The sequence below is a fragment of the Aquaticitalea lipolytica genome (assembly GCF_014641635.1).
GTDB lineage: Bacteria > Bacteroidota > Bacteroidia > Flavobacteriales > Flavobacteriaceae > Aquaticitalea > Aquaticitalea lipolytica.
In genome coordinates this window covers 1-57671 of record NZ_BMIC01000006.1, presented here as the reverse complement: position 1 = coordinate 57671, position 57671 = coordinate 1, and the positions used below count along the sequence as shown (strand labels likewise).

The 57671-nt window shown below is 31.6% G+C and carries 53 protein-coding genes and 1 pseudogene; 26 read left to right on the top strand and 28 right to left on the bottom strand.

The genetic code is table 11. The features are described from left to right. The first annotated feature begins 31 nt into the window (after positions 1-31). The 4 genes from carA (at position 32) to IEW41_RS12200 (ending at position 5044) form a co-directional block, all read left to right on the top strand. Positions 32-1135, top strand: a complete 1104-nt coding sequence (gene carA, locus IEW41_RS12215; protein WP_188606658.1) for a glutamine-hydrolyzing carbamoyl-phosphate synthase small subunit — start codon at positions 32-34, stop codon at positions 1133-1135. Between the two features lie 159 nt (positions 1136-1294). Continuing rightward, positions 1295-2587: a phosphopyruvate hydratase gene (eno, locus tag IEW41_RS12210; protein WP_188606657.1), complete on the top strand. Its 1293-nt coding sequence runs from the start codon at positions 1295-1297 to the stop codon at positions 2585-2587. Between the two features lie 187 nt (positions 2588-2774). Next, positions 2775-4061 carry a citrate synthase gene (locus tag IEW41_RS12205; RefSeq protein ID WP_188606656.1) on the top strand — a complete coding sequence of 429 codons (1287 nt, stop codon included), beginning with the start codon at positions 2775-2777 and terminating at the stop codon, positions 4059-4061. 62 nt (positions 4062-4123) lie between these two features. Next, positions 4124-5044 carry a dimethylarginine dimethylaminohydrolase family protein gene (locus tag IEW41_RS12200; protein ID WP_188606655.1) on the top strand — a complete coding sequence of 307 codons (921 nt, stop codon included), beginning with the start codon at positions 4124-4126 and terminating at the stop codon, positions 5042-5044. On the opposite strand, the gene IEW41_RS12195 is transcribed toward IEW41_RS12200, so the two are convergent. The 7 genes from IEW41_RS12195 to rsfS form a co-directional block, all read right to left on the bottom strand. Beyond that, positions 5041-6198 carry a M28 family peptidase gene (locus IEW41_RS12195; protein ID WP_188606654.1) on the bottom strand — a complete coding sequence of 386 codons (1158 nt, stop codon included), beginning with the start codon at positions 6196-6198 and terminating at the stop codon, positions 5041-5043. The genes IEW41_RS12200 and IEW41_RS12195 overlap by 4 nt on opposite strands. Before the next feature lie 958 nt (positions 6199-7156). Continuing rightward, the gene (locus tag IEW41_RS12190; protein WP_188606653.1) at positions 7157-7423 is read right to left on the bottom strand and encodes an acyl-CoA-binding protein; all 267 of its coding nucleotides are present in this window, start codon (positions 7421-7423) and stop codon (positions 7157-7159) included. A 4-nt stretch (positions 7424-7427) separates the two neighbouring features. Next, on the bottom strand, positions 7428-8078 hold the full coding sequence (locus tag IEW41_RS12185; protein WP_188606652.1) for a phosphatidylserine decarboxylase family protein: 651 nt from the start codon (positions 8076-8078) through the stop codon (positions 7428-7430). Continuing rightward, positions 8068-8889 carry a phosphatidate cytidylyltransferase gene (locus tag IEW41_RS12180; RefSeq protein ID WP_188606651.1) on the bottom strand — a complete coding sequence of 274 codons (822 nt, stop codon included), beginning with the start codon at positions 8887-8889 and terminating at the stop codon, positions 8068-8070. The genes IEW41_RS12185 and IEW41_RS12180 overlap by 11 nt, the downstream gene beginning before the upstream one ends. Before the next feature lie 91 nt (positions 8890-8980). Beyond that, positions 8981-9586, bottom strand: a complete 606-nt coding sequence (locus tag IEW41_RS12175; RefSeq protein WP_188606650.1) for an LUD domain-containing protein — start codon at positions 9584-9586, stop codon at positions 8981-8983. Positions 9587-9690: 104 nt separating this feature from the next. Then, positions 9691-11703, bottom strand: coding sequence for an ATP-dependent zinc metalloprotease FtsH (ftsH, locus tag IEW41_RS12170; protein WP_188606649.1), 2013 nt, complete (start codon positions 11701-11703; stop codon positions 9691-9693). Positions 11704-11713: 10 nt separating this feature from the next. Continuing rightward, positions 11714-12085, bottom strand: coding sequence for a ribosome silencing factor (rsfS, locus tag IEW41_RS12165; RefSeq protein WP_188606648.1), 372 nt, complete (start codon positions 12083-12085; stop codon positions 11714-11716). A gap of 95 nt (positions 12086-12180) precedes the next feature. On the opposite strand from rsfS, the gene IEW41_RS12160 reads away from it, so the two are divergent. Then, positions 12181-12912, top strand: a complete 732-nt coding sequence (locus IEW41_RS12160) for a biotin--[acetyl-CoA-carboxylase] ligase (RefSeq protein ID WP_188606647.1) — start codon at positions 12181-12183, stop codon at positions 12910-12912. Here the strand turns inward: IEW41_RS12160 and IEW41_RS12155 are convergent. Together IEW41_RS12155 and pyrE are read right to left on the bottom strand one after the other, a co-directional pair. Continuing rightward, a complete protein-coding gene (locus tag IEW41_RS12155; protein WP_188606646.1) occupies positions 12909-13304 on the bottom strand; it encodes an SRPBCC family protein in 396 nt (131 codons plus the stop codon). The two genes, IEW41_RS12160 and IEW41_RS12155, sit on opposite strands and share 4 nt — an antisense overlap. A 26-nt stretch (positions 13305-13330) precedes the next feature. Next, positions 13331-13975: an orotate phosphoribosyltransferase gene (pyrE, locus tag IEW41_RS12150; RefSeq protein ID WP_188606645.1), complete on the bottom strand. Its 645-nt coding sequence runs from the start codon at positions 13973-13975 to the stop codon at positions 13331-13333. A 125-nt stretch (positions 13976-14100) separates the two neighbouring features. On the opposite strand from pyrE, the gene IEW41_RS12145 reads away from it, so the two are divergent. Then, on the top strand, positions 14101-14682 hold the full coding sequence (locus IEW41_RS12145; protein ID WP_188606644.1) for an NUDIX hydrolase: 582 nt from the start codon (positions 14101-14103) through the stop codon (positions 14680-14682). Between the two features lies 1 nt (position 14683). Here the strand turns inward: IEW41_RS12145 and IEW41_RS12140 are convergent, their stop codons facing one another. Further along, positions 14684-16417: a M14 family metallopeptidase gene (locus IEW41_RS12140; protein WP_188606643.1), complete on the bottom strand. Its 1734-nt coding sequence runs from the start codon at positions 16415-16417 to the stop codon at positions 14684-14686. An 89-nt stretch (positions 16418-16506) separates the two neighbouring features. Here IEW41_RS12140 and ctlX point away from each other — a divergent pair, with 89 nt between their 5' ends. Next, entirely contained in the window at positions 16507-17439 is a 933-nt protein-coding gene (gene ctlX / locus IEW41_RS12135) for a citrulline utilization hydrolase CtlX (RefSeq protein WP_188606642.1), read from the top strand. Here ctlX and IEW41_RS12130 read toward each other — a convergent pair. Together IEW41_RS12130 and IEW41_RS12125 are read right to left on the bottom strand one after the other, a co-directional pair. Beyond that, on the bottom strand, positions 17436-18059 hold the full coding sequence (locus IEW41_RS12130; RefSeq protein ID WP_188606641.1) for a chromophore lyase CpcT/CpeT: 624 nt from the start codon (positions 18057-18059) through the stop codon (positions 17436-17438). The genes ctlX and IEW41_RS12130 overlap by 4 nt on opposite strands. 34 nt (positions 18060-18093) lie before the next feature. Then, positions 18094-20148: an ATP-binding protein gene (locus IEW41_RS12125; protein ID WP_188606640.1), complete on the bottom strand. Its 2055-nt coding sequence runs from the start codon at positions 20146-20148 to the stop codon at positions 18094-18096. Between the two features lie 401 nt (positions 20149-20549). Between IEW41_RS12125 and IEW41_RS12120 the strand changes: the two genes are divergently transcribed. After that, positions 20550-20756, top strand: coding sequence for a hypothetical protein (locus tag IEW41_RS12120; protein ID WP_188606639.1), 207 nt, complete (start codon positions 20550-20552; stop codon positions 20754-20756). Between the two features lie 3 nt (positions 20757-20759). Here IEW41_RS12120 and IEW41_RS12115 read toward each other — a convergent pair whose 3' ends face one another. Further along, positions 20760-21881, bottom strand: a complete 1122-nt coding sequence (locus tag IEW41_RS12115; protein WP_188606638.1) for a glycoside hydrolase family 53 protein — start codon at positions 21879-21881, stop codon at positions 20760-20762. An 88-nt stretch (positions 21882-21969) separates the two neighbouring features. Between IEW41_RS12115 and argS the strand changes: the two genes are divergently transcribed. Next, positions 21970-23745: an arginine--tRNA ligase gene (gene argS / locus IEW41_RS12110; RefSeq protein ID WP_188606637.1), complete on the top strand. Its 1776-nt coding sequence runs from the start codon at positions 21970-21972 to the stop codon at positions 23743-23745. A 154-nt stretch (positions 23746-23899) separates the two neighbouring features. Here argS and IEW41_RS12105 read toward each other — a convergent pair whose 3' ends face one another. From IEW41_RS12105 to htpG, 7 genes and pseudogenes are all read right to left on the bottom strand, one after another. Further along, complete coding sequence (locus IEW41_RS12105; protein ID WP_188606636.1) at positions 23900-24577, bottom strand: hypothetical protein; 678 nt, start codon at positions 24575-24577, stop codon at positions 23900-23902. 219 nt (positions 24578-24796) lie between these two features. After that, a complete protein-coding gene (locus tag IEW41_RS12100) occupies positions 24797-25252 on the bottom strand; it encodes a hypothetical protein (protein ID WP_188606635.1) in 456 nt (151 codons plus the stop codon). Between the two features lie 298 nt (positions 25253-25550). Then, entirely contained in the window at positions 25551-26498 is a 948-nt protein-coding gene (locus tag IEW41_RS12095; RefSeq protein ID WP_188606634.1) for a TerC/Alx family metal homeostasis membrane protein, read from the bottom strand. A gap of 112 nt (positions 26499-26610) precedes the next feature. Next, positions 26611-27177: a hypothetical protein gene (locus IEW41_RS12090; protein WP_188606633.1), complete on the bottom strand. Its 567-nt coding sequence runs from the start codon at positions 27175-27177 to the stop codon at positions 26611-26613. 208 nt (positions 27178-27385) lie between these two features. Then, a complete protein-coding gene (locus IEW41_RS12085; RefSeq protein WP_188606632.1) occupies positions 27386-29041 on the bottom strand; it encodes a serine hydrolase in 1656 nt (551 codons plus the stop codon). A gap of 323 nt (positions 29042-29364) precedes the next feature. Then, positions 29365-29544, bottom strand: a pseudogene (locus tag IEW41_RS14600) (phage tail protein); the annotation flags it as partial. Positions 29545-29869: 325 nt separating this feature from the next. Continuing rightward, positions 29870-31756 carry a molecular chaperone HtpG gene (htpG, locus tag IEW41_RS12075; RefSeq protein WP_188606631.1) on the bottom strand — a complete coding sequence of 629 codons (1887 nt, stop codon included), beginning with the start codon at positions 31754-31756 and terminating at the stop codon, positions 29870-29872. A gap of 217 nt (positions 31757-31973) precedes the next feature. Between htpG and IEW41_RS12070 the strand changes: the two genes are divergently transcribed. Further along, positions 31974-32984 carry a 3-oxoacyl-ACP synthase III family protein gene (locus tag IEW41_RS12070; protein WP_188606630.1) on the top strand — a complete coding sequence of 337 codons (1011 nt, stop codon included), beginning with the start codon at positions 31974-31976 and terminating at the stop codon, positions 32982-32984. 475 nt (positions 32985-33459) lie between these two features. On the opposite strand, the gene IEW41_RS12065 is transcribed toward IEW41_RS12070, so the two are convergent. Then, a complete protein-coding gene (locus IEW41_RS12065) occupies positions 33460-35940 on the bottom strand; it encodes a TonB-dependent receptor (protein WP_188606629.1) in 2481 nt (826 codons plus the stop codon). 118 nt (positions 35941-36058) lie between these two features. On the opposite strand from IEW41_RS12065, the gene IEW41_RS12060 reads away from it, so the two are divergent. Beyond that, positions 36059-36418: a CoA-binding protein gene (locus tag IEW41_RS12060; protein ID WP_188606628.1), complete on the top strand. Its 360-nt coding sequence runs from the start codon at positions 36059-36061 to the stop codon at positions 36416-36418. Here the strand turns inward: IEW41_RS12060 and IEW41_RS12055 are convergent. Further along, positions 36395-37852 (bottom strand): sodium:solute symporter, encoded by a 1458-nt coding sequence (locus IEW41_RS12055; RefSeq protein ID WP_188606627.1) that lies wholly within the window; start codon positions 37850-37852, stop codon positions 36395-36397. The two genes, IEW41_RS12060 and IEW41_RS12055, sit on opposite strands and share 24 nt — an antisense overlap. Before the next feature lie 204 nt (positions 37853-38056). Here IEW41_RS12055 and IEW41_RS12050 point away from each other — a divergent pair, with 204 nt between their 5' ends. The 5 genes from IEW41_RS12050 (at position 38057) to IEW41_RS12030 (ending at position 43964) form a co-directional block, all read left to right on the top strand. Next, positions 38057-40570 carry a T9SS type A sorting domain-containing protein gene (locus tag IEW41_RS12050; RefSeq protein WP_188606626.1) on the top strand — a complete coding sequence of 838 codons (2514 nt, stop codon included), beginning with the start codon at positions 38057-38059 and terminating at the stop codon, positions 40568-40570. A 97-nt stretch (positions 40571-40667) separates the two neighbouring features. Beyond that, positions 40668-41285: a recombination mediator RecR gene (recR, locus tag IEW41_RS12045; protein WP_188606625.1), complete on the top strand. Its 618-nt coding sequence runs from the start codon at positions 40668-40670 to the stop codon at positions 41283-41285. Positions 41286-41301: 16 nt separating this feature from the next. Continuing rightward, on the top strand, positions 41302-41874 hold the full coding sequence (locus IEW41_RS12040) for a phosphoribosyltransferase (protein ID WP_188606624.1): 573 nt from the start codon (positions 41302-41304) through the stop codon (positions 41872-41874). A gap of 4 nt (positions 41875-41878) precedes the next feature. Continuing rightward, a complete protein-coding gene (locus IEW41_RS12035; protein ID WP_188606623.1) occupies positions 41879-42499 on the top strand; it encodes an HAD family hydrolase in 621 nt (206 codons plus the stop codon). A 121-nt stretch (positions 42500-42620) separates the two neighbouring features. Then, complete coding sequence (locus tag IEW41_RS12030; RefSeq protein ID WP_188606622.1) at positions 42621-43964, top strand: dihydrolipoamide acetyltransferase family protein; 1344 nt, start codon at positions 42621-42623, stop codon at positions 43962-43964. 226 nt (positions 43965-44190) lie between these two features. On the opposite strand, the gene IEW41_RS12025 is transcribed toward IEW41_RS12030, so the two are convergent. After that, entirely contained in the window at positions 44191-44643 is a 453-nt protein-coding gene (locus tag IEW41_RS12025) for a hypothetical protein (RefSeq protein WP_188606621.1), read from the bottom strand. Positions 44644-44894: 251 nt separating this feature from the next. Here IEW41_RS12025 and IEW41_RS12020 point away from each other — a divergent pair, with 251 nt between their 5' ends. The 9 genes from IEW41_RS12020 (at position 44895) to IEW41_RS11980 (ending at position 51406) form a co-directional block, all read left to right on the top strand. After that, positions 44895-45671 (top strand): 3'-5' exonuclease, encoded by a 777-nt coding sequence (locus IEW41_RS12020; protein WP_188606620.1) that lies wholly within the window; start codon positions 44895-44897, stop codon positions 45669-45671. A gap of 1 nt (position 45672) precedes the next feature. Further along, positions 45673-46284 carry a fumarylacetoacetate hydrolase family protein gene (locus IEW41_RS12015; RefSeq protein WP_188606619.1) on the top strand — a complete coding sequence of 204 codons (612 nt, stop codon included), beginning with the start codon at positions 45673-45675 and terminating at the stop codon, positions 46282-46284. After that, on the top strand, positions 46285-46629 hold the full coding sequence (locus IEW41_RS12010; protein ID WP_188606618.1) for an Hpt domain-containing protein: 345 nt from the start codon (positions 46285-46287) through the stop codon (positions 46627-46629). After that, positions 46629-47873, top strand: coding sequence for a competence/damage-inducible protein A (locus IEW41_RS12005; protein WP_188606617.1), 1245 nt, complete (start codon positions 46629-46631; stop codon positions 47871-47873). Before IEW41_RS12010 ends, IEW41_RS12005 begins: the two co-directional genes overlap by 1 nt. Positions 47874-47952: 79 nt before the next feature. Then, positions 47953-48189, top strand: a complete 237-nt coding sequence (rpmB, locus tag IEW41_RS12000; protein ID WP_188606616.1) for a 50S ribosomal protein L28 — start codon at positions 47953-47955, stop codon at positions 48187-48189. 27 nt (positions 48190-48216) lie between these two features. Next, positions 48217-48399, top strand: a complete 183-nt coding sequence (gene rpmG, locus IEW41_RS11995) for a 50S ribosomal protein L33 (protein WP_007648529.1) — start codon at positions 48217-48219, stop codon at positions 48397-48399. Between the two features lie 7 nt (positions 48400-48406). Beyond that, positions 48407-48559 (top strand): DUF4295 domain-containing protein, encoded by a 153-nt coding sequence (locus IEW41_RS11990; RefSeq protein ID WP_188606615.1) that lies wholly within the window; start codon positions 48407-48409, stop codon positions 48557-48559. Positions 48560-48699: 140 nt separating this feature from the next. Continuing rightward, a complete protein-coding gene (gene ftsY, locus IEW41_RS11985) occupies positions 48700-49653 on the top strand; it encodes a signal recognition particle-docking protein FtsY (RefSeq protein WP_188606614.1) in 954 nt (317 codons plus the stop codon). A 115-nt stretch (positions 49654-49768) separates the two neighbouring features. After that, complete coding sequence (locus IEW41_RS11980; RefSeq protein WP_188606613.1) at positions 49769-51406, top strand: amidase family protein; 1638 nt, start codon at positions 49769-49771, stop codon at positions 51404-51406. Here the strand turns inward: IEW41_RS11980 and IEW41_RS11975 are convergent. Further along, entirely contained in the window at positions 51403-52482 is a 1080-nt protein-coding gene (locus IEW41_RS11975) for a serine hydrolase domain-containing protein (protein WP_188606612.1), read from the bottom strand. The genes IEW41_RS11980 and IEW41_RS11975 overlap by 4 nt on opposite strands. A 77-nt stretch (positions 52483-52559) precedes the next feature. Here IEW41_RS11975 and rimO point away from each other — a divergent pair, with 77 nt between their 5' ends. Beyond that, positions 52560-53864 (top strand): 30S ribosomal protein S12 methylthiotransferase RimO, encoded by a 1305-nt coding sequence (rimO, locus tag IEW41_RS11970; protein WP_188606611.1) that lies wholly within the window; start codon positions 52560-52562, stop codon positions 53862-53864. A gap of 60 nt (positions 53865-53924) precedes the next feature. Here the strand turns inward: rimO and IEW41_RS11965 are convergent, their stop codons facing one another. The 4 genes from IEW41_RS11965 to IEW41_RS11950 form a co-directional block, all read right to left on the bottom strand. Then, positions 53925-54896: a hypothetical protein gene (locus IEW41_RS11965; RefSeq protein ID WP_188606610.1), complete on the bottom strand. Its 972-nt coding sequence runs from the start codon at positions 54894-54896 to the stop codon at positions 53925-53927. Between the two features lie 83 nt (positions 54897-54979). After that, positions 54980-55561, bottom strand: a complete 582-nt coding sequence (locus IEW41_RS11960) for a MiaE family protein (protein WP_188606609.1) — start codon at positions 55559-55561, stop codon at positions 54980-54982. 87 nt (positions 55562-55648) lie between these two features. Beyond that, positions 55649-56920: a carboxypeptidase-like regulatory domain-containing protein gene (locus IEW41_RS11955; RefSeq protein ID WP_188606608.1), complete on the bottom strand. Its 1272-nt coding sequence runs from the start codon at positions 56918-56920 to the stop codon at positions 55649-55651. 165 nt (positions 56921-57085) lie between these two features. Beyond that, a partial coding sequence (locus tag IEW41_RS11950) for a T9SS type A sorting domain-containing protein (protein WP_188606607.1) occupies positions 57086-57671 on the bottom strand: 586 nt, incomplete at its 5' end.

Sequence of the window (57671 nt, the reverse complement as noted above, 5' to 3'; positions counted from 1 at the left end):
TTATGCAATTTTGCAAAACCTTTTTTTAGAAATGAAATATAATAAAAGACAAAAAGCGATTATCCTTTTATCAGATGGAACCATTTTTCATGGAAAATCAATTGGTAAAGAAGGGACAGCTTTTGGAGAAGTTTGTTTTAACACAGGAACAACAGGTTACCAAGAAATCTTTACTGACCCTTCATATTTTGGTCAATTAATGGTAGCAACTAATGCACACATTGGAAATTATGGAACACTTTCTGATGAAGTTGAATCTGATTCAATTAAAATTGCTGGATTAATTTGTAAAAATTTCAGTTTTAATTACTCAAGGCCAGCAGCAGATGATTCATTAGAAAACTTTTTCGAAAAGAATAACCTATTGGCCATTTCTGATGTTGATACAAGAGCTTTGGTGAGTTACATTAGAGATAATGGAGCAATGAATGCTGTAATTTCTACAGAAGTTGACAATATTGAAGGCTTAAAAAAACAATTAGCTTCAGTTCCAGAAATGAAAGGCCTCGAGCTTGCTTCAAAAGTATCAACGACTGAGCCATATTATTTTGGCAATGAAAACGCAACCTATAAAATTGCAGCTTTAGATATTGGAATTAAGAAAAACATTCTACGCAATCTTGCAAAGCGTGACGCTTACATAAAAGTATTTCCATACAATGCAACGTTTGAAGATATGAGTGCTTTTAATCCAGATGGATACTTTTTATCTAATGGACCTGGAGATCCTGAACCTTTAGTAGAGGCTCAAGCTGTCGCAAAAGAAATTATTAAACGTAATTTACCTTTGTTTGGTATTTGTTTAGGACATCAAGTAATTGCTTTAGCAAACGGAATTTCAACTTATAAAATGCACAATGGTCATAGAGGGATTAATCATCCTGTTAAAAACCTAGTGACTGGTAAAGGAGAAATTACATCTCAAAATCATGGTTTTGCTATTAACAGAGAAGAAACCGAAAAACATTCAGATATAGAAATCACACATGTGCATTTGAATGATAATACAGTAGCAGGAATAAAAATGAAATCTAAAAATTGTTTTTCAGTGCAGTATCATCCAGAGGCAAGTCCTGGTCCGCATGATTCGTCATACTTGTTTGACCAATTTATAGAAAACATTAAAAATAAATAATATTGAAACCTCAAAGAACCATCAAATTCTTTGAGGTTTTTTCATTGCGAAAACATTATCGTAAATTTTAAATGTAATTCTGAAATAGATTCTAAACATTTAGATTAACAATTTTGTAAATTTGCATTCAAATTTTATATCAACATAAACCAAAATAAAATGAGCATTATAATTAACATTCATGCAAGACAAATTTTAGATTCTCGTGGTAATCCAACTGTAGAAGTGGACGTAGTTACAGAAAACGGAATAATGGGACGTGCTGCTGTACCTTCTGGTGCATCAACAGGTGAACATGAGGCAGTTGAGTTACGTGATGGTGGAAAGGCTTATATGGGAAAAGGGGTTTTAAAAGCCGTTGAAAATGTTAATTCAATAATAGCACAAGAGTTATTAGGTACTCCTGTTTTTGAGCAAAACAAAATTGATCAGATAATGATTGATTTAGATGGAACAAAAAATAAATCTAAATTAGGAGCTAATGCTATTTTAGGAGTGTCTTTAGCTGTTGCAAAAGCTGCTGCAAACGAATTAGGAATGCCTTTATATCGTTATGTTGGTGGAGTATCTGCAAACACACTTCCAGTACCAATGATGAATATTATTAATGGAGGTTCGCATAGCGATGCACCTATTGCGTTTCAAGAGTTTATGGTAATGCCTGTAAAAGCAAAGAATTTTACACATGCTATGCAAATGGGAACAGAAATTTTTCATCACCTTAAAAAAGTATTACACGATAGAGGTTTAAGTACAGCTGTTGGTGATGAAGGTGGATTTGCACCAAATTTAGAAGGTGGAACTGAAGATGCACTTGATACAATTAACAAAGCCGTAGAGAATGCAGGATATAAATTGGGTGATGATGTGATGATTGCTCTAGATTGTGCTTCTGCTGAGTTTTATATTAATGGTAAATATGATTACACCAAATTTGAAGGTGAAACTGGCAAAGTACGTACAAGTAAAGAACAAGCTGATTACTTAGCAGAATTATGTGCTAAATACCCTATTATTTCTATTGAAGATGGTATGGATGAAAACGATTGGGAAGGTTGGAAATATCTAACAGAAAAAGTTGGAAACAAAGTACAATTAGTTGGCGACGATTTATTTGTGACTAATGTTGAACGTTTATCTAGAGGTATTGAAAACGGAATTGCAAACTCTATTTTAATAAAAGTAAACCAGATTGGTACATTAACTGAAACTATTGCTGCTGTAAATATGGCTCATAATGCAGGATATACGTCTGTTATGTCACATCGTTCGGGAGAAACTGAAGATAATACCATTGCCGATTTAGCTGTTGCATTAAATACAGGACAAATAAAAACAGGTTCGGCATCTCGTAGCGATCGTATGGCAAAATACAATCAGTTATTACGTATAGAGGAAGAGTTAGGTCAAGTTGCTTATTTTCCTCAAGAAAAAGCATTTAAAATAAAGTAAATACTTCAATAAATTATTACTAAAGCGATTATTAAACCATTAATAATCGCTTTCTTTTTTACTATCAATTTTATATATAATAGAATTGTTAAAACCTTTGTAAACATGCTTTATTAATCGTGATATATTTCGTAATTTCGCGTTGTTGATAATCTCAACCATTTTAAACAAAAATTTACAATACAATATGTCAAAAACTGCTACTTTAGAAATAGAAGGAAAAAAATATGAGTTCCCATTAATTGTTGGAACAGAGAACGAAGTTGCCATCGATATTAAGAACTTAAGAAGTACTACAGATAGTGTAATTACTATCGATCCAGGTTATAAAAATACAGGGTCTTGCGAGAGTGCTATTACTTTTCTAGATGGTGAAAAAGGAATATTAAGATACAGAGGTTATTCAATTGAAGAACTTGCTGAAAAAGCAGATTTCCTTGAGGTAGCATTCCTTTTAATTTTTGGTGAATTACCAACAAAAGAAGAATTAGAAAAATTTCATACAGATATTAAAGCGCAATCTGTTGTAGATGAGGATGTACGTAAAATAGTTGATGCGTTTCCTAAATCTGCGCATCCAATGGGTGTTATTGCATCATTAACAAGTGCATTAACAGCTTTTAACCCATCTTCAGTAAATGTAAATTCTGAAGAAGATATGTACAAAGCTATTGTAAAAATATTAGGTAAGTTTCCTGTATTAGTAGCTTGGACACTTCGTAAAAAACAAGGTTTACCATTAGATTATGGAGATAAAAATTTAGGTTATGTAGAAAACATCTTAAAAATGATGTTTAAGCAGCCTAATGAAGAATATATATTAAATCCAATATTAATAAATGCATTAGACAAATTATTAATTCTTCATGCAGACCACGAACAAAACTGTTCTACATCTACTGTAAGAATAGCTGGTTCGTCACATGTTGGATTATTTGCATCACTTTCTACAGGTATTTCTGCACTTTGGGGACCACTTCATGGTGGAGCAAATCAAGCAGTATTAGAAATGTTGGAAGCTATTAAGGAAGATGGTGGAGATACTGCAAAGTATATGGCTAAAGCTAAAGATAAAGAAGATCCTTTCCGTTTAATGGGCTTTGGACACAGAGTATATAAAAACTTCGATCCTCGTGCTAAAATCATTAAAAAGGCAGCAGACGAAGTACTTGATAATTTAGGTATTGAAGATCCAATTTTAGATATTGCTAAAGGATTAGAAAAAGAAGCATTACAAGATCCATACTTTGTTGACCGTAAATTATATCCAAATGTCGATTTCTATTCTGGTATTATTTACAGAGGTATGGGAATACCAACTGATATGTTTACAGTAATGTTTGCATTAGGTCGTTTACCAGGTTGGATTGCACAGTGGAGAGAAATGCGTTTAAATAACGAGCCAATTGGTCGTCCACGTCAAATATATATTGGAGAAACTTTAAGGCCTTTTGTATCTATTGATAAACGCTAAATCATAACGATAGTGATATAAGCTTCATTTTTATAATGAGGCTTTTTTTATATTTGTAACCTATGGACTATTTAAAACTTAACATAAAAAACGAAACCTCTCGATTAAGAGCTGTGGTTTTAGGAACTGCAATTAGCAATGGTCCAACACCAACAGTAGAGGAAGCTTACGACCCAAAATCGTTAGAACACATTAAAGCTGGTACCTATCCTGTTGAAGCAGATATGGTAAAAGAGATGGATGCAGTAGCAAAAGTGTTCGAAAAGTATAATGTTAAGGTGTATCGTCCTGATCTTATTGAAGACTATAACCAAATATTTGCCAGAGATATCGCTTTTGTAATTGACGATATTTTTATAAAAGCCAATATTCTGCCAGAACGTGATGAGGAGTTAGACGCTATTCAATATGTCATAGACCAGATAGATCCAAAAAAAGTAATTCGTCCACCAGAAGAGGTTCATATTGAAGGTGGAGACGTAATGCTTTGGAACAACCACATTTTTATTGGTACCTATAAAGGCAGCGATTATAAAAATTATATTACTGCTCGTACAAATACAGAAGGTGTAAATTTTATTAAAGATTTGTTTCCTGATAAGATTGTAAAGGAGTTTGACCTCGTAAAATCTAAAATAGAACCAAGAGATAATGCTTTGCATTTAGACTGCTGTTTTCAACCTGTCGGAAAAGACAAAGGGATTATTTATAAAAGCGGTTTTAGAGAAGAAAGCGATTATATGTATTTAGTAAACCTTTTCGGAAAAGAAAATCTATTTCACATTACACGTGAAGAAATGTATCACATGAACAGTAATATCTTTTCAATAGCTGATGATGTTGTGATTTCCGAACGTAATTTTACGCGTTTAAATACCTGGTTACGTAAACAAGGTTTTACAGTTGAAGAAGTACCTTATGCTGAGATTTCTAAGCAAGAAGGATTATTACGTTGCTCAACTATGCCTTTAATACGTGATTAATTTAAAATCACTTTCTTAATTAATCGTTGATTTTCAATTTTAAAAACAGCAACATAGTTAGCTCTACTTAACGAATCTACAGCAATCTTCTCTGATTGTTCGGTTAAGGTTTTAGATATAACTTCTTTGCCTTGTACATCAATAAGTTTAAAATCCACAGGAGTTTGTATGGGGTTTTTAAAAGCAACAGTAATGTATTTATTTGCAGGATTAGGAAACACAGACACAGAAACAAACTGCTCGTCAACAATACTTAAAGAAGAGTCGTAAGCCACAGAAAACTCTAAAGCAGCACCAAGAGCACCTTTTACCACTTCATAAGCATAGGTAGCATCCATATTCGCTAAATTATCGTTGATGGTATGGTTTACTGGCGATTCATTTTTTTCGAACAACCCAGTGATAATTTCACCATTATTTTCAAAAGGCACATAATCTGAAGCGTAAGCAAACGATATTTCGGTATTTAGGTTAGAGTATAACTCCATGCAGTTAGCCAAAATGGTAGTTTGAGCAGCCGAAGCCGCATTGTTAGAAGCTGGACTACTTTGGTCTCTTTCGCAAACAATAGTATTATTAGTCATGCCATTAACACCACCAACTTCGTCGATATTAAACACAAGTTTTATATCTAAATTTTGAGGAATAACAGTATTATTTACATAATACGTACTACCAACCAAACCATCTTCTTCACCACTAAAATGAATAAATTTTATAGAGTATTCGGTATCTACATCTTTTAAAAGTCGTGCTAACTCTAACAATAATACTGTACCTGTACCATTATCGTTAGTACCAGGACCATTAATAGTATCGTAATGCGCATCGATAATTAAATAGGTGTTAGGATACACTGTACCTGTTTTGGTAACAATTATATTATTGGTTGTATTGCCATTAAAGCTAAAAGGTTGCAACACTACATCTGTATAGCCTAAACTTTGGTAACGAGCAGTAATCCAGTTTTGAGTGTTAGTTAAAGCTGTAGTGCCTAACTCTTTTATGCCAAAATTCTCAAAAGTTGTGAGGTCGTTTAATACGTTGCTAGACGATACATTGGCAACAATGTCACCATAATAAGTGTTGTAGGTTTGTGCATTACTAGTATTAAAGCATACTAAAGCGATAACAAATAATATAAAACGTTGCATAATAACAGATTTGGTGTTTGTGCAGCTAAAATACCTTTTTATAAATGTTGTAGCAACTTTTAAAGTGAAAAGTGATTAATGATATAAAATTTGAGATTTCGTTTAACGTTGTTGTATATGGTTTGTTGCGTTGGCAAGAACTAAGTTAACAAAAGAAACGAACCAGTAGGAAAATCCGTAGGATTTTCCGAGTAATCACAGACCAAGCAATTGACTATACACGTTGTTACACACTGTTGCGACAGAATAGAGTATGCACATAAAGTTTTTGCGGTAATGAGGAGAACAATTAACATAATAAAAGCTAAACAATAGTTTTGCTTTTAACAGCTTAAATGGCAAAAAGTGTTTGCAAAACGCTTTGAAGCAGAAAACATATAAGTATTTAATTTAGCAAACCCAATATAATTTGCGCAAAAGAAAAATCCGCGTCTGAGTTAGATTCCGTATGCGATTTAAATTCTAATTTGTGTAAAATAAATCTAATGAGACTAAATTGTCATTAATAGAATCAATCCAATAATTATAATTGTTTTGGTTAGAAAAATTGATTTCATATAAAATTCTAGACGACTATTTCGAATCCATTTAATTAAAATTATCAACCAACTTATTGAACCAAGTAAAACAGCAAATGGAGCAATTATTCTAGGTGTACTTACATAAAAAGAATCTATATAATCATTTGGGTTTTCGTTCTGTGAAAAAATGTCGTCGAGTAATAAAGTTATTGAAACAAACAAGAATAAAAGAACAATCACATGAAATATGATTAAAGCGATTTTTTTCTTTTCCGAGTTTGTCATTATAATGTTAGTTCTGGTTTTCCGGAGTAATTGTGTGTAATGCGACGATATGGATTGGTTTTAATTATCTATATCGATAGTTAAACGAAGTTAGCGTTTTAAAACGTAAAAAGAAATACGTAGTTCTACGTAATTTTGGTAAAAAAGAGGGTTTATTTTCGGTATAAAAAGTAGTTGTTTACCAAATCTATATAAATGCGTTTGGCTTCGTCTTGGCTCACATCTTTAACCTGAAAAAGGGCATTGGTTTTAAAAGCGTTAATTATAGGTTTACTACTACTTGGTCGTTCGTAGTTATTGGTCGCTTTTTTATAATAAGCATATAAGCGTAATAAAAAGTCGGCAGGAAAAGGTTCTTTAAAGTTGTTAATGCGTTCTACCGCATCTTCAAATTCTATGTTTAACTCTTCTTTTGTCATTATTTTACTTTTCGGCAATTACACTAACACCACCTTTTACTTTTTGGTTTAGTGTTACTTTAACTTTGGCATCTAAAGGTAAAAAAACATCTACTCTCGAACCAAATTTTATAAATCCAGAATCGCTTCCTTGTGCTACAACATCATCTGCTTTGGCATAATTTACTATACGTTTTGCTAATGCTCCAGCAATTTGTCGGTATAATACTTTACCAAAACTATTGTTTTCTACCACAACTGTTGTACGCTCATTCTCCTCACTAGCTTTTGGGTGCCAAGCCACTAAAAACTTACCAGGATGATATTTGCTAAAAGCAACTTTTCCGCCAATTGGATAGCGTGTAACGTGTACATTTATTGGCGACATAAATACAGATACTTGTATACGTTTGTCTTTAAAATATTCGTTTTCCTGTACTTCTTCAATAACAACAACCTTTCCATCAACTGGCGACAACACATGGTTATCATTAAGTTTGCCAATACGTTTTGGGTTTCTAAAAAACTGAAGTATCAATCCGAAGAATGCTAATGCTAAAAACATTAATGCAATACGTAACCAAGGTAGTGTTACTGTATAATCTATTGCGAAAATAATTGCAACTACTATAACCAAGGTTATAAAAATAATTTTTTGTCCTTCTTTATGAAACATACGGAAACAGTCTTAAAAATAAATAGAAAAATGGTGCTGTAAAAATAATACTATCTAACCTATCTAACAAACCTCCGTGTCCTGGCATAATTACACCACTATCTTTTACGCCAGCTTGTCGCTTAAATTTAGATTCGATTAAATCGCCAATTGTACCAAAAACAGATACTACAATGGCTAGTGCAAGCCAATGTGTAGAGTCTAAAGTCTCGGTAAATAAGGCAATAAAATAACTAGCAACACAGGCAAAAAATAAACCACCTAAAAAACCTTCAACAGTCTTTTTTGGCGATACACTTGGGAAGAGTTTTTGCTTTCCGAAGTTTTTACCTACTATATAAGCTCCTGTATCGTTTATCCAAACCAATATAAATGCACCTAATAATAACATAGGTGTAAATGTATTATCGTTGTTTGCGATAAGTATTAAAAACACAAATGAGCTTGATAGGTAGAATGTTGTAAGTATATAACGTTTTGAGCTAAACAACGGAATTGTTTTTTCTGAAAACAAGTCTTTTATTAAAAACAATTGTACAAATATGGTAATAACTTGTAATATTTTAATGGCTTCGCTAAATCCTGTATTTACAGCAGGAGTGAGGCACCAAATGCTAAACCCAAGATACATAACTAAAAAAATGATGTACGATATGTTGCCTTTTAGGTCGATTAGCTTTTTAAACTCTGCCATGCAAATAAGCCCAAAAACTAAAAACAATACTACTAATGCGTATTGCCAATAAATACATAATATAAGTAGTGAAATGTATAAAGCTCCAGAAATGGCTCGTGTACTAAGTTCTTTCATCTGCAGACTTTTATTGTTTTTTAATTGTCAGATGGAACATCTTAAAATTAGCTTTAGTGTTTTTCAAAATAGAAATAAGAATATGTTTCATCTATAAATCTTCTAGCAGCAGCAAATATAAGTTTTTTGAGCTACTTCCATAGGTTAGAAAATCTTTATCTTCTAAAGCTTTGAAGTGTTTTATAGTCGTAATATTCGTTGGAATTTTTTCTCTATTCTTGTTTTTTATGCCTCGTAATCCTTCGCCAATGTTTTCAACAAACTGACTTGTAGTTGCATAGATGATAAAATTTGGAGGAAGGTCTTTAAGTTTCTTTTCTGCAATTTGATTTGATGAGATTAATAACGATCCATCATCAGCAATTAAATATTCGCAAGTAGAAAGAAAATAAGTGCTTTCGGCAGTTTTTCTGGTCGCTTTAAGATTAAATTCTTTGAATAAATCTTTTAAGCGTTCGTCGAGTAGAAACACGTTTTTGTCTTCCCATTCGTTTTCATTAAGAATCTCTTTAAGAGTTTTTTTTATTTCGTCAATATTTTCGCAGTACAAAAACTTTCCACCATTGGCTTTGAAATTTATAGTAAATTTCTCGTCAATAGGAATTTTTATTTCAGGCATATACTTGCCTCTTTCTTCGCCTTTTATGTTTTCTCCAGATGTTTCTTTTTTACCGAAGATTTTACGAAATAGACTCATTTATGGGTTGCTATTAACCTGTTTCTTAAATTGATTCTACCAAATATAAAAAAACTTAAATTAACATTAGATTAATTTAAGTTTTTTATAAGGTTGTATAAGGTTTATTTTAATAAGTCGTCTTTAACTTCTTCTTCATCTTCAGCTTTAACTTCTTCAGTCTTAACGTCTTTAGTGTTGTTTTTTGGCATTTCAACTTCGTCATCTTTTCCGAAAGGGCGTTTACCAAAAATCTTCTCTAAATTGTCTTTAAAAATGACTTCTTTTTCTAGAAGTACTTCAGCTAATTTTGTCAGCTTATCTTTATTGTCTTCTAATATTTTTATAGCACGTTGGTATTGCTCTTCAATAATATCAGATATTTCTTTATCAATAAGTTCTGCAGTACGCTCACTATATGGTTTTGTAAATCCGTATTCGTTTTGTCCTGAAGAATCGTAATATGTAAGATTACCTACTTTATCACTTAAACCATAAATGGTTACCATGGCTCTTGCTTGTTTTGTTACTTTTTCTAGATCGCTTAAAGCACCTGTAGAAATTTTATTAAAGATAACTTTCTCAGCAGCTCTACCACCTAAAGCAGCACACATTTCGTCAAGCATTTGTTCAGATCTTACAATTAAACGCTCTTCTGGTAAATACCATGCAGCACCTAATGAACGACCACGAGGAACAATTGTAACTTTTACTAATGGAGCAGCATGCTCTAACATCCAGCTTATGGTTGCATGACCAGCTTCATGGAAAGCAACAGCACGTTTTTCATCTGGAGTAACAATTTTATTTTTCTTTTCTAATCCACCAATAATTCTATCAACAGCATCTAAAAAGTCTTGTTTATCAACAGCTTTTTTGCCATTTCTTGCAGCTATTAATGCAGCTTCATTACAAACATTGGCAATATCTGCTCCAGAAAACCCTGGAGTTTGACGTGATAAGAAATCAATATCTAAATCATCAGATTTTTTGATAGGTCTTAAATGGACTTCAAAAATCTCTTTACGCTCGTTAATATCTGGTAAGTCGACAAAAATTTGACGATCAAAACGACCAGCACGCATTAGCGCTTTATCTAATACATCTGCTCTGTTGGTTGCAGCCAATACAATAACATTTGTATTTGTACCAAAACCATCCATCTCAGTTAATAACTGGTTTAATGTGTTTTCACGCTCATCATTAGAACCAGAAAAATTATTTTTTCCTCTCGCTCTACCAATAGCATCAATTTCATCAATAAAAATTATGGCTGGAGATTTTTCTTTAGCTTGTTTAAATAAATCTCTAACACGAGAAGCTCCAACTCCAACAAACATCTCAACAAAATCTGAACCAGATAATGAGAAGAAAGGTACTTTAGCTTCACCAGCAACAGCTTTTGCTAATAGGGTTTTACCAGTTCCTGGAGGTCCTACAAGTAGTGCTCCTTTTGGTATTTTACCACCTAGTTTGGTGTATTTTTCTGGGTTTTTAAGGAAGTCTACAATTTCTTGTACTTCTTCTTTTGCTCCTTCTAAACCAGCAACATCTCTAAATGAAGTTTTAACATCAGTGTTTTCATCAAACAACTTTGCTTTCGATTTTCCGATATTAAAAATCTGTCCACCAGCTCCACCACCAGCTCCACCAGACATACGTCTCATGATGAAAATCCAGATACCAATAATAAGTACAAATGGAAGTAGCGACAATAAAAGTTCGCCCCAAGCATTACTTTCGGTAACGTATTTTACTTCAGTTTTTAGGCTGTTCTCATCTATAGTTTTTGTGATTTGCTCTTGAAACAATTGTAGGTCTCCAAACTCAAATACATAATTTGGTAACGGAGTTACAGTTGGAAATATACTAGAAGGTTTTGTGCCTTTATGAGTTTCACTTTTTTGAGCGTCATCAGTAAGATACACTTTAGCATCTCTTTTGTTTACAATCTCAATTTTTGCAACCTCACCTTTTTGTAAGTAGTTTATAAATTGTGCAGGTGTTGTTGTTTTAGCTTCATTACCAAAACCACCTGAAAAAAGTTGAATACCAAAAAATACGGCTATAATAATCCCGTAAATCCAATATGGATTCATTTTTGGTTTTTTGTTTATATTTTTAGTTTCTTTTGCCATTAATTTTTTTTTAGTAACTAGTTTCTATTTCTGTTGTTTTAGCATCTCCCCAAAGACTCTCAATATCGTAATATTGTCTGATGTGTTTTTGGAAAACGTGCACAACTACATTAACATAGTCCATTAACACCCATTCTGCATTTTCACTACCTTCAATATGCCATGGATGATCTTTGAGCTCTTTGCTCACCTTTTTTTGTATAGAATTGACTATAGCGTTTACTTGTGTGTTTGAAGTACCTTCACAAATAATGAAATAATCACAAACCGTATTTTCTAACTCTCTTAAATCTAGAATACTAATTTCTCTTCCTTTTACATCTTCAATACCACTTAATATCGTTGTTATTAATTGGTCTGCGTTATTATTGTCTTTCGCCATTAAATTGATTTAGTTTGTGCAAAGTTATTATTTTTTTAGTTCTTTTGAACTTTAAATAGTCTTAAGAATATTATAATTTTAATTAATTCTTGTATATGCGTATAATCAAACTTAATGCCATTGACTCTACCAACTCTTTTTTAAGGCAGATGAGTGCTGAAGAGGCAGTTAAAGATTATACAGTTGTGGTAACTAACTACCAAACAAATGGTCGTGGGCAAATGGGTACGCATTGGAACTCTGAAGACTCAAAAAACCTTATGTTTAGTGTGTTTAAAGATGTTTCGTTTGTTAATATTGACCAGCATTTTTATATAAGTATTACTGTTGCTTTGTCTATTTTGAAGGCTTTGCAGGAATTTAATATTAAGAAATTAAAGATAAAGTGGCCTAACGACATTTTGTCAGAGAATAAGAAAATAGCTGGTATATTAATTGAAAATGTCATAAAACAGAACCAATTGCAAGGGTCGATTATTGGAGTTGGCTTAAATGTTAACCAAACTGAATTTGAAAATTTACCTAATGCATCGTCTTTAAAACTTCTTTCTGGAGAGCATTTTAATTTAGATGAATTGTTACAAGTTATTTTAAAGCATCTTAAAATGAACTTTGAAATTTTAAAATCAGGGAATTTTCAAGCGCTTAAAGCTGATTATGAAGAGTTACTGTTTAGAAAAAATAAACCTTCAACATTTAAAAACGCTGAAGGTCATTTATTTTCTGGGTTTATAATAGGAGTTTCTAATTCGGGATGTCTTAAAGTGCAATTAGAAGACCAAATTATTAAAGAATTCGATTTAAAATCTATCTCCCTATTATATTAAACGTTTGCTGGAATATTAGTAGCTAAAGTTTCTATAAACTTGCTTATTGGGCCTTTTATCATCATTGCCATCATAGCGTTAAATTCGCCATCAAAAATTAACTGTACATCACTTTTGGTTTCGCTTACAGAAGTAATATGACCTGTTAAAGAAAAGTCTATTTTACCACCAGCTGCACCAAGTACAATTTTATTTGGAGCAACAGCTTCTTTCTTTTTTAATACTATTTCTGGCATTCCTTTTAATGCAAACACAAAAGTATCTTCACCTAAAACTTCAAATTTACTTGTGTTTTCAGGCATTAATTGTTCAAAATTTTTGACGTCTGATAAAAAATCAAATACGTCTTGTGATGATTTATCGATACTTACTTTTGGAGATTCTAAATTCATTTGTTTTATATTTTACAAGCGTTATATCAATTAGCGTTCCATTCACTCGGATTGGCATTCCAATCTGCTAAAACGTCTTGTTCTTTTGAGGTTATATAGTTGGTGTCTAGAGCTTGTTCTAATAAGCTTTCGTAATTACTTAGTGTATGTAAAGTTACATTTTCGTCTTTAAAATTGTTTGCAGCAACCTCAAAACCATATGAGAAAATGGCAACCATTCCTTTAACATTAACACCTTCTTCTTTTAATGCTTTTACGGCATTTAAGCTACTTTTTCCAGTGCTAATTAAGTCTTCAACAACTACTACATTCTGACCTTTTTCAATGTAACCTTCAATTTGGTTTTGTCGACCATGACTTTTAGCTTCTGGTCTTACATACACAAATGGTAAGCCTAAATATTCGGCTACTAAAATTCCAATTCCAATAGCTCCTGTAGCAACACCAGCAATAACATCTGGCTTACCATATTGCTTTTCAATATGTTTTGCCATTGTCTCTCTAATGTAGTTGCGTATAGGAGGATATGATAATACAATGCGATTATCGCAATATATTGGTGATTTCCAACCAGATGCCCAAGTAAATGGTTTGTTAGGTTGTAGTTTTATCGCATGAATTTGTAATAATAATTCAGCGGTTTTTTTAGCGGTTTGTTTGTGAAAAATCATGACGCAAAACTAAACAATTTTATAGATTTTAATTTCAAAAATTTACTTAAAATTAATTTTCAAATTTGGTGCTATGAAACAAAAAATGATATTTTTACCAATTCAATACTTTTATAAGCTATTAGATGTATAAAGTTTTTGTCAATGACAAGCCAATTATTTTAACCACTGAAGTTAGTAAAGAGACTAATTTTAAGAATTACCTTTTAAGTAAGGTTAATATTGGTAAAGTAATTAGAGATCTAAACTCTACTTCATTAGAAGAGGCAAGACTTATAGGTAAAACTGAAGACAAGCTTCTTAAAACCTTTCTTAAAAAATTGCCTAATGTTGTTGCTGGTGGCGGAAAAGTATTTAATAGCAAAGGAGAAATTTTATTTATTTATCGTAATGATAAATGGGACTTGCCTAAAGGTAAAATTGAAGGTAAAGAAAGCATTGAGCAAACTGCTTTGCGTGAAGTAGAGGAGGAAACCAATGTTAAAGGTTTAAAAATTACCAAGCCTTTAGAAACTACTTACCATATTTTTAAACGCAACGGAAAGCATAAAATAAAAATTACATATTGGTTTGAAATGACTTCTAATTATGAAGGTAAATTAGAGCCTCAAGTAAACGAAGGTATTACAAAAGTAGAGTGGTTAAACCCAATGCAAACGGTTGAAGCTATGGAAAACTCTTATGCTAATATTAAGATTTTAGTATAAATTACTTCACTCTATAAACAGGATATTGTAAATGTGCTTTTTCGTAATAAGCACTTTGTTGATGTATCCAATCTAGCTGTGCATACCAATTGTTTGCAAAAGCTTCCTCGCTTTGTTTTTTGGCTTCAAAAGCTGTTTTTAAATCTGTATTATTCTCAAGCAACTGAAGAGCCATATCTTCCCAAACATAAGGTGAAAATCCTTCTTTTTGTTGTAAAATAGTATCAAAAAAATTCCAGTTAAAAAACGAATCTGGTGCTTGCGGTTCTAGAGTTTCAAGTAAATATCTAAAAGCTGGCTGATTGGTTTTAATATAATAATCACCTTTATTAAAAGTGACTTCTTTTTGAGTTGAAATTACTTTTGTGCTGTAATGTTGATAATGACCTTCGTATGCCTGATTTCTAGTATTGTAGTTATCTATTTTATAGCTCTCAACAGTTAGTGTTGTATCGTTTTTAAACTGTGTCATTTCAACTTTGTTGAGTTTTAGCAAATCGATTACATTCCACCATCCTTGAGGAATAACATAAGCGCTAGGAATAGTTACTTCTAGAGTTGGTTTAAAATAATTCTTGTACACAACATCTTTAGTAAATGGTTTTGTTCTGTCGTATTTTAAACGTTGTGATCCAGTAACATCACTCGGCAACATTGTGCCTTCAAAGCCTTTAAATTTTAAGGTGCTTGTTCTGGTCGTATCAATTTGCCAATCTAAAGGATATGTGCCAGCATCTTGATAAGTTTTTAAAGCATTAGAACGCATGGTTTTAATTTTATCTGAATCTTTTTCTACGATTTCAATCATACTTTTCATTAACTCATAAGTACCTTCAACCCTTTGTTTATATGGTTTTAGCATATGTGTTTCTACCATCATGCCTAATGTGTTAAATAATGTGGTGTAACCTGTTGAGTATCTTGGTGAGTCCATAAACTGGCTAAACCCATCTTCAGGAACGCTATTAAAAACATTCACATAAGGTGTGATATCCCATTGTTTTGTAACTAGCTTTTGTTCTAAATTTGGCATCATTTCGGTGTGCAGATACTGTCCTAAATCGCCACCAAGTTTGTTGTGTTGCGTAAACAAATGTGTTAACGTGTATTGGTAGTCTGCACCATTGCTTACATGATTATCAATAAACACATCTGGTTGTACTAAATGAAAAATTTGTGCAAATGTGCGAGCATTTTTAGTATCGCTTTTTATAAAATCTCTGTTGAGGTCATAATTTCGAGCGTTCCCTCTAAAACCATATTCTTTAGGTCCATTTTGGTTGGTTCTGGTTGTAGAGTTTCGGTTTAAGCTACCTCCAATATTATAAATTGGTATCGCAACTAATACAGTATGTTTTGGTGCTTCAATTTTGCCTTGAGCAATATCTCTAAATAGCATCATAGTAGCATCAATACCATCTGATTCTCCTGGATGAATGCCATTGTTTACTAGTAAAATACGTTTGTTTTTTCTGATGGTTTCAAAATTAAATTCAGCATCAGGATTTAGTGTAACTATATGTAAAGGTCTACCTGAATCGGTTTCACCTATAGAATCGATTGAAATTTGAGGATATGCTTCAGCTAAATTTTTATAATAAGTTATACTTTCCTGGTAAGTTGCTGTTTCGGTTCCATTGCTTTTTTCAAAAGCAGTTGTAAAGTCGAAATTAGTATTTTCCTTTTTTGAGTTGCATGAAGTGATTAAAACCAGCAGGATTACTATTTTTTTCATTTTGATTGATTTTTTGTTCAAAAACTTGAGATGAATATGAATCAAACTTAATCAATTTAAACTAATTTTGCATCACAATACTTTAAGTCATGAAACAAACAACTAACACTATATTAATGATTCGTCCAGTAAGTTTTAGGATGAACGAAGAAACTGCTGTAAACAACTATTTTCAGGAAGATTTAGATATTAAAAACACTGAAATTAATGCAAAAGCTCAAGCTGAGTTTGATGCGTTTGTTGAAAAACTAAGAGCAGTTGGTGTTAATGTAATTGTTGAAAATGATGATAAATTAATGGATACTCCAGATTCTATTTTCCCAAATAACTGGGTGAGTTTTCATGAAAATGGTGATATAGCATTGTATCCAATGTTTGCAGAAAACAGACGTAGAGAGCGACGTGAAGAAGTGTTTATGCGATTAGAAAAAGAAGGTTTTTTAATCGAAAACATTGTTGATTACACAAGTGCTGAAGACGATGGTATTTTTCTTGAAGGTACAGGAAGTTTGTTGTTAGATCGTAAAAATGGTAAAGCTTATTGCGCATTATCACCAAGAGCTGATGAAGAATTGTTTATAGAGTTTTGTGAAGATTTTGATTATTTTCCAGTAGTATTTACAGCTAATCAAACCGTTGATGGAAAGCGATTGGCTATTTATCATACTAATGTTATGATGTGTCTTGCTGAAAATTTTGCTGTGATTTGTGCAGATAGTATTGATGATAAAAAAGAGCGTAAAAATGTATTGCAACATTTAAAAGATGATGGAAAGGAAATCATTACTATTACTGAAGCACAAATGCATCAGTTTGCTGGAAATATGTTACAAGTAAGAGGTAATGATGATAAGCGATATCTTGTTATGAGTAAAGCAGCACATGATAGTTTAACTAAAGCTCAAATTGCTCAAATAGAAAAGCATTGTGAGATTTTATCAAGCTCATTAGAAACTATTGAAACATGTGGTGGAGGTAGTGCTCGTTGTATGATGGCTGAGGTGTTTTTACCTAAAGCCTAATCTAGCTTGTTAAAAATATAACCTCCTTTTTCGGCTCCCCAAACATGGTTGCCTTCGGAATCAAAACCTCTATCCCAAGATATGATTTTGTCTTCTAAAATTTCAACTTCACTTGTGGCATATGATGCACCTCTTAATGAGCTTTCACATGAGGTTTTTCCTGTTTTTCCAGCAAAATAGTTAGGCTCAATACGTTTTAGTAATACTTCGCAACCATCTTTTAGAGTAATATCTTTTAATGATATAGAATCAAAAGCAGATGGTGTTTTCCATTTTCCTACCCAAAGTGAATCTATAGCAAGTGTGTAAACAGCAGATTTAAAAGTGCTGTCATTTAATCTTGTTACTTCATAAATACGTTGTCTGTATGGTTTGTCTTGTGTACTATTTAAGGCTTGCTCAACATACAAAAAATTGCCCTTATCTTTCCAGATAGGATACATGTGAAGTGAAATATTAAAGTATGTAGAATCGACTTGCGATTGTATTTCAGAATCATAAGAACCTTGCATAATAGCAAAAAGTTCATTCAATTCGTTATCAACCTCTGATTTGCTTTCAGATTTTTTACAATTTAGTGATAAAAGTAAAATAGATAAGATTAAAAGATAGCGAGTCATAGCATTTGTTTTGTGTAAAAGTACACAAAATACTTTACTCAGAAATTTTAGATTTAGGTAGCTCAATGAAGAATTTAGAACCAACATTTTGAGTGCTTTCAACCCAAATTCTGCCTTTATTAAGCTCAACTAATTCTTTGCAAATAGTTAATCCTAAGCCAGTACCTTTTTCATTTTTGGTACCAATAGTAGTGAAGTTATTATTTTTAAACAGCTTACTTAAATTTTCTTTAGAAATACCAACACCTGTATCTTCAACACAAATTAAAGCATTACCATTTTGGCTTCTGTTAGATATTGTAATGATATCTCCAACTCTGCTAAATTTAACAGCATTAGTAATAAGATTTTGAATTACAATTTCAATCATGCTTTTATCTGCGTATACAAAATCGCGCTGAGATTCGTCAATAACAACAATTCGTTTTTGCTCAACTTTTTGCTCAACCAAACTTATCTTGTTATGAAACACCTCTTGAATATTAAACATCTCAGGACTTGGTTCTAAGTTTTGCATTTGCGATTTAGACCAGTTTAATAAATTGTATAAAAGCAAAGATGCATTATTCGCATTTTCGCTTAGTTCAGGAATAAGTTCATTAAACTCTTCTTTAGAAATACTATCTTCTTTAAGTAAATCTAAAAAGCCTTTTATTGAAGAAATAGAATCTTTTAAATCGTGAGACACAATTGAAAACAATCGGTCTTTTACTTTATTAATTTCTTCAAGATGATGAGTTTGCTCTAAAATTGCTTCGTTCTGAATTTGAATTTGCTCATTCTTTTCTTCTAGCTCTTGTGTGTACCTTAAAGTGTTTTTTCTCTTTAAATAAATAAGAAGTAAAATGGTTAGTACAGTAATAAAAGCAGCAACCAATATATAAGAGATTGCTTTGAGTTTTTTAACCTGGTTTTCGTTTTCTATATTTTTTTCGAGTGAAGAAATATCATCAAAATCATCAATACTTGAAGACATCCCTTCTTTTATAGAGTCTGTATTTACAGGGATTTTGGGTAAATCTTGAGACTCTAATTCTTCTTTTAAACTAAAATACTGCCTTTGCCAATTATATGCACTTTGAAAATTGTTATTAGTGGAATCAATTTTCATTAAAAGCCTGTAGTTTTTTAAAACTTCAATTTTATCAGTAGTCCCTTTGGCATAATTATAAGCTTCAGCTATATGCATTTGGGCAACCTTTAAGTTGCCTTGTTCTAAGTTAAGTTGTCCAATAGAGTTTAAAGTTCTTAGCATTCCATCTTTATTATTAATAGAACGGTTGTATTGTAAGCCTTCTGCTAAATACTTATTAGCATTGTCGTAGTCTTTAAACTGTAAGTACTCATTACCAATTCGAGGAAGTATTTCGCCTCGTAATGCTTGGTCTTGTTTTGGGTTGAGCATTCGCAATACATTCTCGTAATATTCAATAGCTTTTCTATGTTCTTTACGCATAGAGTAAAGCATAGCAATATTTTTGGTCGAACTTTTTATGCCTAAACTATCGCGTAGTTGCTCTCTAACATTTAATGCTTTTACATTAAACTCTAAAGCTTTATCTATTTGGTGTGTATTAAAATAAGCTTCAGCTAAATTGTTGTAAGCAGAACTTAAGTCTTCACGAAGATGTCTGTTTTCAAAAACCTTAATTGCAGATAACGAGTTTTCTAAACCAGACACATAGTTACCACGTTTAATTTCAATAATACCAATGTTGTTGTTTATTTTGGCAATACCAAGAGTATCGTTTATTTGCTTATAAAGTCTTTTAGATTTATTGTAATTATCTATGGCATTAAAATAATCGTTTTTTGAAGCATAAATAAGAGCCTTGTAGTAATTGGCTTCCGCATTCCCTTTTGTATAATTCAACGATTTAGATAAACGTTCAGTCTCATCAATATACATTAATGCTTTTTTATAGTCGTTAGCCTTGTAAAGCGCTCTAATAAGGTGCATTGAGGTTTCTACCTTAGAAACATCTTGCTTTTGATACGCTAGTTGTAAGGATAGGCTATCTATCTCATTTGTTTGTGAAAAACAAAAAAGGGCAGAAAAAAAAGCAGCTAATGTAATTAACTGTTTCATCTGTTGAGACTAGTTTTAATAATTGCAATGTTGTTTTGCAGCGAACTTGCCTTGAGGGAGAGGATAAGTAAGAACACAAAATACAAAAACAATCCCGTTAAAGGTTGAATATTATGTATCATCAATATTTGGGACTTTGATTAATAGCTAATATCAAAAATGGCTAAAAGGAGCAGAAAAATCTAATTTTTAGGTTTTAATGCTAATAAATTAGATGAAGTGGTGTATTATTTTTTTCTAAAAAAAGAAGTATCGATGAAAGGCAAAAAACATAGGAAAACTACACGTTTGTCGACGAAATGCACGTTGTGATTTTATTAAATTTTAACAATCTGCAAATCAAGTAGTTAAATGTTAAATTAAAATTTGCTATCTTAACAATACAATTAAAAATTTAAGATATGAACAAAGCCATTAAATTAATATTGTTAATCGTCGGATTAGGATTATTAGGATACGGAATTTATAAATTAATAATTCCAGAAACATCTGTTGACATTGGTATTGCCGAATTTGAAGGTCAAGACAATAAAGATGCCTATATTACTATAGGTTTAGGGCTTGTAGCTGTTGTTTTAAGTTTTCTAGGAGGAAAGAAGTCTGCCTAATTTTTAATTAGCTCTAAACACATCAAAAACAGGAAGTGCTTTGTGATTAAAATCGAACATGCATTGATTTTCCCACGAACTACCATTTGTTGATGTAGCTTCATTACCTGTAAAGGCTACCCAATCTGGAGCCCAATAACAAAATCCAATACCATGGTTATTTGGTATGTTTTTAATAGCTGTAACTAGCCATTCAAAATAGGCTTTTTGGCCTTCTGGAGTTGCAGGAAACTCACTTAAAATTTGATCGTTGCTGCCAATATAATTTGTATTGTTATCATCCCATTGTAAAGTAAAAGGATATGCAACTTCTACCATTAAAATATCTTTATTCAAAGTGGTTGCTAACTCATTAATTTTTGACTGAACCAAACTAAGATTACGAATTTGAAATTGCGGATAATATGACAATCCAATAATATCAAAATCAAGATTGTAAACTGCTAACTCATTAAAAAAGTAAATAGCGTTCTCTACGCTAGAATGATGCAGCATAATCCTCACAGAATTTGCATTATCAACTTCTCGTATGGCTCTTACTGCCTCGTTTACCAAAGCAGCATAATTTACCCAATTGTTAGAAAATTCGTTCCAAACTTTGCCATAATTCCATAAAAAACCGCTGTCAGTTTCATTTCCAATTTGAATAATTTTTGGCATTGTGTTCTGGTTTTTTAATTGCTGAACAACATCTTTGGTATAATTGTAAACGGCATTTCTTAGCTGAGTATTGGTCATACTTTGCCAGGCAACAGGAGGTGTTTGCGTTCCTGGATCTGCCCAATAATCACTATAATGAAAATCGAGTAAAAAATCCATGTTATTGCTTTTTACGCGTTGTGCGTATGCTTTTACATCAGCAAGACTATTTTGTCCATCTTGTGGAGTGTGCCATAATTTTAAACGTACTAGATTAGTGCCATTGTTAGCAACATAATTTAGCAAATCAATAGTATTTCCGTTAGCATCTTTATAAGTAACATTATAGTCTTCCAACTCACTTTGAAACGATAAATCCATACCTTTATAAAAGGTAGTTTCTGGCTGTTGAACAACGTTTTCATTAGAGTTACTACAGTTAAAAACTACAGCAGAAAGTAAAATAAGTAAAATGCGATTCCTCATAGGGACTAAGATATATATTTCATTACAAAATCTGTTACTTACTTGTTTTAAAAATTCTATCTTTGCCAACTTATAATACAAAGCAAAAATGAACCTTCAGGACACACTATCCAATTATGTAAAAGAAGCAGTAAAAACTGTTTATAATGCCGAATTAGAATCTGTAGAATTTCAGGCAACTCGTAAAGAGTTTGCAGGAGATATTACTGTAGTTGTGTTTCCAATGTTGCGAGTTGTAAAAGGTAACCCTCAGCAAATAGGAGAAACGATTGGTGAGTATTTAGTTGAAAAGGTTGAAGAAGTTAAAGCTTTTAATGTTGTAAAAGGGTTTTTGAATATCGAGATTAACGATGCATATTATATTAACTTTTTCAATTCAATAGCTAACAATACAACTTTTGGTTTTAAGTCTCCTAAAGCTGGTGAAAAAGCTGTAATGGTTGAGTATTCGTCACCAAACACAAACAAACCTTTGCATTTAGGTCATGTGCGAAACAACTTATTAGGTTATAGCGTTGCTGAGATTATTAAAGCTTCAGGTAAAAAAGTTTACAAAACCCAAATTATAAACGATAGAGGGATTCATATTTGTAAAAGTATGTTGGCGTGGAAGTATTTTGGGAATGGTGAAACTCCAGAAAGCACAGGCTTAAAAGGCGATAAGCTTGTTGGTAATTACTACGTAAAATTTGACCAAGAATATAAAAAGCAAATACAAGATTTAGTTGCTAAAGGTATATCTGAAGAAGATGCTAAAAAGCAAGCTCCTATATTGTTAGAAGCGCAACAAATGCTATTACAATGGGAGGCAGGCGATAAAGAGGTTGTTGCTTTATGGGAAAAAATGAACGGTTGGGTTTACGACGGATTTAATACAACTTACAAAAACCTAGGTGTCGATTTCGATAAACTATATTATGAAAGTGAAACCTATTTGTTAGGTAAAGAATTTGTAGCTGAAGGATTAAAATCTGGAGTGTTTATAAAAAAAGAAGATGGTTCAGTTTGGTGTGATTTAACCGATGATGGACTAGACGAAAAAATAGTATTACGTAGTGATGGTACAGCAGTATACATGACTCAAGATATTGGTACAGCTATTCAACGTGTAAAAGATTATCCAGATGTTGGAGGAATGGTGTACACAGTAGGTAATGAGCAAGATTACCATTTTAAAGTCTTGTTTTTAATTATTAAAAAATTAGGATTCGATTGGGCTAAAAACCTGTTTCATTTAAGTTACGGAATGGTAGATTTACCTTCTGGGAAAATGAAGAGTAGAGAAGGAACTGTTGTTGATGCTGACGATTTAATTCATGAAATGGCTTCTACAGCTGGAGAAATATCTGAAGAGCTTGGAAAATTAGAAGGTTACACTGAAGCTGAAAAGCAAGAACTTTATAAAACTATTGGTCTAGGAGCTTTAAAGTATTACATCTTAAAAGTAGATCCTAAAAAACGAATTTTGTTCGATCCTAAAGAATCTATCGATTTTCAAGGAAATACAGGACCTTTTATACAATATACATATGCTAGAATCCAGTCTATTTTGCGAAAAGCAGAAGTAGATATGACTGCTAAAGTTGAGGTTACATTACACGACAAAGAGAAAGAGCTTATAAAGCAAATACAGTTATTTCCTGAAGTGATACAAAATGCAGCAGATAATCATAGTCCTGCACTTGTGGCTAATTATACTTACGATTTGGTAAAGGAGTTTAACTCATTTTATCAAAATGTATCTATACTTGGAGCTGATAACAACAACGAAAAAACGTTTAGAGTGCAATTATCGTTTACTGTTGCCAACCTTATTAAAAATGCATTTAGCTTGTTAGGTATTAATGTGCCTGAAAGAATGTAGGTTTTTGATTTTCGTTTAACGTGTTTGTGTATGGTTAGTTGGGTTGGTTAGCACTTAACTTTGCAAGTACACACTTAACTGAAAATCCGCGAGGATTTTTCAGAAGTAGGCGAAAACAAGCGATTGCTTATAGCCATTGTTGTAAGTAGTTATTTTATTCAGTTAATAATTTTCCGATTTCAAATATCTCGGCATAGCGTGACGAAAGTCCAAAAACTAAAATGCTCTTTTCGTCTATTATTCCATTAATTTCAAAGAGCATTTCCTTGTATTTTGAGTTTTCTAAATATTCCTTTCCTCGATAAGCTTCAAATCTTTGTAAATCACTCATATAGAAGGCAGGAACTGTATCGATGACAATTGTACTGTCCATTTTTCTTCCATTAAAATATATGTCTCCATGCAAGTTTGGTGAAAGAGTAGTGTTAGAAATCGTGTCGTTCCGATGTCCAATGTAAATTTTAAATTCAGTTGGAATTACACTTTCCCAACCACCAGTTATTTTTCCGCTAATTTGAAATTTCTTACTTTTTTTGTCAACTTCTATGCTGTTTGGAACGATTATCAATCCGTTTCTTTTTGGTTCTGATGAAGTATATATAATCGAGTCCGTTTTTGGGTCAACAAGTTCAGTTTGAATATCCGATTTTGTATAATCTCTGAAACAAGGAATTCCGCTGAAAACACTGTCTAGCCAACCAAAGGTAAATCGGTTTTCATCAACTTTCAATTTCAACAATTCGTTGTATTCAACAGTCTGCAGATTGTCTTGAGCATTAGCTAATCCAACTGCGAATAATGAAATTAAAATTATGTTCCAGATGTTTCTCATAATTGCTTACAATGAGTTTGTGTATGATTTGTTGCGGAATTCAGCCAAGCGCTTTTGCGTTTGGATGAGCCGTTTACAGCGAAAATTCCGCTGGAGAAAAAGCGCGACAGCTGAGCGGTCGTGATTTTTCAATTATTTTATTTAGTTTTAAAAATAATTTTTTTTCTTCTGCTTAACTAACAGTAGTAATTAATTATACATGGTGTTGTACACTGGTTTTTACATTTCTGATTTAACAAAGTATGTGTTATATTTTTTATTAGTCCAAAAACCATCAACTCTCCTTAAATCTAATCTTCCGATACTATCAAATCGGTAAAGCTTGTTATTTTTCCAGAACAGTTTTTCTGGGACTTTTTTTCTATTTTGTCCACCACTTGAAAGTATTGATGAGATATTATCAATTAATTCAATTCTATCGATTTTAGTATCATCAGATAATACTAATGAATCTCGAATTATTTTGTTGTTTAAATCCCTTATAGTTAAAGTATCCATCACAAGATTAGTCTCAAAATAAATAGTATCACTTTTTACATTCCATTTTCCGATTGACCAACTTGAAATAAGATCAAATGCGTAATTAAATTTAAAAGTTGAATCAGCATTTAATTCAATTCTATCTCCGAAATAGTCGTTATATGTACCTATAATCTTAGATTCTTTATGAATCATTTTCTTATTTGTCGAGCAAGACATAAAAAACGATAAAATCAGAAAGTATGTGTAGAGATTTTTAGATAAATTCATTTTGAACTAATATTTTCAAGTAAAATAGAAAATCAAATCTAATTATATGAGTTAGAATTAGTAAATAAATTGATTCAATGAGTGAAGCTATAGATTTTACTTGTTTCCGAAACTTGTGTAAAACAAACATGATATGAATCTGTTTTAATGATTTATATCAGAAGTTAAACGAAGTTAGTTTTAAAAATTGAAATAATCAATACGTAGTTCTACGTAAATTATATTATTCTTTTTTATGTTTTTCGGCGTCTTTATTAAAATTTAAAGACACATAAACACCAATAATAAGTGACATTGCAATAAAAAGTAACGAGAACCATTCAGGTATATCTACAAAACCTGCTGTCATTAATTTAAGCGATACAAAAATTAAAATAGAGAACACACTGTACTTTAAATACACAAATTTTTCGAGCATGTTTGCCAAGAAAAAGTATAGTGAACGCAATCCCATTATGGCAAAAATATTAGAGCTATATACAATAAATGGGTCTGTGGTTATGGCAAAAATTGCTGGAATACTATCTAAAGCAAATAACAAATCGGTAAACTCTATAGCAACAAGTGCAGCAAACAAAGTTGTAAATACACGTTTACCATTTACTTTGGTTACAAATTTTCCCCCATCCATACTGTTGCTAAACCTAAACAGTTTCATAATGCCTTTAGGTTCATGCACTTCTTCATGTTCGGCTTCTTTTTTTAGCATTTTAAAAGCAGTGTACAATAAGAACAATCCAAAAATAATACTCATACCATGAATTTTATGAATGAGCACTAAACCAATACTTATTAAAATAGCTCTAAAAATTATAGCGCCAAGTATGCCTAGAAAAAGGAGTTTATGTTGGTATTGACTTGGAATTTTGTATCCTGTAAATATTATAGCAATAACAAAAAGGTTGTCGACGCTCAATGATAACTCAATAATATAACCTGTTAGATATTTTACAACAGCATCTGAAGCAGATAAGTTGTTTACATTATCTATCATATTGGTGTTATAAAACCAATACACCGCAAAAGTGAAAAGCAATGCATTAGAAGCAAAGAAAATGGTTTCGAAAATGGCTTTTCTTACTGTAGTTACTTTGTCTTTTTTATGGAGTACAAAAAAATCGAATAGTAACAAGAACAGAGCATACGATATTAAAATAATCCAAGGCGTCATAGTAGTAATTTGGTTTATAATATTGTAAACGAATTTCGACTATTTTTTGATATGTCAAATAAAAAACCACCTTATTTTTTAAGGTGGTTTAACAATATATTTTTTTAATACATTATTGCTTTTTTACTTCTATAACTACAACACCTAATTTTTTATTGAGTCCCATAATTGGTGTAGCAATTTTAAAAGATGTAGAGTCGCTTTTTGTAAGCTGATCGTTGGTTTTAAAAAAATCGGAAGTAGCTATTAATCCTTCTTCTTTTTTATTTGTTGACAATTCAATTGTCGAATTATCAGAATTTATATATTGTAATTTCTCTATTTGTGGTGATTTTATAAAGTCGTAAAAAAACAATTCTACTTGCTCTTTGTTTTGGCGTTGTAACTCACTACGTACAGCCCAAGAAAATGTTTTTGCAGTAAGCTCCATTCTTGCAATATTAAGGCTGTCAAGTTTTAATTCATATTTTTTAGTGATTTCAGTTTTTTGCTGATTAAAATCACTTTTTAAACTACTTATTTGAATTCGACTCCAAATAAATACTACAATAACCAAAAGCAATAAAATTACCTTTACAATGTGTTTTAATAAAAAGTCTTTAACAACTTTTAGTTTACTTGTTTTTTGTTCTGGAGTAGTATCTTCAGAGTTGTCTTTTTTTGAGACTTTAGATGCCATAATTATAATGAATTAATTGTTTTGTAAAACAGTGTATAACTATATAACACAAGTTTTAATCTAAAGTCACAATTAAATCATCTTGTTTTACCATCTAGCTTTATTTGAGCCTAAAACAATTATTTTCACAAAACTTAATTTTTAACTATTACCAACAAAAAACCACCTCATTGAGAAGTGGTTTTTTTTAATGCTTTTTTATTAAATGCTATTCTATTTTTTTAGCAGGCATTTGTCGTCCGCCTTGGTTTAGTGTAACACCAGTTACTTTGCCTTCAGTATTTCTATTAAAAACAAGTTGTGCCACAACTACTTTAAGGAAAAATGTATCTGCTTTTTCGGCAAATATTTCAAATTGTGGTTGTCCTGTTAACTGTACAAAAATTTGATTTTCTTTTGTAGTCACATCCATAACCATACCTGGAGCTAATTCGTATTTACCAGTATATTGAGATAAAACTTCTGGTGATAAAGTAATAGTCTCTTTTTCTACAGGAGGCGCTTTATCAATCTCGTTACCAATTATTGAAGTGCCATTATTAGTAAATTTGGCTTGTTTTTTACCATTGCTTTCAGAGAACTCGTAAGATGTATTGCCTCCATCAAAAATAAAATTAGTTTTACTCATTGGATAGATTTCCAATTTTGTACTTCCTTCTCTTTGGCTAAATAGTTGTCCGTTTTCAAAAGTAACATACCTAACAACATTACCTTCAAATTGATATGTTCCTACCCATTTTTTAGCGTCGGTTTCAGATAGTTTAATAGCATCTTTTTTATTTGGAAAAGGCTTGCCAATTGCCATGGCAGCAATTGCAGTTATAACTCCTGTAATGTTTTTACAATCGCAATTGGTTAATCCAGATACAAAAATCTTTTCTTGAGGAAAATAAATTCCCATTGTAGTATATCCAAAAATACCTCCTCCATGTTGAATACTGGTTGAGCCATTTATATTTTCTTCTCCTAAACCATATCCATAAGTTATGTGTTCGCCATTGTTTAAAGTAGAGCCATGTATAGCTTTTTCATAACTCGCTTTTTTAATAAGAGTGTAGTTATTTAATGCGTTTTGCCAAGTTAACAAATCGGAAGTAGTAGACATAAGAGATCCTGCTGCATAAGGTAAGGTTAGACTTAAATACTCAGCATTTTGGTATCCGTTTTCGCTTTCGGAATATCCTGAAGCTCTATTTGGAACTATGTTTGTCATACTTCCATAAGAAGAAGACGTCATTCCTAAGGTATCAAAAATGTGCTTTTGAATAAAATCGGCATAGGTTTCGCCAGAAACTACTTCAATAATATAACCTAATAATATATAGCCAGAGTTATTGTACAAAAATTGCTCACCTGGATCAAAATCCATAGGTTCATTTTTAAAAACATCAATAAGTTCTTTTGGAGACATATCTGTTCTGGCATTTTTCATAAAACTAGCCATACTAGTATAACTTTTAATACCAGAAGTGTGATTTAGTAACTGATGAATGGTAATTTTTTTTCCTTGAGTTGGATAATCAGGAATGTATTTGGTTATGTCGTCTTCAACTTTTAGTTTGCCTTGTTCTTCTAGCATTAATATAGCAACAGCAGTAAACTGCTTGGTTATAGAGCCAATTTCAAAAACATTTGTTGTAGCCATTGGAACGTTAAGCTCTAAATTTGCCATTCCGAAGGCTTTTTGGTAAATAGGTTTTCCATCTTTTGCAATTAAAAAGGAAACACCTGGCTCGTTGGCTTTGTATTCGGCTTTTAAGTATTCATCTATTTGTTGCTCTAAAGTTTGTGCAATTGCAGTAGAAAAACAGAAAAGTGTAAGACACGCTAAGCATAAAATTTTTGTTGATTGTAATAGTTTCATTGTGATTGATTTTTGATTGATTGAATTTACGATTTTTTTATGTGACGATAAAAGTATCAATTGGTTACAAAAAAACCACCTTGTTTTCACAAAGTGGTTTTTTGTTTTGTTTAACGAAAAACACTATAAATGTTTTTTATACAACAAAGTATTATCTTTTTAATTCTGGTTAAGATGCTTTAATTACGACTTGGATAAAACCCATTTAAAGCAATTATATATCTCAATGAAACAGTTTTAACAGTAGCGCTACTTTGTGTATTATCAATTTTAAAATTAGCACCATTTACTACACTGCCTTGTTTTCTTGTATTACTTGCACTAATAGGAACTGCATCTCTTAAATCAGGTAAAGCAAATGTGGTTCTTCCATCTCCTCCATATTGAGTTCCTAAAATTGAGAATAACGCTGAATGTACAGAAATTTGTAATAACTGTCCTTCACAGAAAGCCCAACCACGTGGAGCAAAATTGCCTGCAAATAATTTTATTTCTCCAATCATTGCGTCTTGAGAAAAGCTTTTTAGAGAAAAAATACAGAAAAGCGTGAATAATAAGATTAGTTTTTTCATATCATAATAAATTTAGTTTCTTCCTAGAGTTGTTGCACTTTGAATTATAAAATGGATTTTTTAAATCATAAACTACTTAATGTTTTATAAGTATATTTTTCATATACCTACATCAGCTGTCTAAACAAAGTTAGCTTTTTAATATATAAAATGAAAATGCTGCTTTAAGTAACTATTAATCAATAAAAAACCACCTTGTTTTCACAAAGTGGTTTTAGGTTTCTATGAGATAATGAAACAAGTTCAGTATAACATATTATTTTAATAGTTCGTAGCTACGCTTTACAAAGTTTGTTAGCTCTTCACCTTTTAGTAAGCCTTGAGATAAACGCGCTAAATCTAAACTCTGGTTTATTAAACGTTCTTGTTTCTTTTTGGTTTTGGTGTTTAAAATTTCGCCAACCAAATCGGAGTTTGTATTTACTACCAAATTATACATTTCTGGCATGTTACCCATTCCAAACATTCCGCCTCCACCAGTTTGCTGCATTTCTTTCATACGACGCATAAATTCTGGTTGCGTGATTATAAAAGGAGACGCATTGCTATCCATAGCTTCTAACTGAACCATGAATTTTTCAGAAGGAATAGTGTCTTTTAAAACCGTTTCTAATTCTGTTTTTTGCTCGTCTGTTAACTTAGAAATTTTAGTTTCTTCCTTGTTAATTAAGTTATCAATATGGTCGCCATCTACACGTGCAAAAGAAATATTTTCTTTAGTGCTTTCTAACTTTTGAATTAAGTGCGATACAATAGGAGAATCTAATAGCAATACTTCATAACCTTTAGCTTTTGCAGCTTCAATATAGCTGTGTTGCGCATCTGTGTTAGATGCATAAAGGATTACTAATTTATCGTCTTTATCTGTTTGATTTGCTTTTATTTTATTGAAAAGTTCTTCGTAGGTATAATACTTACCATCTACTGTTGGATATAATGCAAAGGCATCTGCTTTTTCGAAGAATTTTTCTTCTGATAGCATTCCGTATTCGATAACAATTTTAATATCGTTCCATTTAGCTTCAAAATCTTCACGATTATTGTTGAATAACGATTTTAATTTATCGGCAACTTTACGAGTAATATAAGATGAAATCTTTTTTACAGCTCCATCTGCTTGTAAGTACGAACGCGACACGTTTAAAGGAATATCTGGCGAATCGATTACACCACGTAGCATGGTTAAAAATTCTGGTACAATACCTTCAACGTTATCTGTAACGAACACTTGATTTTGATACAATTGGATTTTATCCTTTTGCATATTCATATCGTTCGTCATTTTTGGAAAATATAAAATTCCAGTTAAATTAAACGGATAATCTACATTTAAATGAATGTTGAATAAAGGCTCTTCAAATTGCATTGGATACAACTCTCTGTAAAACGATTTGTAATCTTCGTCTTGTAAATCTGTTGGTTGTTTTGTCCAAGCAGGATTTGGGTTGTTGATGATATTATCAACTGTTTTTTTCTCTGGTTTTGCGTCTTTTGGAGCATCTTCAGGTAAAGCCACATTAACTTCTTTGGTTCCAAACTTAATTGGAACAGGCATAAATTTATTGTACTTTGTAAGTAACTCTTTAATTCTAGATTCTTTTAAGAACTCTGTAGAATCTTCAGCAATGTGAAGAATAATTTCTGTACCACGTTCTGTTTTATCAGAAGGTTCTAAAGTAAATTCTGGTGAGCCATCACACGTCCAATGTGCTGCTGGTTCGCCAGTGTGTGATTTTGTAATAATCTCAACTTTTTCTGCAACCATAAAGGCTGAGTAAAAACCAAGTCCGAAATGACCAATAATTCCTGAATCTTTAGCAGAATCTTTGTACTTATCTAAAAATTCTTCAGCTCCAGAAAAAGCAACTTGATTAATGTATTTCTCAACCTCTTCGGCAGTCATTCCTAAACCTTGATCAATAATGTGAAGTTTTTTGCCTTCTTTATCAATTTTAACTTCAATTATTGGGTTGCCATATTCTGCTTTAGAGTCGCCAACAGTAGTCATGTGCTTTAATTTTAAAGTCGCATCTGTTGCGTTACTTATTAGCTCACGTAAAAAGATTTCGTGATCGCTGTATAAGAATTTTTTAATGAGAGGAAAGATATTCTCTACCGAAACATTAATATTTCCTTTTGTCATATTTAAATTATTAATTGTTTCCACGAAAGTGAAAACGGTTATTTGTTAAACTTAATTTACTTTTTAGTGTTAGTCAAAAAAAGTACCAAGACTGAAAAGGTGACAAACTGACATTTTATAAACAAAATTTTACGAAAATGGTATTATTAATTACATTGCGACACTTACTTTTGCATGATTCATAATTAATAAAGTATATTGAATAAATTTTAAGAGCATGTATAATTCGAAAATAATTGGACTAGGACATTATGTTCCTGATAATGTGGTTACTAATGATGATTTGTCAAAATTCATGGAAACCAGCGATGAGTGGATTCAAGAACGTACAGGAATACAAGAGCGTCGTTGGGTAAAAGCAAACTCTGAAGATACAACAGCAACAATGGGAGTAAAGGCTGCCAGAATTGCTATTGAACGTGCAGGAATTAGTAAAGACGATATCGATTTTATTGTATTTGCAACCTTAAGTCCTGATATGTATTTTCCTGGACCAGGAGTTCAAGTGCAGCACGCATTAGATATTAAAACTGTTGGAGCCATAGATATACGCAATCAGTGTTCTGGATTTGTATATGGAATTTCAGTTGCAGACCAATACATTAAATCTGGAATGTATAAAAACGTGCTTGTTATTGGTAGCGAATTGCATTCACATGGATTAGATAAAACTACAAGAGGTAGAGGTGTTACAGTAATTTTTGGTGATGGAGCAGGAGCAGCAGTATTAACAAGAGAGGAAGATACAACCAAAGGAATTTTATCGACACATTTACATTCGCAAGGAGAACATGCTGAAGAATTAGTGTTAATTGCACCAGGAATGGGAAAACGTTGGGTAAATGATATTATAAAAGATAACGATCCTAATGACGAAAGTTATTTCCCTTATATGAATGGACAGTTTGTATTTAAAAATGCAGTAGTTCGTTTTAGTGAAGTAATTATGGAAGGGTTAATGAAAAATAATCTTCAAAAAGAAGATATAGATATGTTAATTCCGCATCAAGCCAATTTACGTATTGCACAATTTATACAGAAAAAGTTTGGTTTGAGTGATGACCAAGTTTTTAATAATATTCAGAAATACGGAAACACAACTGCAGCATCTATTCCTATTGCATTAACAGAAGCATGGGAGCAAGGCAAAGTAAAAGAAGGCGATACAGTAGTATTGGCTGCTTTTGGTAGCGGATTTACTTGGGGAAGTGTTATTATTAAATGGTAAAAAATAAAATTCTGCGGAAGCAGAAATTAAAAAAGCCCAAACCTATCAGGTTTGGGCTTTTCAGCTATTAACCAATTTAACTAACCAATTAAACTAATTAACCTTTTAAAACTTATCACTTACTTATAGACGTTAGAATTTTAATTTTATTTCAATTTTTAACATATTTAACTTTAGTTAACAATAATAAAAAACCCAAAACAAAATGCTTTGGGTTTTAATGCTATTAATCTTTTATATAACACTTAATAAAAAATCGAACTCATGTTTAAGTAGAAGGCTAATTCAAATTAATCTAAAATTCGTTTAGTGTTTATATAAAGACGAATAAATTATATATTCATTACACTGATTATCAAACTTTAACAATTTATTTCTATTAAAAGTAAAAACCCGAAACTTTAGGTTTCGGGTTTTCTATTTAATAGCCAGACTTAACACTAACCATCAACTATTATGTAGGCTATTAAAATTTTTATATAAATCCTCCACTTCCATCTTTTTCATTATCATCTCTGTTTTTACGTTGTAAAGCTCTGTATTTACCTCCTCCAAAACGATATGATAATCCAATGTTCCAAGAATTGCTTTCCCAATTAAACTGTCCAGCTTGAGGTGTTGGTCTGTCTCCTTCAAACTCAAACTTCATGGTGTTAAAGATGTCGCTATAATTAAAGCTAAATGTAGCTCTGTCGTCCTCTAAGAACGAATAGCGTAATCCTGTGTTAACCATAAACATTGGCTTTCTGGTAAACTGTAAACCTTTTTCTTCACCTCTATACATAGTAAAAACTGATAGGTTTAGTTTTTTTGTTGCTTTAAAATTATTAAACATTCTAAAGTTCCAAACTAGATTATCTACCTCAATAGTTTCTAAAATAATATCGTCAACAGTAGCAACATTTGTAGGTGCAGTTAAAGTTTCGGCAATTCCTTTTTGTTTTCTAGAGTACAAGTCAAAACTTGCATTAAAATTCCACCATTTTGTAGGTCTGAAATTACTGCTTAACTCAATTCCAAAGGCAGTAGTGTTATCGAAGTTATCGTAGGTTAATATGTTTTTATTAATATCTAATCTATCTATAAAAACTGCTCTATTAATTTCATCTTCAACCAGACGATAAAATACACCACCTGTTATTGATCCGTTTTCTAATTTTCTGGTGTAATTTGCTTCAATTGAGTTTGTAAATTGTGGTTGTAACTCTGTATTTCCAAAAGAAGAAATTAAAGGTGTACTCCACTCTCTAATAGGATTTACTTGTTGTAAACCTGGTCTGTCCACACGTCGACTATAACTCATTTGGTATGAGTTTTTATCACTAGGACTGTAGGTTAAAAATACTGATGGATATACTTGAAAGTAATCGTTTTCAAACGGTGTGTTTTCTGTAGAGTTTTCTAAGGTACGGAAAGCATTTGCATCTTCCATAACACTTTCTGCTCTTAAGCCAACTTGATAACTCCACTTTTCAAATGTTTTACCATAAGTAGCGTATAATGAATAGATATCTCTTTTATAACTAAAATCTGTTTGTGGTGTTGGTATGTATTCATCGCCATTATTAGGTATGTTATCTTGATTTTCATTTACAGATAATCCTGTAGAAGTATAATCAATTTTAGTGTCAAATAACCTTGCTTCAGCACCAATTTCTAATTTTGCTTTTTCAGATAAAGGATTTACATAATCTACATTTATTGTAGTTTGATCTCTATCAGTATTTACAAAATCACTATAGTTTGGAGGAAAAGAGAAATTTTGAAAGTTGAAGTTTGCAATTTCATCTTGGCTAAAAACACTATAATCTGCTTCTATATCTAATTTTTCACCTTCTTTTTTAAACTTATGATTAAATACACCATTATATTGAGACGATAAGTTTTGTGTGTCGTTATCAAAAATTTGCTGCTGTAAAGGTTGATTAGGATATAATACTCCTGTTGTTCCAGCGCCAAAACCATCATATATGTTTTGGTTTGTAAAGAATGAAACAGTATTATTATCATTCATATAAAAATCTAATCCTACTTTATATAAATGTGATTTGTTGTTGTTAAAAAAATCGAATAGCTGTTCAGAATTATCATCTAAACGTTCAATACTACCATAATTCGCAGATTTGCCAATATTATTGCCATAGCTTCCATAAAGATTGAATTTTCCGTTGCGATAATTTAAATCTATTGAGCTATTAAATTTTGCATAAATCTCTTTTGTTAATCCAAGATTAATATTTCCGTTAAATCCAATATTGGTGTTTTTATGAAGAATAATATTAATGATACCACTCATGCCTTCAGGATTATATTTTGCTGATGGATTTGTGATTAATTCAATTTGTTTAATAGATGTTGAAGGAATCTGCTTTAATAATTGAGCAATTGGTACATTAGATAGTTTACCATCTACCATTACACGTACATTTTCGTTTCCTCGTAAACTTATATTTCCTGTTTGTTGGTCAACGTTTACAGATGGTATATTATTCATAATATCTGAAGCTGTTGGTCCTGTAGTAGTTAAATCTTTTCCAACATTTATAACTTTTCTGTCAACTTTTTGTTGAATGGTTGTTACCTCTGCAACAACAGTAACTTCGTCTAAACTAGCAACATCTTCTTCAAGCATTATATCTCCTAGAGCTATATCATAACCGTTTTTTCCAACAGAAACAGTTTTAGCAATAGTTTTAAATCCGATATATTGAATACTTACAACAACATCGCCTTCGGGAATACTTTTAATTTCAAAAGTACCATCGTCTTTTGTTATTCCTCCCGTAATAGTTTGGTTTGCGGTTGTTTTAATAATTACATTAACATAAGGGAGTGGTTGGTTTAGTGAAGCGTCGATTACTCGCCCTGAGACAGTTCCATCTCTTAATTCTTTAGCTGGTTGTGCACTTACAATTACAGATAGTAAAAGCACACAAATGAACATGAGTTTTTTCATTTTTGATTGTTTTTTGATTGATTGATTTTAAAACCTAATTAATTAGGATGTTATTTCATAGACGCTTAATTTTGGAATCTGTTACTCTTTTTAACATACCTTAACAACATTTTAACACATGAAGAAAACTTTGGTAATGGGAGCCTCATTAAATCCTTCACGATATTCTAACTTAGCAATTGTAAGGCTAGTAGATGCTAGTCATAAAGTTGTAGCTTTTGGGTTAAAAGAAGGAGAAGTAAATGGAGTAAATATTGATACTGAATTAGAACAATATGATAATATTAATACAGTAACAATGTACTTAAGTGCGCAGCATCAAAAAGAATACTATGCTTATATAATGTCGTTAAACCCTAAGCGTGTTATTTTTAATCCAGGAACTGAAAATCCTGAATTTTACAAATTGCTAAGTGAAAAATCTATTCAGTTTGAAGAATCTTGTACATTAGTATTATTGTCTACGAATCAATACTAAACCAATAAAAGTTATAATACCATTATAGATTAATAACTCGTATCCAAATTTATAGCCACCTAAATATTCTGAAGGCAGATTGGCCAGAATATAGCTTATTAGTACCGAAGCTACTGCAACATATGGTACAAGTTTATCTTTAATTTTGTGTTTAGTTAAAATACCAAAAGCAAATAAACCTAATAATGGTCCATAAGTATAACCAGCAACTGTAAGAATTCCGCTAATTACACTTTGGTTTAGTACATAATAAAAGCAGATTATAACTAAAATCATTAAAACACTCATACCAATATGCACCTTTTTACGAGTTCTTTTTTGAGTGTGTTCAGGACGTTTTTCAATGTTTAAAAAGTCAATACAAAATGATGTTGTTAATGCAGTTAGAGCACTATCTGCACTTGAATATGCTGCTGCTATTAAACCTAAAATAAAGAATATGGCTACAGACAAGCCTAAGTCTGAGTGAAGAGCTATTTCAGGATAAAGTAAGTCAGTTTTAACAACACCATCAATAACAGGAACACTAATTCCTTTTGTTTCTGCGAAAACAAATAATAATGCACCTAATAGCAAAAATATAAAGTTAACAAAAACTAAAACAATACTAAAGGTAACCATGTTTTTTTGGGCATCCTTTAGAGATTTACAAGTTAAGTTTTTTTGCATCATATCCTGGTCTAAGCCTGTCATACAAATAGCTATAAACATACCTCCTAAAAATTGTTTTAAGAAATGATTCTTAGCCAGAATATCGTCAAAAAAGAAAATTTTGTCATACTTTTTAATAGCATCGCTACCAATAAAATCTCCTAATCCCCAACCCATTTGTTGATATATAAGTACAATGGTTACAATTAGAGCAACTAACATTAATAAAGTTTGAATAGTATCTGTCCAAACAACTGTTTTTACACCACCTCTAAATGTATATAGTAAAATTAATGCTACGGAGATAATAACAGTTAAAGGAAATGGGAAGGCCCAATGTTTAAAAACATATTCATGTAAAACACTTGCAACTAAAAAAAGCCTAAAAGCCGAGCCAAGAACTCTAGATATAAAAAAGAATAATGCTCCTGTTTTATGACTTACAATACCAAACCTATCGCCTAAATATTCATATATTGATGTTACGTTAAGTTTGTAATAGATTGGCATTAAAACAAAAGCAATAACAAAATAGCCAAATAAATAGCCAAAAACAACTTGCATATAGCCAAACATTCCGCTACCCACATCACCAGGAACAGAAATAAAAGTGACGCCACTTAATGACGCTCCAATCATCCCAAAGGCTACTAAAAACCAAGGAGATGATTTATTTGCTCTAAAAAAAGAATCGTTACTGTCTTCTTTACCTGTGAGGTATGAGATAAAAATTAAAATTCCAAAATAAACTGCAATTAAAAGTAGGACGTGTATAGGTTGCATATGTTGTTATTAAGAGTCGAAATATACAAAATAACAATTCAAAAATCTGTATTGCACTTTTTTGCAAACTGATTCTTTTTTATTAAAACATAAAGCATATATAGATTAGATAGGTGTTAAAAGCTAATTATTTAGTAATTAATCTATTAAAAAAGTACTATTTTTGAAATCTTTATAAACAATAATAACATTAAGTAATCTTACATGAGAAATTTTTACATCACTTTAGTTTTATGCTTTTTTGCTTTAAACTCTTGGTCTCAAGAGTATTTAAGAATGATTGAAGTTGGAACTTATACAGTACAAGAAATTCAAGCTGAAGCTGAAGCTTATTTTGCTACAGTTGGAACAGAAAGAGGAAAAGGATATAATCCGTATAAAAGATGGGAGTATAACGCTCTTAGAAATATGGATGAAAATGGAATGCTGAAAACACCTGAGTTTTATTATAACGAACTTCAGAATTATAATAACTATTTAAATCAAAATGGTTTTAATTCTAGGTCTACAGCTGCCGATACTGGTAATTGGGAGCAATTGGGTCCAACATCATGGAATGCTACATCAGGTTGGAATCCAGGAGTTGGTAGAATTACATCAATAGCTGTAGATAAAACTAATATTAATCATATTATAGTTGGTGCAAATACTGGTGGAGTTTGGAAAACAACAAATGGTGGTACTACATGGACAGTGTTAACCGATAATCTTTCTAATTTAAACGTATATGCTTTAGCAATTGACCCAACAAATTCTTCAACTTATTTTTGGGGTTCAACTAATGGTTCAATTTTTAGATCAACAGATGCAGGTTCAACCTGGAGTTTAATTTCTATAACTGGTGGAGGAACTGTAAATAAAATACTTATTGATCCAAATAATACAACTAAAATGTATTGTAGTGTTCAAGGAGGTGGTATCTATAAATCTACAACTAGTGGTACAACTTGGTCGTTAATTGATTCAGGCGCAACTAATGGTTATGATGTTGAGTTTAAACCAGGTGATACAAACACAATATATGCATCAGGTAGTCAGGTTTATAAATCTACAGACGGAGGAGCTACTTTTACAACCATTTCTGGATTTAATAGTGGGCCAAAAATGATTGGAGTGTCAGATAATGACCCTTCAGTTGTTTATGTCTTAGAAGCTAATAGTGGAGCTTTTGGAGGGTTTTATAGATCGTCAGATAGTGGTAGTACTTTTTTAATGCTTAATCATTCAGGTAAAAATTATTTTGGTTATAGCTCAAACCCTGAAGATCCAGGAGATGTTGGGAGAGGTCAGGCTCCTAGAGATATGGATATTGCTGTTAATCCTGCAAATGTTAATGATGTTCATATAGCTGGAATTAACTCTTGGAGGTCAACTGATGGAGGTATATCTTTTAGTATAACTTCTCAATGGACACCTGGTGGAGCAGCATCGGGAAACATTGGGTATTGCCATGCTGATATTGATATAATGGAATATATAGGTTCAAAACTATATATAGGGAGTGATGGTGGAATTTATGTAGCTAATAATCCAACAGTTGTAAATAATTCATATTATACTGACTTAACCGCTGGGCTAGGTATTAGACAATTCTATAAAATTGGAATTAGCCAATCAAGCCCTGTTATTGTGAGCGGAGGAGCTCAAGATAATGGAACGTCTGTGTATACTACTGCTGGAACTTGGAGAGACTGGTTAGGTGCTGACGGTATGGAGTCGTTTGTTGATAAAAACAATAATAATATTCTTTATGGAACATCACAAAATGGTTCATTGTATAAGTCAACTAATGGAGGTAATTCATATTTTGGTTTAAGCGAACCTGATGGAAAATCAGGAAATTGGATAACTCCTTTTGAGCAAGACCCAAATACACAAGATGTTATCTATTCTGGATATGATCAAGTTTACAAATCTACAAATGGAGGCGCTTCATGGACTGCAATTTCTCAAAACTTTGGAAGTAATCTAGATCATTTAAAGATCGCACCATCTTCTAGTTTTACTATGTATGCTGCAAGAGGAAGTAATTTATATAGAACTTTTTTAGGAGGAGCAGGTGGTAATTGGAGTCAAGTTACTGGTTTTATCGGGACAATTAACTCAATAGCAGTGCATCCTACAGATGATAATAAAATTGCTATTGCTACTAGTGGAACACAAAAAGTATATGTTTCTACAAATGCAGGAACAAGTTGGACATCATACAGATTTGATTTGCCAAACTTTAGTGCATTAGCTTTAGCTTGGTCTCCAAATGGGAATGATGGACTTTATTTAGGAATGAATTATGGTGTTTATTATATAGACAACACTACAGGTAATAGTTGGAAACCTTTTAGTAATAATTTACCAAATGTTCAGATTAGTGAGCTGGAAATTAATACGGTTGAAAATAAGATTTATGCTGCAACCTATGGACGTGGCTTATGGAGATCGCCTTTATTTGATCCTAATTTAAGTGTTGGGGAATTTGAGCTAGATAATATTTCATTATATCCAAACCCTGCAGCTAAAGAAGTTAATATATCTTGGAGCAAAAATGAAGATGTATCAATAAGGATTTTTAACTCTTTAGGGAAGTTAATGTACTATTCAAAAAGTGCTACTTTAAACAGTACGTTTAAGATAGATGTATCTCAGTATGCTTCAGGATTATATTTTGTAAAAATTAATAATGAAACTGGTGTAGTAACTAAAAAGCTTATTGTTGAGTAACGCAAAAAAAATTAATTTAAAAGTCCAATACTTAAATTTTAGTATTGGACTTTTTTTATTCTATTAATAGTTCATAAAATATAGTAATTTCGCATATATGGAATTCTCTTCAAAGCTTCTCGAAAAAGCAGTTAACGAAATGTCGCAATTACCAGGAATTGGTAAACGCACAGCATTACGCTTGGTGTTGCATTTATTGCGTCAGCCAAACGACCAAACTATGCAATTAGCGAGTGCTCTTCAAAATATGCGAAACGAAATTAAGTTTTGTAAAAGTTGCCATAATATAAGTGATACACAGCTTTGTGAAATATGTGCCAATCCACATAGAACTAGTGACATTATTTGCGTGGTTGAAGACGTAAGAGATGTAATGGCAATCGAAAACACAAGCTCTTTTAGAGGTTTGTATCATGTTTTAGGAGGTAAAATTTCTCCTATGGATGGTGTTGGTCCAAACGATTTAAATATAACTAGTTTAGTAGATAAAGTTAAACAAGGCGAAATAAAGGAACTTATATTCGCATTAAGTTCAACAATGGAAGGAGATACAACAAATTTTTATATCTTCAAACAAATACAAGATTGTGATATAGTAACATCAACTATTGCAAGAGGTATTTCTGTTGGCAATGAATTAGAATATACAGATGAGGTAACACTTGGTAGAAGTATTATGAACAGAATACCATTTGAGTCTTCTTTAAAATCATAAAAATAGTTTTTATTTAATGGAGGTAATAACTTTAAATGAGGAGCATTTTAATAAAAAATGTATTGAGTTAATCGAAAAAATTGACTTTAATCCTGATATGGTTATTGGAATTCTTCAAGGTGGAGGGATTATGCTAGACTCTATTAAAGCATCTAAAAAAACTGAAGCAAATGTTTTTGGATTTGTTAAACTTAAAAAGGCTAATACATCAAAAAAAAATAAAAGGCTTTTTGTTCCACTTCTAAAAATGTTGCCATATTCAATTCTGAATAAACTAAGGCATATCGAATCTAATAAAGTTAAAAAATCAATCCAATCTTTAGATTTAAATAATTTAGCAAAACAAGATATAGATTTAAATTTTCCTCAATTAGAAGAAGTTAAATCCATATTAATTATTGATGATGCAATTGACTCTGGCAAAACAATGTTTGTGGTAAATGAAAACATTAAAAGGCGATTTCCAAAGGCTAAAATTAAAATAGCAGTTATTTCTTGGACATTAAACGAATCGATTATTAAACCAGATTTCTATCTTTATAAAAACATACTAGTGAGATTTCCTTGGTCGCTAGATTTTAAAAATTAATATTTTGAAGCATAAAGTTTTAGTAGTTGATTTAGATGGTACTTTATATTCAATAAATACATTCCATCATTTTTTAAAGTTTTTATTGATTCATTGTATTAAAAATTTTGAATTATTTCTACTGGTAAAAATTGTTACGATTATTAAATTCCGTATTGCCAGATTAATATCTCATTCTAAAATGAAATATTATATCCTAAGTTATATCAAAGACAAGCAAAATATTGACTATTCAGAATTTGCTCATAAAATATCAAAATATAAAAACACAATTCCTGAGGTTAGCAACAGTAATTATGATACCAAAATCCTAGCCACAGCAGCTCCTTTGTGTTACGCTGAAATAATTTCAAGAGAAAATAATTTTCATTTTTGTTCGGCAACAGACTTTCCAAAAGCAGATTTTCACAATTTTTCTGAAAACATTAGAGAAACAAAGAAGATAAATGTTATGCACATTTTAAAACGTAATAAGTTTACTGAAATAGATACTTTTATTACTGACCATATTGATGATTTACCGTTAATGAAAATATCTAACAAGAACATAATTATTAACTCAAATAAAGAATTAGAATCACAACTTAAAAGCAATTCTATTGAGTTTGAAACCTTAAGGGTTTAAATAATTTAACTTCAAAAAGGTTATTTTTAGACTTTTAAATTGTGAGCATTTTATAATGTATTACATCATTTTTCACTAATTTTGCAACAGCAAATACAAAATTTAGCATTACAATAAGAATATGGCAAAGTTTGAACTGAAACTTCCTAAAATGGGAGAAAGTGTAGCAGAAGCAACAATTACATCATGGTTAAAAAATGTTGGTGACACTATTGAAGCTGATGAAGCAGTGTTAGAAATTGCAACAGATAAGGTAGATAGTGAAGTGCCAAGTGAAGTAGAAGGTGTTTTAGTTGAAATGCTTTTTAATGTAGATGATGTTGTTCAAGTTGGACAAACAATTGCAATTATAGAGACCGATGCAAAAGCATCAGTAGATACATCTGCTCCAAAAGCTGAAGCAGTAAAACAAGAAGCTGTTGCAGAAAGTGCTTCAGTAGCTCAAGTTGCCCAAACGGTTGAAGCTGCAAAAACATCAGTTGCTACTGTAGTATCATCAGAAGATCGATTTTACTCACCATTAGTAAGAAATATTGCTAAGCAAGAAGGAATTACTCAAGCAGAATTAGATACACTTCCAGGAACAGGAAAAGAAGGACGTGTTACTAAAAATGATATTCTTGCTTATATAGATAATAGAAGCTCAAAACCTGCTCAACAACAAGTAGCAGCTCCAAAAACTGAAGCTCCAAAAGTTGCAACAGTACAATCTAATGGAGCCGAGCAAACTAAAGCAGCTCCAGTTGTTGCAAGTGGTGATGACGAAATTATTGAAATGTCTAGAATGGGTAAATTAATTGCTCATCACATGGTAGAGTCTGTTCAAACTTCGGCACATGTTCAAAGTTTTATTGAAGCAGATGTTACTAAAATATGGAACTGGAGAAATAAAGTTAAAGATGAATTCTTAAAACGCGAAGGAGAAAACTTAACGTTTACACCAATATTTATGGAAGCGGTTGCAAAAGCAATCAAGCAGTTTCCTATGATGAATATTTCAGTTCAAGGCGATTCAATAATTAAGAAGAAACATATCAATTTAGGAATGGCAGCTGCTCTTGCAGATGGAAATTTAATTGTTCCAGTTATTAAAGATGCAGACCAATTAAACTTGGTTGGTATGACTAAAAAAGTAAACGATCTTGCTAACAGAGCGCGTTTAAACCAATTAAAACCTGATGATATTCAAGGCGGAACATATACAGTAACTAATGTTGGTACTTTTGGTAGTATTATGGGAACTCCAATTATTAATCAGCCACAAGTTGGTATTTTAGCTCTTGGCGCAATTAGAAAAGTGCCAGCAGTTGTTGAAACTCCAGAAGGCGATTTTATTGGTATACGTTACAGAATGTTCTTATCGCATTCTTACGACCATAGAGTAGTAAATGGTGCACTTGGAGGACAATTTGTTAAAGCTGTAAAAGATTACTTAGAAGCTTGGGATAGTAACAGAGAGATATAGCTGCCCTTCCTGCGTAGACAGGAATCTAATAAAACATGAAGCACAATTTTAAAATTGTGCTTTTTTTATGTAATATTTTGAAGATTCGTTTAACGGTAGGGCTATGGTTTCGTTGCGGAAATAGTCCGTAGGACTTTTCCACCAAACTTAAAGATAGTAAAGTTGCCCATATAAACTTTTAGGAATTCCGCCGCAATGAACTCTAGCCAATGTTGTACGTAGTTTATTATGAATACCATTTCCCAATACTATCTTTAATTATCCACTTGTCATTCTTTTTTTCAAGAATATAAATTGCTCCAAATCCACCTATTAAGTCCATATTAATAAATGCTATATTAATTTCAAGAAATATTACTGGTTTACTAAAAACATAAAACGGTTTTTTTTCATTTAATAGATTTATCGCTTCAGAATCAGCACTCAAATTTTGAAAAATATTTGAGATTTCACTATGCAGATAAAATTTAAAGTTGGGAAGTTTCGTCTTGTCAATAATTAATCCACCACTATTGTCGACCTTTCCTTTCAAAATCTTTTTCTGTTTCCTGTTTAGAGTGACTTTTTCTGTGATTTGTTTCATTAAGAAGTTACTCCTTATTGAAATTGGGTTTAAAGTGTCAACAATTGGCAATTCGGGATTATTATAATTCACCACAACTGAAACTATTTCATACATTTCCTTATCTGTTTGACTTAATGTCGATTGAAATGAAAGAGAAAATATTATCAGGACAATAATTTTGGTTTTGTTGATTATATCCATTTTTAGGTTAAATTACTTACAACTATAGTGATATGAAATTGTTTTAATATTTTATATCAAACGTTAAACGAAGGTCGACTATTTTTTTTATAAAGGCAATAGGTTTTTAAAAAGCTAGTGTTCTTTTTTGTTTATTCTATTTACCTTTGTGTAAAATAGCATAAATGAATCTCAACCTTACTAAACCCATTTGTTTTTTTGATTTAGAAACTACTGGTATAAACATCACTAACGACAGGATTGTCGAAATCTCTATATTAAAAGTACATCCAGATGGCAAGGAAGAACGCAATACATGGTTAGTAAATCCAACAATTCCAATCCCTAAAGAGGTTACAGCAATTCATGGTATTTCTGATGCAGATGTTGCAGATAAACCTACATTTAAAGAGCTTGCAAAAGATATTTATAACCTTATTAAAGATTCCGATTTAGGTGGTTTTAATTCTGATAGATTCGATATTCCATTATTAGCAGAAGAAATGCTTCGTGCTGAAGTTGATTTCGATATGAAGAATAGAGTATCTATAGATGTGCAAACTATTTTTCATAAAATGGAACAACGCACATTGTCAGCAGCTTATAAGTTTTATTGCGATAAAAATTTAGACGATGCACATAGTGCTGAAGCAGACACCAATGCTACTTTTGAAGTCTTAAAAGCGCAATTAGCAAAATATGATGAATTAGAAAACGACACAAAGTTTTTAGCAGAGTTTAGTTCGCGCAAAAAATTTGCTGATTTCGCTGGTTTTATTACTTATAATAAAAAAGGCGAAGAGTGTTTCTCATTCGGAAAACATAAAGGTAAACGAGTTGAAGACGTATTAAATGATGAGCCAGGTTACTTTGGCTGGTTGCTAAATGCCGATTTCCCATTATATACTAAAAAAGTACTAACAGCTATAAAGTTAAGAGCGTTTAATAATAAATTAGATTAGTATGAAACTCATTTGCATAGGACGTAATTATACAGATCATATAAAGGAACTCGATAACGAGAGGCCAACAGATCCTGTTGTATTTTTAAAGCCAGACACTGCTATTTTGCTAAAAAAGCAACCATTCTTTATTCCAGATTTTTCTAACGACATACATCATGAAGTTGAGATTTTGGTTAAAATCAATAAAGTTGGTAAATACATCGATAAAAAATTTGCTCACAAATATTACGATGAAATTGGATTAGGAATAGATTTTACGGCACGCGATTTGCAAAGTGAGTTGAAAGCCAAAGGATTACCTTGGGAAAAAGCAAAAGCCTTTGATGGTTCAGCTGTAATTGGTAATTGGCTGCCAAAAACAAATTTCAAAAATTTAAACGATATTAATTTCTCATTACAAAAAAATAATACTTTGGTTCAACAAGGCAATACAAAGCTGATGCTTTGGAAAATTGATGAACTTATCGAATATATATCAAAATATTTTACTTTAAAGATAGGAGATATTATATTTACAGGAACACCATCTGGAGTTGGTAGAGTAGAACCTAACGATATACTTATTGGTAGTATAGAAAACCAAGAGGTGTTTAAAATAACAATAAAATAAATGGAAAAACACTATAAATTATTTAGAGTACGTGAACTAGCTGGAGGCGACGAAGATTTCGTTGTTGCTTTAGCTCAAGCTTTTTTAGAAGAAGTGCCAGAAGATGCTGAGAGATTAAAAAATGCTGTTGCTCAAAACGATTACTACACAACTTATCAGGCAGCTCATAAAATGAAACCAACTATCGATTTATTTGAACTTGGTGTATTGGAAGATTTAATAGTCGTTCAAGATTGGGGGAAATTTGAAAACAATGAAAATACTGATGTTACAAAACAATTAGAATTGGTTTTAAAAGCTGTAGAGAATGCATCCGAAGAAATTAAAAATGATTTCGATATCTAATGCAAGCAGAAATAATTACCATTGGTGATGAAATTCTTATCGGTCAAATTGTAGATACAAACTCTGCTTTTATTGCACAGCAACTAAATAAAATAGGTGTATCTGTTTATCAAATTACTTCTGTTCAAGATGATAAAGAGCATATTATCAAATCATTAAAAGAGGCAGAAGACAATGCAGATATTATTATTGTTACAGGTGGATTAGGTCCAACAAAAGACGATATTACCAAAAAAACCATAGCTGAATATTTCAGTGACACGTTAGTTAGAAATAATGATGTTACTGAAAATATCAAGTTGCTATGGAAAAATTTCAATCAAGTCCCTTCTCAGGTTAATTTAGATCAAGCGTTAGTGCCTTCAAAAGCAAAAGTGCTTATGAATACTTTTGGAAGTGCACCAGGAATGTGGATTGAAAAAGGTAGAAAAGTATTTATTTCACTACCAGGCGTTCCTTACGAGATGAAAGGATTGATAGAAAATGAAGTTATTCCAAAACTTCAACAAGCATTCAAGTTTCCATTTATACAACATAAAACCATATTAACCTATGGTTTAGGCGAGAGTAACTTAGCTGCAAGAATTGAAGACTGGGAAGATAATTTACCATCATTTATAAAGTTAGCCTATTTGCCAAGTCTTGGAAAAGTAAGATTACGATTAACGGCAAAAGCATCAGATAAAACTTTGATAGAAGCTGAAATCGAAAAGCAAGTTGCTTTATTGTTGCCACAAATTAAAGACATTTTTGTTGGTTTTGAAGAAGACGAATCTATTGAAGCAATAATAGGTAAACAATTAATACGATTAAATAAAACTATTGCTACTGCCGAAAGTTGTACTGGAGGAAAAATTGCAGAGTCTATTACTGCAAATACTGGAGCATCACATTATTTTAAAGGTAGCGTAGTGAGTTATGCTACCGAAGCTAAAATTGACGTTTTAAAAGTCGATGAAGCACTAATTAATAAGTTTTCAGTTGTTAGTAGCCAGGTTGCAGAGGCTATGGCAACATCAGTTTTAAAACTATTTAATGTCGATTATGCTATTGCAACAACAGGAAATGCAGGGCCAACAAAAGGCGATGCAGATGCTGAGGTAGGAACTGTATATATTGCTATTGCTACAAAAACCAAAGTTTATTCCGAAGTTTTTAATTTTGGAAACCATCGAATTAAAGTAATAAATAAAGCCGTAAACAAGGCTTTTGAAATGCTTCAAAAAGAAATTTTAAAAAAGTGATAATTTTAGTTTGCTGGTATTATAAAGTTTTACTAAATTTGCAAACTGTTTTAAACAACATAAATTAAAGTTAGAAAGAATGTCAAGAGTTTGTGAACTTACTGGAAAAAAAGCGATGGTTGGAAACAATGTTTCTCACGCTATGAATAAAACAAAACGTAAATTTGATGCGAATTTAATCAAAAAACGTTTTTATATTCCTGAAGAAGATAAATGGGTAACTTTAAAAATAGCAACTTCAACGTTAAAAACTATCAATAAAATTGGTATTACTGCTGCGTTAAAAGAAGCTAAGGCTAAAGGATTATATAAATAATAGCATAACGCGTTAAAGACACGTAAAATGGCAAAGAAAGGTAATAGAATACAAGTAATATTAGAATGTACTGAGCATAAAGAATCTGGACAACCAGGAACTTCTCGTTACATTACAACAAAGAATAAAAAGAATACGCCAGACAGAATGGAGATTAAAAAATTTAATCCTATCCTTAAGCGTATGACAGTTCATAAAGAGATAAAATAATTAAGTCATGGCAAAGAAATCAGTAGCATCGTTACAAACAGGATCTAAAAGATTAACCAAAGCTATAAAAATGGTTAAATCTCCAAAAACAGGCGCTTACATGTTTGTTGAGTCAGTAATGGCACCAGAGTTTGTGGACGAGTTTTTAAAGAAAAACTAAATATAATCTATATATTTTTTTACAACTGCTTTCATTTGAAAGCAGTTTTTTTATGGCTATATTTGAGCCGAAAAGTGACAAATTAGCAGACTTTATAATTAGGCTTAATTGTTGATTTAGCTTCACAAATTAGTAATACCATGAGTTTTTTTAAAAAAATATTTTCTTCAGAAAAAAAAGAAACATTAGATAAAGGGTTAGAGAAATCTAAAACAACTTTCTTTACAAAGCTTAATAAAGCTGTAGCTGGAAAGTCTAAAGTTGATGATGAGGTTCTTGATAATCTTGAAGAAATACTTGTATCTAGTGATGTTGGTGTTAATACAACATTAAAAGTTATTAAGCGTATTGAAGAGCGTGTTGCTAAAGACAAATACCTTGGAACATCTGAGTTAAATCAAATTCTTCGCGAAGAAATAGCAGGATTATTATCAGAAATTGATAGTGGTAATGCTACCGAGTTTACAATTCCAAAAGATAAAAAACCATATGTAATAATGGTTGTTGGTGTTAATGGTGTTGGTAAAACAACAACCATTGGTAAATTAGCATCACAATTTAAAAAGCAAGGCTTAAAAGTTGTTTTAGGTGCAGCAGATACTTTTAGAGCTGCAGCGATAGACCAATTACAAGTTTGGGCTGATAGAGTAGATGTACCAATGGTACGACAAGACATGGGAAGCGATCCTGCTTCTGTAGCTTTTGATACCTTAAAAAGTGCTGTTACTCAAGATGCTGATGTGGTTATTATTGATACTGCTGGTCGTTTGCACAATAAAGTTAATTTAATGAACGAGTTAACTAAAGTAAAACGCGTTATGCAAAAAGTTGTAGACGATGCGCCTCACGATGTGTTACTAGTTTTAGATGGTTCAACTGGTCAGAACGCTTTTGAGCAAGCAAAACAGTTTACAGCTGCTACTGAAGTCACTTCTTTGGCTGTAACAAAACTAGACGGAACAGCAAAAGGTGGTGTGGTGATTGGTATTTCTGATCAATTTCAAATTCCTGTAAAATATATTGGAGTAGGTGAAGGTATTGACGACCTTCAGGTTTTTAATAAATTTGAATTTGTAGATTCATTCTTCAAGTAAAACTTCGTCACTTCGATTGGTTTTTAAAACGCTAGTGTTTAAAAATTGTATCGAGAAGCTAACACAATACTATATAAGTGTTCTATTTTTAGTATTTTTAATAAAAATATTAATCATGAAGTCATTTCTATTTATTTTCACTTTTCTCTTAATTTTTTCCTGTAAAAACTCTGAATCTAAAACAGAGGACGACAAAAAATCGTCAACAGATATTAGTGCTATATCTACTAAAGACTTCAGAGAATTTAAGGTTTTAGATTCAAAGCACATCAATTCATCTGATTTATGGATGCCTTTCAATACAGCTTTAGAAAGTTTTACTGAAAGCACCTATGAAAATTTAAAACCCCTTATTTTAGAACAAGATATTCCAACACTTCAAAAGCATATACGAGATGGTAAATTATCGTATGAGAATTTAACTAAATTCTATCTCTATCGTATCAGAAAATTTGATAGAGAAAACGATTTATCATTAAACTCTGTTATTGCCTTAAATCCTAATGTTATAGAGGAGGCAAAACAAAAAGATATCGATTTAAAAAATAAAATGCTTAAGCATCACATCTTCGGAATGCCAATTTTACTAAAAGACAACATCAATACGTCAGCAATGTCAACTACTGCAGGAGCTGTTGCATTAAAGGATAACAAAACGGACGATGCGTTTATTGTTCAACGATTAAAAGATAGAGGAGCAGTCATTTTAGGGAAAGCTAATTTAAGCGAATGGGCTTATTTTTTCTGTGGTGATTGCCCAAGTGGTTATAGTGCTATTGGTGGCCAAACCTTAAACCCTTATGGTCGTAAAATTATTGATACAGGAGGTTCGAGTTCTGGTAGTGGAGTAGCAGTATCTTCAAACTTTTGTGTGGCAGCTGTTGGTAGCGAAACGTCAGGTTCTATTTTATCACCTTCGAGTCAAAACTCAATTGTAGGACTAAAACCAACTATTGGTTTGTTAAGTAGAAGTGGTATTGTGCCAATTTCTTCAACTTTAGATACTCCAGGACCAATGACTAAAAATGTAACTGACAATGCTATTATGTTAGAAGCTATGTTTGGTTATGATGCAAACGATTTTAAATCTATACAGCTTAAAAGAAGTCTTGCTTTTGATGAAGGGTTTAAAGATTTTAGTGTTAAAGGCAAACGCTTTGGAACTTTCAAACGTTTAATGGAAGATTCTCTATATGTTAGAGCAATTGAAGACTTAAAATTAAAAGGCGCAATTATTGTTGAAATTGAAGAAGAAAAAGTAGAGCTTCCTGATTTTTTAAGACTACTTAATTTAGATATGAAAAATGATTTGCCAGTGTATTTATCTGCTTCAGCCGATAAATCTTTAATGGTAAAATCTGTGCAAGATGTGATTGAGTTTAACAAAAAAGATTCAATAAACACAATGCCTTATGGACAAAAACTTTTTGAAGGTATTGTAGCTGATAATGCTACAGATGAAGAGTTTGACGCTATAAAAAACACCTTAAAAACTAACGGAAAACTGTTTTTTGATACACCAACAAAAGCACACAATTTAGATGGTTTCTTATCTATAAATAATTATCACGCAGGCTTTGCTGCAGTGGCAGAATATCCTGCTATTACTGTACCAATGGGTTATAATGAAAAAGGCGCTCCAAGAGGATTAACGTTTATAAGTGAGCCTCTCTCTGAAATGGAATTGTTAGGTTGGGCTTATGATTATGAGCAAGCTACAAAAAAGAGAGTTGCACCAAAAAACTATAACTAATTAGTTAAGGCATTAATTTTTTGCCATAATTCATCATCAAATCCAGATAATCCAAATGTTGGGTTTTCTGGGTTAGCTACTTCACCCATTCGTATAACAACTAATTTCTTACTAGGAACCACATAAATTTTTTGGTCGTTTTTACCTAAAGCAGCATACATATCATTTGGTGCATTAGGAATAAGACTTCCACTAAATTCAAATTGTGTTTGTGGTAAATGAAAAGTCGATTTCCCATTTAACCACCACAAATAACCATAAGCAAGATTAATACTCTGTGAAGTATTTGTTGCCTCATTTAAAAACGCTTCAGGAACTATTTGAGTGTTTTCCCATTTCCCTTTGGCATAAATCATCAATCCAAAACGAGCCATACTACGAGTATTACTCCAATACACACTTAAATCTCCTACAGGAATCCAACTGCCACTCATACCAATTCTATCTCTTAACTTGGTATTAAAATACGTACTCCAAGTTTGATTGCTAGTTTGTGCAACGACATCTTGCATTTTTACATATACATTATGGTAAGCCCAACGCGTTCCTGCATCAGCTACATATTGTAGGTTAGCAGGCGATACATCGTCACCTAACGTATCATCTAAACCAGAATTCATCGAGAGTAAGTTTTTGCAAGTAATTAAATTCTCTTTTGTTAAAGGAGCACTTGTCCAACCAGTTCCTAAATAGTCAGAAACTTTACTGTTAATATTAATCAATCCTTCATCTTGTGCTATTCCAGATACAGCTGTTGTTAATGTTTTTCCTGCACTTGCCCAATACCAAGGTGATGTTGATGAGTGACCATTCATATAGCTTTCAACAACAATTTTTCCGTTGTGTAATATGATAAATCCTTTAGTGTTTTTAAGCGCTAAATAATCTAAAAGTGGCTGTAATTGGCTTTGATTCCATCCTAAATCAGAAGGAGAAACGGTTTCCCAAGTTTCAGAATTAAGAGGCGGAAAGTAAGTCGCTTCAGGAGTTGGGTCAGTATCAGTTGGTGTGTCTGAAGAGGAGCAACTCGTCAAAAAAATAAGTAAAACAGCATAAAGTAGGTATGAAGTTTTCATGAGTAGTTTTTATTTAAGACTGTTAAATATATAAAAGGTTTAAAGATGTTGTATCTTTGCACACTAAAATTTTTGAAATGAGAACAAAATCTCTAAAAAAGAATAAAATTAATGTTGTTACATTAGGATGTAGCAAAAATGTGTATGATAGTGAAGTACTTATGGGACAACTTAAAGCCAGTGGCAAAGATGTTGTGCATGAGGAAGAAGGAAATATTGTGGTAATTAACACCTGTGGTTTTATAAATAATGCCAAAGAAGAGAGTGTGAATACCATTTTAGAGTTTATGCAAAAAAAGGAAGATGGTGAAGTTGATAAAGTTTTTGTAACAGGATGTTTAAGTGAACGTTACAAACCAGATTTACAGAAAGAAATTCCTAATGTTGATGAGTATTTTGGTACTACAGAGTTGCCTTTATTATTAAAAGCTTTAGGAGCAGATTATAAACACGAATTAATAGGTGAACGTTTAACAACAACACCAAAAAATTACGCATATCTTAAAATTGCTGAAGGTTGCGACAGACCTTGTAGTTTTTGTGCTATTCCTTTAATGCGCGGAAAACACAAATCGACACCTATTGAAGAGATTGTTATTGAAGCTGAAAAATTAGCTGCTAAAGGTGTAAAAGAATTGATTTTAATTGCTCAAGATTTAACCTATTATGGTCTTGATTTATACAAAAAACGCAATCTAGCCGAATTACTTGAAGCGCTTGTAAAAGTTGATGGTATTGAGTGGATACGTTTGCATTATGCATTTCCAACAGGTTTTCCAATGGATGTATTAGATGTGATGAACAGAGAGCCAAAAATCTGTAATTATTTAGATATTCCGTTACAACATATTTCTGATAGTATTCTTAAAAGTATGCGTCGTGGTACTACCAAAGAGAAAACCACAAAACTGCTTAAAGAGTTTAGAAAAGCAGTACCAAATATGACCATTCGTACCACGCTTATTGTTGGTTATCCTGGAGAAACTGAAGAAGATTACCAAACCCTTAAAGAATGGGTTAAAGAGATGCGTTTTGAGCGTTTAGGTTGCTTTACGTATAGCCATGAAGAAAACACACATGCTTACAATTTAGAAGATGATGTGCCAGAAGATGTAAAACAAGAACGTGCCAATGAGATTATGGAAATACAATCTCAAATTTCTTGGGAACTCAACCAAACTAAAATAGGTCAAGAATTTAAAGTGGTTATCGACCGAAAAGAAGGTAATTATTTTGTTGGACGTACAGAGTTTGACTCACCAGATGTGGATAACGAAGTACTTATTGATGCTACAAAATGCTATTTAAAAACAGGCGAATTTACAACTGTAAAAATTACAGAAGCTGCAGATTTTGATTTGTATGCTGAGGTTGTGAAATAGTTTTTAATCAAAACTAATAATCATACAGCTTTAGTTTTAACTAATTATTTTTCAAATAGACTATTGTGATACAACAAAGGTTTTTAGCATATTTTTACTTAATGAATTTGGTACTTCAGAAATTAACACATAATTACCTATTTCAAGATTCACAGAAAAATAGCCAATGTCTCCTTCTGGCAAATCGTTAACTCCACCTAAAAAAGTGATGTAAAGAGGAGCTGGTTCAATTAATCCTTTTGGATTAGCCCAATTCATCCAACTCTCTAAGTCTTTTAAATTTGCATTTTCATCTAGTTTAACAAGATTTATATCATGACCAACAAAATTTTCATGTACTGTTTGATCTTTATAATAGACAGAAAAAATGTGCTTCCCAGAAGTTATAGAGTCATTAAATACAATTCCATCAGTACTTGAAATGGTAATATCTATATCAGATTTTAGAGCTTTATTTCCTGAATCAGTTGTTGTTACAACAATATCCTTAGTCATTCCCATTGAAGTATGAAACATTCCATTGCTCATTTTTACATAGCATTCAATCACATATTTGCCAGGTTTTAAATTAAGTGTAGTTTCTCCCACTTGATTAGGTGATAGTAGCCCTGAACCCCCTACAAATACTACTTCATTAAACCACTCAGGAAGATTAGCGAACTCTGCATAACCTTTTTCAGTTTCCCCTTTAGTAATTAATTTCATAGCACTTTCAAATACAGGTGCTACTAGTTCTTCAGCATCTTTTGATGTTTTTCCTTCAGGATATTTATCTATAAGGAAAAAATGAGTTTGAGGTGATAAGTTTTTGTAACGAAATGTGTTCCATCCAGAAGGAATTGTATCAGGCATCTGAAAATCCATATTCTCAGTTATTATTTCAATAACGTTTTCATTTTTCACTTCAATAATCTTAGTTTTTGTTTGTTCTTTATCAGTTTTACAAGATTGTATTATAAAGAATAAAGGTAAAATGTAAACGAATAATAGGCTAGGGATTACTTTTCTAATATAATTTTTTAAAGATCTCATAATTTAAATATTTAGTTTTAATATTTAAATTTGGAGCTTTACGAAGTTCGGTATTTTTAATGAAAAAGCCAAATAGCTAATTATTAACCATGTATGGTTTCTGTTTTTCCATATTTTTTAATGAGTTCGCCTTCAAAAGCAATGAGTTCTTTCCAGCGTTTTTCAACATCTACATCTTGCCCATATTTACGAGCAAAGCCTATAAATGTGGTGTAATGCCCTGCTTCACTAATCATTAAATCACGATAAAATTTTGAGAGTTCTTCATCGTTTATACGTTCAGATAATAGTTTAAAACGCTCGCAACTTCTGGCTTCTATCATTGCAGAAAACAAAAGCCTATCTACCATACATTGCACTCGTGTTCCGCCTTTATTCATAAACTTATAAAGCTCGTTTACATAACTATCTTTACGCTCTCTACCTAGTTTGTAACCTCGTTTTTTTATAATCTCGTGTACCATTTGAAAATGCTCGAGCTCTTCTTTTGCTAATGCCAATAAATCGGTTACCAAATCTTCATGCTCAGAGTTGAGTGTAATAATAGTTATCGCATTTGTAGCTGCTTTTTGTTCACACCAAGCATGGTCTGTTAAAATTTCTTCAATATTAGACTCTACTATTGTTACCCAACGTGGATCTGTTTCTAATTTTAAACCTAGCATAATGTGTTTTTTGTAAAGATAAGATTCTGTTTAAAATAAAAGGCTCTAAAAAAATTAGAGCCTTTAGAAAATGTTATCGTTGTTGTATTACGATTTTTTTAATTGCTTATTAATTTTTTGTATTGCAGATTCTATAGATTTTTCGGGTTCTATAATGTTGTATTCTCCCCAAAAATCTGGATCGGAAAATCCTGAAGCTTCATCGCTTAAAATAATTGTTGGTCGTAGACTTTCGCTTGGTCTTGGTTTATCTTTAAAATCTTTGCTTAAATCTGTTATAGCCATTTCGCTATTTAAACTATATACACTATTAAATAATCTACCTTGCCAATCGACTTTAAACACCAATTGTATGTTGCTATAACCATAATACCATTTACCGTTTTTAGTTCGGTAATCTACTCTGTAAGCTGCTTGTGTTGGGTAAACTGTTGCTTTTTTTGGTTTACGTCTAACAAACATTTGTGACGCTAGTTCTTTATCTTCAACATTTAGGTTATAAATAGCACTTGTTAAAGCAAAAGTTTCAGCATCAATATAAAGTTTTCCATAATACAAAGGATAGGTAATGTTTGGTTTTTGTTTAAACCTTACAACATAAATCATTTTGTTATTAATTTCGGTAGACTTATCAAAGCTAAAGTCGTATTCCGAAAGGTTTGTATCTGTGAAAATAAATTCAGGATACTTTAAAAAATCGGCATATAATGTTGTAAAAGGACCTCCTTGCAGTTTTAAGGCTAACGTGTCTAATCGGTTATAATTGGTGCTTTTTCGTGCTTTAATAAGTTTAATGGCATCAATTTTATTAGACTTATATGGTTGTTTGTAAATTTCTACAACAGCTTCAGATAACGAAGCGTCTTTACGACGTTTCTTTATAGTTTCTCTGTAAAAAGCAATCATTGTGCTTTCTTCATTATAATAATTTTCATTGCCTTTTTTGTCTAAAGCAGCTTTTACTAATGTAAGTGCATCCTTTGGAGCAACAATGCTTACTTCAGAAAGTTCAGTAACTGATAAGTCTAAAAGTATTTGAATGTCTTCTCCATTTAAATCAGACAACGGAATTTCTTTAGTAAGATAACCCAAAAAGGAGATGCTTATTTTTCGGTTTAGAAATTCATTCGGAACTTTAAGTAAAAATTCACCTTCTGTATTGGTAATTGTACTTATTTGAGTATCGTTTACAAAAAGTGTTGCAAAAGCTAATCGGTCTTTTGAATCACGATCTACAACAACACCTCTAAATTCTTTATATGTATCTTGATAAAAGCCAAAGCTATACGTTGATGAGCTTAAAAAAACGAATAAAAAGAGGATATATATTGAGCTTTTATAACTGTAATTTGTTTTCATCTGTTTATATTTTTTTGAAGTGAAAAAACAATACGTTAAGTTAAGAAAAAAACAGCGTCATTATTGTTAAAATATTAGTTTTTAACACACTACAATTCATAACTATTATTATTCACAAAGAAAATAGCGTTTACTAAAAATAATTTTCTATTTACTTTAAAGGTTTTATTCTTTTACTAACTTTTCAGTTTTAATACCAAAATCTGTATATAATCTTAATAGATAAATACTATCTTTTAACTCGCTTAAATCAATTTGACCATTTGGCGAGTTAAACTCAATAATTTTTCTACCAAAAAAATCAAAAATTTCTATCTTATTAATATTACTTTTAAGATATATAATATCTTTTGTGGGGTTTGGATATATTATGTTGTAATTAAGCCAGTTAAATTCTTCAATAGAGAGAGTGCACGACGCATTTACTAATTGAAAGTTGCAATTTGAAGCTAAATATTCATTACTTGTAGCCATTCCATAAATTATACCATCCAAATTTGTAATATCAATATTCAATATAACACTAGTTTCATTCTCAATATCTAATTCCCTTATTTCGTTATTTGAATTAGAAATAAGCACTCTATTAGTATTACAATCTGTATATAAATTAGAAATTCCCCAATTTAAAATATTCGAAGAATCTAAACAAAATATATCTGCTGTAGAAAAATTATTAAAATCAAAGCTTTTAATTCTATTACCACTTGGGAAAATTAAATTTCCTTTATAAAAAGTAAAATCACCAGGA

What these genes read in the sequence shown, in the direction of transcription:
- carA (WP_188606658.1), top strand. Translation starts at nt 32, where the DNA reads ATGAAATATAATAAAAGACAAAAAGCGATTATCCTTTTATCAGATGGA.
- eno (WP_188606657.1), top strand. Translation starts at nt 1,295, where the DNA reads ATGAGCATTATAATTAACATTCATGCAAGACAAATTTTAGATTCTCGT.
- IEW41_RS12205 (WP_188606656.1), top strand. Translation starts at nt 2,775, where the DNA reads ATGTCAAAAACTGCTACTTTAGAAATAGAAGGAAAAAAATATGAGTTC.
- IEW41_RS12200 (WP_188606655.1), top strand. Translation starts at nt 4,124, where the DNA reads ATGGACTATTTAAAACTTAACATAAAAAACGAAACCTCTCGATTAAGA.
- IEW41_RS12195 (WP_188606654.1), bottom strand. Translation starts at nt 6,198, where the DNA reads ATGCAACGTTTTATATTATTTGTTATCGCTTTAGTATGCTTTAATACT.
- IEW41_RS12190 (WP_188606653.1), bottom strand. Translation starts at nt 7,423, where the DNA reads ATGACAAAAGAAGAGTTAAACATAGAATTTGAAGATGCGGTAGAACGC.
- IEW41_RS12185 (WP_188606652.1), bottom strand. Translation starts at nt 8,078, where the DNA reads ATGTTTCATAAAGAAGGACAAAAAATTATTTTTATAACCTTGGTTATA.
- IEW41_RS12180 (WP_188606651.1), bottom strand. Translation starts at nt 8,889, where the DNA reads ATGAAAGAACTTAGTACACGAGCCATTTCTGGAGCTTTATACATTTCA.
- IEW41_RS12175 (WP_188606650.1), bottom strand. Translation starts at nt 9,586, where the DNA reads ATGAGTCTATTTCGTAAAATCTTCGGTAAAAAAGAAACATCTGGAGAA.
- ftsH (WP_188606649.1), bottom strand. Translation starts at nt 11,703, where the DNA reads ATGGCAAAAGAAACTAAAAATATAAACAAAAAACCAAAAATGAATCCA.
- rsfS (WP_188606648.1), bottom strand. Translation starts at nt 12,085, where the DNA reads ATGGCGAAAGACAATAATAACGCAGACCAATTAATAACAACGATATTA.
- IEW41_RS12160 (WP_188606647.1), top strand. Translation starts at nt 12,181, where the DNA reads ATGCGTATAATCAAACTTAATGCCATTGACTCTACCAACTCTTTTTTA.
- IEW41_RS12155 (WP_188606646.1), bottom strand. Translation starts at nt 13,304, where the DNA reads ATGAATTTAGAATCTCCAAAAGTAAGTATCGATAAATCATCACAAGAC.
- pyrE (WP_188606645.1), bottom strand. Translation starts at nt 13,975, where the DNA reads ATGATTTTTCACAAACAAACCGCTAAAAAAACCGCTGAATTATTATTA.
- IEW41_RS12145 (WP_188606644.1), top strand. Translation starts at nt 14,101, where the DNA reads ATGTATAAAGTTTTTGTCAATGACAAGCCAATTATTTTAACCACTGAA.
- IEW41_RS12140 (WP_188606643.1), bottom strand. Translation starts at nt 16,417, where the DNA reads ATGAAAAAAATAGTAATCCTGCTGGTTTTAATCACTTCATGCAACTCA.
- ctlX (WP_188606642.1), top strand. Translation starts at nt 16,507, where the DNA reads ATGAAACAAACAACTAACACTATATTAATGATTCGTCCAGTAAGTTTT.
- IEW41_RS12130 (WP_188606641.1), bottom strand. Translation starts at nt 18,059, where the DNA reads ATGACTCGCTATCTTTTAATCTTATCTATTTTACTTTTATCACTAAAT.
- IEW41_RS12125 (WP_188606640.1), bottom strand. Translation starts at nt 20,148, where the DNA reads ATGAAACAGTTAATTACATTAGCTGCTTTTTTTTCTGCCCTTTTTTGT.
- IEW41_RS12120 (WP_188606639.1), top strand. Translation starts at nt 20,550, where the DNA reads ATGAACAAAGCCATTAAATTAATATTGTTAATCGTCGGATTAGGATTA.
- IEW41_RS12115 (WP_188606638.1), bottom strand. Translation starts at nt 21,881, where the DNA reads ATGAGGAATCGCATTTTACTTATTTTACTTTCTGCTGTAGTTTTTAAC.
- argS (WP_188606637.1), top strand. Translation starts at nt 21,970, where the DNA reads ATGAACCTTCAGGACACACTATCCAATTATGTAAAAGAAGCAGTAAAA.
- IEW41_RS12105 (WP_188606636.1), bottom strand. Translation starts at nt 24,577, where the DNA reads ATGAGAAACATCTGGAACATAATTTTAATTTCATTATTCGCAGTTGGA.
- IEW41_RS12100 (WP_188606635.1), bottom strand. Translation starts at nt 25,252, where the DNA reads ATGATTCATAAAGAATCTAAGATTATAGGTACATATAACGACTATTTC.
- IEW41_RS12095 (WP_188606634.1), bottom strand. Translation starts at nt 26,498, where the DNA reads ATGACGCCTTGGATTATTTTAATATCGTATGCTCTGTTCTTGTTACTA.
- IEW41_RS12090 (WP_188606633.1), bottom strand. Translation starts at nt 27,177, where the DNA reads ATGGCATCTAAAGTCTCAAAAAAAGACAACTCTGAAGATACTACTCCA.
- IEW41_RS12085 (WP_188606632.1), bottom strand. Translation starts at nt 29,041, where the DNA reads ATGAAACTATTACAATCAACAAAAATTTTATGCTTAGCGTGTCTTACA.
- htpG (WP_188606631.1), bottom strand. Translation starts at nt 31,756, where the DNA reads ATGACAAAAGGAAATATTAATGTTTCGGTAGAGAATATCTTTCCTCTC.
- IEW41_RS12070 (WP_188606630.1), top strand. Translation starts at nt 31,974, where the DNA reads ATGTATAATTCGAAAATAATTGGACTAGGACATTATGTTCCTGATAAT.
- IEW41_RS12065 (WP_188606629.1), bottom strand. Translation starts at nt 35,940, where the DNA reads ATGAAAAAACTCATGTTCATTTGTGTGCTTTTACTATCTGTAATTGTA.
- IEW41_RS12060 (WP_188606628.1), top strand. Translation starts at nt 36,059, where the DNA reads ATGAAGAAAACTTTGGTAATGGGAGCCTCATTAAATCCTTCACGATAT.
- IEW41_RS12055 (WP_188606627.1), bottom strand. Translation starts at nt 37,852, where the DNA reads ATGCAACCTATACACGTCCTACTTTTAATTGCAGTTTATTTTGGAATT.
- IEW41_RS12050 (WP_188606626.1), top strand. Translation starts at nt 38,057, where the DNA reads ATGAGAAATTTTTACATCACTTTAGTTTTATGCTTTTTTGCTTTAAAC.
- recR (WP_188606625.1), top strand. Translation starts at nt 40,668, where the DNA reads ATGGAATTCTCTTCAAAGCTTCTCGAAAAAGCAGTTAACGAAATGTCG.
- IEW41_RS12040 (WP_188606624.1), top strand. Translation starts at nt 41,302, where the DNA reads ATGGAGGTAATAACTTTAAATGAGGAGCATTTTAATAAAAAATGTATT.
- IEW41_RS12030 (WP_188606622.1), top strand. Translation starts at nt 42,621, where the DNA reads ATGGCAAAGTTTGAACTGAAACTTCCTAAAATGGGAGAAAGTGTAGCA.
- IEW41_RS12025 (WP_188606621.1), bottom strand. Translation starts at nt 44,643, where the DNA reads ATGTATGAAATAGTTTCAGTTGTGGTGAATTATAATAATCCCGAATTG.
- IEW41_RS12020 (WP_188606620.1), top strand. Translation starts at nt 44,895, where the DNA reads ATGAATCTCAACCTTACTAAACCCATTTGTTTTTTTGATTTAGAAACT.
- IEW41_RS12015 (WP_188606619.1), top strand. Translation starts at nt 45,673, where the DNA reads ATGAAACTCATTTGCATAGGACGTAATTATACAGATCATATAAAGGAA.
- IEW41_RS12010 (WP_188606618.1), top strand. Translation starts at nt 46,285, where the DNA reads ATGGAAAAACACTATAAATTATTTAGAGTACGTGAACTAGCTGGAGGC.
- IEW41_RS12005 (WP_188606617.1), top strand. Translation starts at nt 46,629, where the DNA reads ATGCAAGCAGAAATAATTACCATTGGTGATGAAATTCTTATCGGTCAA.
- rpmB (WP_188606616.1), top strand. Translation starts at nt 47,953, where the DNA reads ATGTCAAGAGTTTGTGAACTTACTGGAAAAAAAGCGATGGTTGGAAAC.
- rpmG (WP_007648529.1), top strand. Translation starts at nt 48,217, where the DNA reads ATGGCAAAGAAAGGTAATAGAATACAAGTAATATTAGAATGTACTGAG.
- IEW41_RS11990 (WP_188606615.1), top strand. Translation starts at nt 48,407, where the DNA reads ATGGCAAAGAAATCAGTAGCATCGTTACAAACAGGATCTAAAAGATTA.
- ftsY (WP_188606614.1), top strand. Translation starts at nt 48,700, where the DNA reads ATGAGTTTTTTTAAAAAAATATTTTCTTCAGAAAAAAAAGAAACATTA.
- IEW41_RS11980 (WP_188606613.1), top strand. Translation starts at nt 49,769, where the DNA reads ATGAAGTCATTTCTATTTATTTTCACTTTTCTCTTAATTTTTTCCTGT.
- IEW41_RS11975 (WP_188606612.1), bottom strand. Translation starts at nt 52,482, where the DNA reads ATGAAAACTTCATACCTACTTTATGCTGTTTTACTTATTTTTTTGACG.
- rimO (WP_188606611.1), top strand. Translation starts at nt 52,560, where the DNA reads ATGAGAACAAAATCTCTAAAAAAGAATAAAATTAATGTTGTTACATTA.
- IEW41_RS11965 (WP_188606610.1), bottom strand. Translation starts at nt 54,896, where the DNA reads ATGAGATCTTTAAAAAATTATATTAGAAAAGTAATCCCTAGCCTATTA.
- IEW41_RS11960 (WP_188606609.1), bottom strand. Translation starts at nt 55,561, where the DNA reads ATGCTAGGTTTAAAATTAGAAACAGATCCACGTTGGGTAACAATAGTA.
- IEW41_RS11955 (WP_188606608.1), bottom strand. Translation starts at nt 56,920, where the DNA reads ATGAAAACAAATTACAGTTATAAAAGCTCAATATATATCCTCTTTTTA.